Annotated in this window: 47 protein-coding genes and 1 pseudogene (1 of these 48 running past the window's edge); 28 read left to right on the top strand and 20 right to left on the bottom strand. The window is 63.0% G+C overall.

Annotated features, from left to right (window positions below):
• From ACCD03_RS18040 to tssA, 3 genes are all read left to right on the top strand, one after another.
• On the top strand, positions 1-255 hold the 3' end of the coding sequence (locus tag ACCD03_RS18040; RefSeq protein WP_413412459.1) for a rhomboid family intramembrane serine protease. The gene continues 1,341 nt to the left of window position 1, outside the view; 255 of the gene's 1,596 nt are visible here — the last part of the coding sequence; its start codon lies beyond the left edge, outside the window; its stop codon occupies positions 253-255.
• Between the two features lie 128 nt (positions 256-383).
• Positions 384-791, top strand: a complete 408-nt coding sequence (locus ACCD03_RS18035; protein WP_413412458.1) for a hypothetical protein — start codon at positions 384-386, stop codon at positions 789-791.
• Positions 792-825: 34 nt separating this feature from the next.
• Positions 826-1,902: a type VI secretion system protein TssA gene (gene tssA / locus ACCD03_RS18030; protein WP_413412457.1), complete on the top strand. Its 1,077-nt coding sequence runs from the start codon at positions 826-828 to the stop codon at positions 1,900-1,902.
• Positions 1,903-1,907: 5 nt separating this feature from the next.
• Here tssA and ACCD03_RS18025 read toward each other — a convergent pair whose 3' ends face one another.
• From ACCD03_RS18025 to ACCD03_RS17995, 7 genes are read right to left on the bottom strand one after another with little or no spacing between them, the layout of a single operon-like run.
• A complete protein-coding gene (locus tag ACCD03_RS18025) occupies positions 1,908-3,443 on the bottom strand; it encodes a TIGR04222 domain-containing membrane protein (RefSeq protein WP_413412456.1) in 1,536 nt (511 codons plus the stop codon).
• A complete protein-coding gene (locus tag ACCD03_RS18020; RefSeq protein WP_413412455.1) occupies positions 3,440-4,255 on the bottom strand; it encodes an OmpA family protein in 816 nt (271 codons plus the stop codon). Before ACCD03_RS18020 ends, ACCD03_RS18025 begins: the two co-directional genes overlap by 4 nt.
• 2 nt (positions 4,256-4,257) lie before the next feature.
• Complete coding sequence (gene tagF, locus ACCD03_RS18015) at positions 4,258-5,253, bottom strand: type VI secretion system-associated protein TagF (RefSeq protein WP_253534262.1); 996 nt, start codon at positions 5,251-5,253, stop codon at positions 4,258-4,260.
• On the bottom strand, positions 5,250-9,209 hold the full coding sequence (gene tssM, locus ACCD03_RS18010) for a type VI secretion system membrane subunit TssM (protein WP_413412454.1): 3,960 nt from the start codon (positions 9,207-9,209) through the stop codon (positions 5,250-5,252). The genes tagF and tssM overlap by 4 nt, the downstream gene beginning before the upstream one ends.
• Before the next feature lie 52 nt (positions 9,210-9,261).
• Entirely contained in the window at positions 9,262-10,746 is a 1,485-nt protein-coding gene (locus tag ACCD03_RS18005) for a hypothetical protein (RefSeq protein WP_413412453.1), read from the bottom strand.
• Positions 10,747-10,757: 11 nt separating this feature from the next.
• Positions 10,758-11,027, bottom strand: a complete 270-nt coding sequence (locus ACCD03_RS18000; protein WP_024978961.1) for a PAAR domain-containing protein — start codon at positions 11,025-11,027, stop codon at positions 10,758-10,760.
• Between the two features lie 25 nt (positions 11,028-11,052).
• Positions 11,053-11,910, bottom strand: coding sequence for a M15 family metallopeptidase (locus tag ACCD03_RS17995; RefSeq protein WP_316675959.1), 858 nt, complete (start codon positions 11,908-11,910; stop codon positions 11,053-11,055).
• 261 nt (positions 11,911-12,171) lie between these two features.
• Between ACCD03_RS17995 and ACCD03_RS17990 the strand changes: the two genes are divergently transcribed.
• The 8 genes from ACCD03_RS17990 to ACCD03_RS17955 all read left to right on the top strand — a co-directional run bounded on the left by ACCD03_RS17990 (position 12,172) and on the right by ACCD03_RS17955 (position 23,433).
• Positions 12,172-12,939 carry a hypothetical protein gene (locus ACCD03_RS17990; protein WP_413412452.1) on the top strand — a complete coding sequence of 256 codons (768 nt, stop codon included), beginning with the start codon at positions 12,172-12,174 and terminating at the stop codon, positions 12,937-12,939.
• Between the two features lie 149 nt (positions 12,940-13,088).
• On the top strand, positions 13,089-16,367 hold the full coding sequence (locus tag ACCD03_RS17985; protein ID WP_413412451.1) for a type VI secretion system Vgr family protein: 3,279 nt from the start codon (positions 13,089-13,091) through the stop codon (positions 16,365-16,367).
• 5 nt (positions 16,368-16,372) lie between these two features.
• The gene (locus ACCD03_RS17980; RefSeq protein WP_413412450.1) at positions 16,373-19,399 is read left to right on the top strand and encodes a phospholipase; all 3,027 of its coding nucleotides are present in this window, start codon (positions 16,373-16,375) and stop codon (positions 19,397-19,399) included.
• Between the two features lie 20 nt (positions 19,400-19,419).
• Positions 19,420-20,838, top strand: a complete 1,419-nt coding sequence (locus ACCD03_RS17975; RefSeq protein WP_413412449.1) for a T6SS immunity protein Tli4 family protein — start codon at positions 19,420-19,422, stop codon at positions 20,836-20,838.
• 69 nt (positions 20,839-20,907) lie between these two features.
• On the top strand, positions 20,908-21,183 hold the full coding sequence (locus tag ACCD03_RS17970) for a hypothetical protein (protein ID WP_413412448.1): 276 nt from the start codon (positions 20,908-20,910) through the stop codon (positions 21,181-21,183).
• Positions 21,184-21,261: 78 nt separating this feature from the next.
• Complete coding sequence (locus ACCD03_RS17965; protein ID WP_413412447.1) at positions 21,262-21,963, top strand: DUF3304 domain-containing protein; 702 nt, start codon at positions 21,262-21,264, stop codon at positions 21,961-21,963.
• 70 nt (positions 21,964-22,033) lie between these two features.
• Complete coding sequence (locus ACCD03_RS17960; RefSeq protein WP_413412446.1) at positions 22,034-22,513, top strand: hypothetical protein; 480 nt, start codon at positions 22,034-22,036, stop codon at positions 22,511-22,513.
• Positions 22,514-22,515: 2 nt separating this feature from the next.
• Positions 22,516-23,433 carry a hypothetical protein gene (locus ACCD03_RS17955; RefSeq protein ID WP_413412445.1) on the top strand — a complete coding sequence of 306 codons (918 nt, stop codon included), beginning with the start codon at positions 22,516-22,518 and terminating at the stop codon, positions 23,431-23,433.
• A 24-nt stretch (positions 23,434-23,457) separates the two neighbouring features.
• Here ACCD03_RS17955 and fliD read toward each other — a convergent pair whose 3' ends face one another.
• The 6 genes from fliD to ACCD03_RS17925 all read right to left on the bottom strand — a co-directional run bounded on the left by fliD (position 23,458) and on the right by ACCD03_RS17925 (position 35,534).
• On the bottom strand, positions 23,458-25,494 hold the full coding sequence (gene fliD, locus ACCD03_RS17950; protein WP_413412444.1) for a flagellar filament capping protein FliD: 2,037 nt from the start codon (positions 25,492-25,494) through the stop codon (positions 23,458-23,460).
• 198 nt (positions 25,495-25,692) lie between these two features.
• Positions 25,693-31,542, bottom strand: a complete 5,850-nt coding sequence (gene uvrA, locus ACCD03_RS17945; RefSeq protein WP_413412443.1) for an excinuclease ABC subunit UvrA — start codon at positions 31,540-31,542, stop codon at positions 25,693-25,695.
• 243 nt (positions 31,543-31,785) lie between these two features.
• Entirely contained in the window at positions 31,786-32,679 is an 894-nt protein-coding gene (locus tag ACCD03_RS17940) for a class II glutamine amidotransferase (RefSeq protein WP_024978952.1), read from the bottom strand.
• Positions 32,680-32,756: 77 nt separating this feature from the next.
• A complete protein-coding gene (locus ACCD03_RS17935; protein ID WP_413412442.1) occupies positions 32,757-33,662 on the bottom strand; it encodes a mechanosensitive ion channel family protein in 906 nt (301 codons plus the stop codon).
• A 324-nt stretch (positions 33,663-33,986) separates the two neighbouring features.
• Positions 33,987-34,442: a universal stress protein gene (locus ACCD03_RS17930; RefSeq protein ID WP_045203950.1), complete on the bottom strand. Its 456-nt coding sequence runs from the start codon at positions 34,440-34,442 to the stop codon at positions 33,987-33,989.
• 81 nt (positions 34,443-34,523) lie between these two features.
• Positions 34,524-35,534 carry a zinc-dependent alcohol dehydrogenase family protein gene (locus ACCD03_RS17925; protein ID WP_413412441.1) on the bottom strand — a complete coding sequence of 337 codons (1,011 nt, stop codon included), beginning with the start codon at positions 35,532-35,534 and terminating at the stop codon, positions 34,524-34,526.
• A 152-nt stretch (positions 35,535-35,686) separates the two neighbouring features.
• On the opposite strand from ACCD03_RS17925, the gene ACCD03_RS17920 reads away from it, so the two are divergent.
• Positions 35,687-36,913 (top strand): MgtC/SapB family protein, encoded by a 1,227-nt coding sequence (locus ACCD03_RS17920; protein ID WP_413412440.1) that lies wholly within the window; start codon positions 35,687-35,689, stop codon positions 36,911-36,913.
• Between the two features lie 44 nt (positions 36,914-36,957).
• Here ACCD03_RS17920 and ACCD03_RS17915 read toward each other — a convergent pair whose 3' ends face one another.
• Positions 36,958-37,425 carry a CBS domain-containing protein gene (locus tag ACCD03_RS17915; RefSeq protein WP_413412439.1) on the bottom strand — a complete coding sequence of 156 codons (468 nt, stop codon included), beginning with the start codon at positions 37,423-37,425 and terminating at the stop codon, positions 36,958-36,960.
• 285 nt (positions 37,426-37,710) lie between these two features.
• Between ACCD03_RS17915 and ACCD03_RS17910 the strand changes: the two genes are divergently transcribed.
• The 6 genes from ACCD03_RS17910 to ACCD03_RS17885 are packed head-to-tail and all read left to right on the top strand — an operon-like array spanning position 37,711 to position 41,441.
• Positions 37,711-38,211, top strand: coding sequence for a universal stress protein (locus tag ACCD03_RS17910; RefSeq protein WP_413412438.1), 501 nt, complete (start codon positions 37,711-37,713; stop codon positions 38,209-38,211).
• A 40-nt stretch (positions 38,212-38,251) separates the two neighbouring features.
• Positions 38,252-39,091: a universal stress protein gene (locus ACCD03_RS17905; RefSeq protein WP_413412437.1), complete on the top strand. Its 840-nt coding sequence runs from the start codon at positions 38,252-38,254 to the stop codon at positions 39,089-39,091.
• Between the two features lie 33 nt (positions 39,092-39,124).
• Positions 39,125-39,778 carry a BON domain-containing protein gene (locus ACCD03_RS17900; protein ID WP_413412436.1) on the top strand — a complete coding sequence of 218 codons (654 nt, stop codon included), beginning with the start codon at positions 39,125-39,127 and terminating at the stop codon, positions 39,776-39,778.
• Positions 39,779-39,823: 45 nt separating this feature from the next.
• On the top strand, positions 39,824-40,354 hold the full coding sequence (locus ACCD03_RS17895; RefSeq protein WP_413412435.1) for a flavodoxin family protein: 531 nt from the start codon (positions 39,824-39,826) through the stop codon (positions 40,352-40,354).
• Between the two features lie 46 nt (positions 40,355-40,400).
• On the top strand, positions 40,401-40,763 hold the full coding sequence (locus ACCD03_RS17890; protein WP_413412434.1) for a TraR/DksA family transcriptional regulator: 363 nt from the start codon (positions 40,401-40,403) through the stop codon (positions 40,761-40,763).
• A 30-nt stretch (positions 40,764-40,793) separates the two neighbouring features.
• Entirely contained in the window at positions 40,794-41,441 is a 648-nt protein-coding gene (locus ACCD03_RS17885) for a BON domain-containing protein (protein WP_045203941.1), read from the top strand.
• Between the two features lie 85 nt (positions 41,442-41,526).
• Here the strand turns inward: ACCD03_RS17885 and ACCD03_RS17880 are convergent, their stop codons facing one another.
• Complete coding sequence (locus ACCD03_RS17880) at positions 41,527-42,327, bottom strand: helix-turn-helix domain-containing protein (RefSeq protein ID WP_413412433.1); 801 nt, start codon at positions 42,325-42,327, stop codon at positions 41,527-41,529.
• A 254-nt stretch (positions 42,328-42,581) separates the two neighbouring features.
• Between ACCD03_RS17880 and ACCD03_RS17875 the strand changes: the two genes are divergently transcribed.
• The 7 genes from ACCD03_RS17875 (at position 42,582) to mgtA (ending at position 51,843) form a co-directional block, all read left to right on the top strand.
• Complete coding sequence (locus ACCD03_RS17875; RefSeq protein WP_413412464.1) at positions 42,582-43,970, top strand: PAS domain-containing sensor histidine kinase; 1,389 nt, start codon at positions 42,582-42,584, stop codon at positions 43,968-43,970.
• Positions 43,967-44,614, top strand: coding sequence for a response regulator (locus ACCD03_RS17870; RefSeq protein WP_413412432.1), 648 nt, complete (start codon positions 43,967-43,969; stop codon positions 44,612-44,614). The genes ACCD03_RS17875 and ACCD03_RS17870 overlap by 4 nt, the downstream gene beginning before the upstream one ends.
• Before the next feature lie 145 nt (positions 44,615-44,759).
• Positions 44,760-45,896, top strand: a complete 1,137-nt coding sequence (locus ACCD03_RS17865) for an ABC transporter permease (RefSeq protein ID WP_045203937.1) — start codon at positions 44,760-44,762, stop codon at positions 45,894-45,896.
• A gap of 2 nt (positions 45,897-45,898) precedes the next feature.
• Positions 45,899-46,597: an ABC transporter ATP-binding protein gene (locus tag ACCD03_RS17860; RefSeq protein WP_413412431.1), complete on the top strand. Its 699-nt coding sequence runs from the start codon at positions 45,899-45,901 to the stop codon at positions 46,595-46,597.
• A complete protein-coding gene (locus tag ACCD03_RS17855) occupies positions 46,594-47,679 on the top strand; it encodes an HlyD family secretion protein (protein WP_413412430.1) in 1,086 nt (361 codons plus the stop codon). The genes ACCD03_RS17860 and ACCD03_RS17855 overlap by 4 nt, the downstream gene beginning before the upstream one ends.
• On the top strand, positions 47,676-49,163 hold the full coding sequence (locus tag ACCD03_RS17850) for an efflux transporter outer membrane subunit (RefSeq protein WP_413412429.1): 1,488 nt from the start codon (positions 47,676-47,678) through the stop codon (positions 49,161-49,163). Before ACCD03_RS17855 ends, ACCD03_RS17850 begins: the two co-directional genes overlap by 4 nt.
• Positions 49,164-49,236: 73 nt before the next feature.
• A complete protein-coding gene (gene mgtA, locus ACCD03_RS17845; protein ID WP_325652758.1) occupies positions 49,237-51,843 on the top strand; it encodes a magnesium-translocating P-type ATPase in 2,607 nt (868 codons plus the stop codon).
• Between the two features lie 10 nt (positions 51,844-51,853).
• On the opposite strand, the gene ACCD03_RS17840 is transcribed toward mgtA, so the two are convergent.
• From ACCD03_RS17840 to ACCD03_RS17820, 5 genes are all read right to left on the bottom strand, one after another.
• Positions 51,854-52,504, bottom strand: coding sequence for a phosphoribosyltransferase (locus ACCD03_RS17840; protein WP_325652760.1), 651 nt, complete (start codon positions 52,502-52,504; stop codon positions 51,854-51,856).
• A 4-nt stretch (positions 52,505-52,508) separates the two neighbouring features.
• Positions 52,509-53,192, bottom strand: coding sequence for an alpha/beta hydrolase (locus ACCD03_RS17835; protein ID WP_325652762.1), 684 nt, complete (start codon positions 53,190-53,192; stop codon positions 52,509-52,511).
• 35 nt (positions 53,193-53,227) lie between these two features.
• Positions 53,228-53,692: a cyclic nucleotide-binding/CBS domain-containing protein gene (locus ACCD03_RS17830; protein ID WP_232039443.1), complete on the bottom strand. Its 465-nt coding sequence runs from the start codon at positions 53,690-53,692 to the stop codon at positions 53,228-53,230.
• A 23-nt stretch (positions 53,693-53,715) separates the two neighbouring features.
• On the bottom strand, positions 53,716-54,204 hold the full coding sequence (locus tag ACCD03_RS17825; protein WP_325652765.1) for a hypothetical protein: 489 nt from the start codon (positions 54,202-54,204) through the stop codon (positions 53,716-53,718).
• 185 nt (positions 54,205-54,389) lie between these two features.
• Positions 54,390-55,880 carry a bifunctional aminoglycoside phosphotransferase/ATP-binding protein gene (locus ACCD03_RS17820; RefSeq protein ID WP_413412428.1) on the bottom strand — a complete coding sequence of 497 codons (1,491 nt, stop codon included), beginning with the start codon at positions 55,878-55,880 and terminating at the stop codon, positions 54,390-54,392.
• A 186-nt stretch (positions 55,881-56,066) separates the two neighbouring features.
• Here ACCD03_RS17820 and ACCD03_RS17815 point away from each other — a divergent pair.
• From ACCD03_RS17815 to ACCD03_RS17805, 3 genes and pseudogenes are all read left to right on the top strand, one after another.
• Positions 56,067-56,294 (top strand): annotated as a pseudogene (locus ACCD03_RS17815) (alcohol dehydrogenase catalytic domain-containing protein); the annotation flags it as partial.
• Positions 56,295-56,437: 143 nt separating this feature from the next.
• Entirely contained in the window at positions 56,438-57,091 is a 654-nt protein-coding gene (locus tag ACCD03_RS17810; RefSeq protein ID WP_413412427.1) for a nitroreductase family protein, read from the top strand.
• An 8-nt stretch (positions 57,092-57,099) separates the two neighbouring features.
• The gene (locus ACCD03_RS17805) at positions 57,100-57,606 is read left to right on the top strand and encodes a hypothetical protein (RefSeq protein WP_413412426.1); all 507 of its coding nucleotides are present in this window, start codon (positions 57,100-57,102) and stop codon (positions 57,604-57,606) included.
• Positions 57,607-57,671: the final 65 nt, after the last annotated feature.

Here is a 57,671-nt window from a genome sequence, read left to right as displayed (position 1 = left end):
GGCCATCAGCCTGTCGTCCGCGTAACGGATTTGGCTACCGGCGTGGAAGTCGGCATGTACCTCATGCCGGGGCTTCCCAAAAGTGCCCGGTTCAGCCCAGACGGCAAGCGCTTGGTAGTGGAGTCTCGCGACAGCGACGGGCACGACTATATAAACGTCGTGGATATTGCTCGCCGCATGAGCGAAGCCGATGCGCGCAAGTACATTCCGCAGGGGTTCATTTGCGGCTGGTCAGACGCTGGTAAGGCGCAGTGAAAAAGGCTGCCCACTGGCTCGCCGCCACATGAAGATTTAGAAACAATCCCCCCAATCGCCCCAAGCCTGCGTAGCATCTCCACCGTCCGCCCTTGCGCGTGCGGACGTCACATTTCACGCACGCTGATATGAACGCACTGTCCCGCTTCGCCGCCGCTTGTGCTCTGGCCGCGCTGCTTGTCACACCCGCATTCGCGCAGGACGACACACCGCTGCAGGTTTCGTACCGCCAGGTGCTGACCGAGTATTTCAAGGACGCGCCGACTGCGTCAAAGAAATACGACGGCCACCGGCTCGTCTTCAAGGGCCAGGTCTATCCGCTGTCCGACGACAGCCTCAACACACTGGCCGTGACCGAAGACCTGAAGGTGGGCGCGCCGTTTCAGGATGACCAGCGTGACGCACTCAGGGCGCTGTTTCCTGATCACAAGCTGGCGGCTTACAAGCCCAGCAAGGACATCACGCTGGATTGCCTGAACGGCCAGTTCGTTGGCGTGACGCTGGCGCTGGCGGATTGCCGCGTCGCCAAGCCCTGACCTTTGTACCGCTCTCCAGTTTTCGTTTCCGATCATGGCCTCTCTTCCGTTTGAACAATTGCTCGCTCCGCTGCCCGGTGCCCAACCGTGCGGCGAAGACATGCTTTTCTCCACCGAATTCGACAGCATCCAGGATGCGCGCCGCTTTGATGACCCGTCACTCGACCAGGGCGAATGGGTCACGGAGATCAAGGAAGCCGACTGGCGCGCCGTCATCGCAGAGAGCACGTCCCTGCTGCAGAAGCGCACGAAAGATCTGCGCCTGGCCGCATGGTTGGCCGAGGCGTTGTCGAAAGAGCGCGGTTTCGCCGGCCTGCGTGAGGGCTACGAGCTGATCGCGGGCCTGTGCGAACAGTTCTGGGAACACATCTATCCGCTGCCCGAAGCCGACGATCCTGAAGCCCGCACGGGCAGCATGGCGTGGCTTGCGACGCGTTCAAGCCAGTTGATTCGCGAGGTGCCGTTGGTGGAAGCGGGCAAGGGCGGCTACAGCCTTGTCGATTGGGAAGTCGCGACCAGCCTGGTCGAAGCCATCCGCCGCGATCCGGAGCAGGCGGATGAGTTGTCGCGCGGAAAAATCACGCAGGAACAGTTTGAATCCGCACGGCGCGCCACGCCGCCGGCGTTCTACAAGACGCTGCATGATGATGTGGTTGGCTGTGGCGCTGCGCTGTTGCGGTTGGAATCCGTGCTGGATGCTCGTGCAGGAGACCATGCGCCGAGCTTCCGCCCCGCACGTGAAGCGTTGCAGGCGGTGCGCGCGTTGGTCGAGCGCTTTGGTGGCAAGCCGGAGCCCAAGCCAACTGCCGTGGAGGCGAAGAGTGCTCCGCAACAGTCAACGCAGTCTTCCGCCGGCACTGCCATCGAAACTGTGGTTTCCGGCCCCATCCGCACGCGCGCCCAGGCGCTGAACCAGTTGCGCGACGTGGCTGAATTCTTCCGCCAGACCGAGCCGCACAGCCCTGTTGCCTACCTTGCCGCGCGTGCTGCGAAGTGGGGCGACATGCCGCTGCATGCGTGGCTGCGCACGGTGGTCAAGGATGATGCGACGCTGTCGCAGATTGAGGAGCTGTTGGGCTTGGGCGATCCGCCGTCGGAAAGTGCGAGCTGAACCGGCTAGCTGCTCGAACAACCGCCGCAGCCGCTGGATCCGCAGCTACTCGAGCTGCAACTGCTAGAGCTACTGCTTGAACTGCAGTTGCTCGACGTGTCGCTGCCAGAGCCGCCGGAACTGGCGCCGACGGGTGTTCCCATCATCGGTCGGTAGCCAGCCCACGCTGTGTTGGCCAGCACGCTCGTGCCGCCAAACGCCGCCAGCCAAAGTAGATCGCTTGTCGACAAACCGGCTTTCGGCGCCTGCTGGCTACGCTGACGATGCACATCGAGCGCGGCGCTGGCTCCTGCGGTGGGGCCCGCACGGCCGACGCCGATCAACCGCACGGTGACGCACCAGTAGACGATTCCGAATAGCGCCATCTCGACCAGCAGCCACATCACCGGACGCTCTCGGGACAGGCCAACAAATACCTTTATCACCCCGAGCCACAGCACCGATAGCCCGATCGCCCATGCAGCGACGGTGGTTCCGCGCATCGCGCCGGTGGCCCACATCCAACCTTCGTGGCGCAGCCGATCTGTCATGTCGATGGCTTCGTCGAGAAACCGGTCTCGAAAGGCTGGCCATGGTGAACGGCGCTGTGGTTGCCGGGCCAGCCAAGTCCACGCGTCGACGTGGCGCTCGGGCGCTGGCGTTTCGTTCGCGACCACGTATGTGTTGCGGTCACGTTTTCTCTTTGCTGGAGAGGCGACGCGGATTGCACCCGCGTCGAGGAGTGTCAGCGTCGCAACCTGCGCCATTCGCGTGGCATCGCCGGTGATCAGCGCGGCTTCGGCGGGCGCCAGCTGCCGTGGCACGTTGCCATCGGCGGCTCCCCATGGGCGGCGCGGGTATGCAAATCGATGCAGGCCCCGGATCAGCAGACACGCCATCAGGCACACGCCCAGATAGAACGCGAGAAACCGCGGCCCTGCATAGTTCAGCACATCGAAATCTGACGCGACATTCGTGGTGATTGCGATGAAGCAGGCTCCGATCACGAGCCACACGGATGGCATGACCGAACGCGCGGTTGACGCACCTGGCGGCGTGACAGGGTTGGGCGGATGCCGTGCGGGGCTGGCAGCCTCTGGCGCGCTGTCTGGCTGGACAGGTTCCGGCACCGGCCAGACGTCGGGAGGCGGCTCCATACCAAACGTGCGCTGGTAGCTTTCGATCGTTTGCTGGTAGTGCTGCGCGTAGGTATCGTCTTCGCCCGGGGCACCAATACCTGGCGCATGGTGAAGCGGCGCGCCCAGTACCTCCCCGCAGAACACCGTCCAATACTCTTTCGAATATTGCAGATGGAGATGCCATGCCGCATCGATCGCCTCGGAAGGCGTGACCGCATGCCCGGCAAACACCGCCAGATAGGCGAAACGCTTGTATTCCTCGATGACTGCCAGCGTATGCAAGCGCGACCAACCCTCGGCTTCGGCCAGGCGGTGACTGAACGGCACAGGAGCGTCAGGCGCGTCGGGCGAATACTGGCTCAGCCGAAGCAGGCAGGCCTGGCGATCCGCTTCGGTCGGCGCCGCCTGATCGTCGTGTGTCACTTACTCGCCCGAAACTCAATCCGCCGATTGCGCGACCGGCCTTCATCGGTATTGTTGGCCGCCACCGGCTGATCCGGCCCCACGCCCATCGCGGTGAGCGTGCCTGGCTCGGCGCCCTTGGCGATCAGGTAGTTCTTGACCGTCTCTGCGCGCGCCTGGCTCAGGTTGAGGTTCAGCGCGCGGCTGCCGGAGTTGTCGGTGTGGCCGACGATCTCGATCTTGCGGCCGTTCAGGCGTGGCAGCACGGCGGCCATTTCATCCAGAATCGCGCGCCCCTTGGGCGTGAGCGTGGCGCTGCCGGTTTCAAACTCGATGATGCGGTTGGCCAGCGTCTGGTCCAGCAGTCCTTGCTCGGACACCGCCGCCACGCGCAGCCCGTTCTTGATCGTGTAGCTCTGGCCGAGCGCCGTCGCCATGTCGCTCGTGAGCTGTTGGCGCTGTGCCTCGTTACCAACGTCGCCGTGCAGGGAAACCTGCGTACCGTCGATGTTGAGTTGCCCGCGCTTGACCTGCTTGATGGCCGGCGACAGGATCTTCTGCACGTTGGCTGACCAGTTGGGCGGCGACACCACGTTGCCCACTTCGATTTGGTCGACCACGTTGGCGCTGCCGTAAAGCTCGCGCAGCTTGGCTAGCACGGTCGCTTTGGTGGCTTCGTCCGGAACCGTGCCACCGGCCACGACTTGACCCGGTACGGGAGCGTCGCCAGCGGCGGCATGGGCCGGCAGGGCGCTGCCCAGGCACACCAGCATTGCGGCATTCGCCAGGAAGGTTGCAGGCCGGAAGCCGCGCTTGATTGCATCCAGACCCATGTTCATTCTCCGATGAAGACTTCGCGGAAGGTATCGACCGCCACGCGCAGCGAGAGCTGCGGTTGATCCAGGTAACTCACGAACTTGGCCAAGCCGTAATCTCCGCTGACGTGCTGGTCGACCCATTCCGGATCGTCGATGTTGATGTTCTGTTCGGCATACGCCAGCGGCGACATGACGCTGTGCAGCGTGCGTGACGAGGCACCGTTGAAGCCGATGACCAGTCGCTCGGCACCGTTGATGTCGCCCAGGAACAGCGACAGCTCGAAGTCCGCCCGCTGCAGGAAGCGCGACACCAGCTCCAGCCAGAAACTCGCCACCAGGCTGCGATAGAGCGGGTCTGCTGGCAGCGGCAGCGTGAGCCCCTTCTCAAGCCGTGACGAGCCGTTCGCCATTACGGGTTGGAGCAGCGTGCCGAGCGCCAGGAGTGTGCGGCGCAGGCGGATGTTGTGACCTTCCGAGCGCAGCATCTGCTCAAGGCCGGCAACGGTCTGGAAGTCGATGAAATCCGAAAAGCTCGCGTCGTGCGACTGCGTGCTCGTGCCGGTCGTGCCGGTCTCCACGCCGTGCTGACCTTCGGCAAGCAGCCGCAGGCCTTCAGTGGCGTCGGTGGCCGTGCCGAGCGAGATCATCTGCTGCCCGGCGCGTGTCCAAAGGCGCGCCAGCGCAATCGGGCTGCGCGCGATGAAGTTGATCGGCCGATCGACTTCCATGGCCGCCGCCGTCAGGAACGGAAAGCGGCGCGATGACAGATCGCTGCTCGCCATGAGCGTGCCCGCGATAGCGAGCTTGCTCTGCGAGCCGAGAAACGCAAACTGCACCGGCTTCCAATTGTCGTAGGTCGTCTTCCAGTCCGGGGCTTCGGCCAGCAATTCCATGCCTTGCGCCAGCCAGCGGTCCAGCGTATCGAGCAGCTGGACGTTGTTGGCGCTTTTGACGAAATCGCCGCGCGACGGAAGCTTCCCGAAGTACGAAAGCTGCAACTGGGTCTGGCTCATTGCGCCGTCCCTCCTTGCTCTTCCGTGATGCTGCGGCGTGCGGCCTGCGTGGACACTGCTGCCTGCGCCGCAGGCGGCGTGCCTGCGGGCGCTGCCGGGGCGGGCGGCGTCAGTGTGTTCTGCGGTGCCGATGCATCGGCAATCGACGTCGGCAGGCGCAGGCCGCGCAGGCCCTGGCCTTGCGGCGAATCCGATGCCGTCGTGCCGCCAGTCTGCGGGCTGCTGATGATGCGCAGGCTGATCGATACCGTCAGGTTGTCCTTCGTCCAGGACAGATCGAACGCGCCATCCGGGCGACGCTTGCGTTGCGCCGTGGCAATCAGGCGCTCCAGACCAAAGCGGCCGGGCTCGTTGAGCATCTCTACCGTGCGGCCGTCAAACGTGGTGGCGGTTACGCGCGCGCCCGGCGTGCCTTGCGGATTCGGCCAGACGAAATTGGCCCACTGCGGCGGCGTGTTGCGATAGCGCAGTTGCTGGCCATCGATCTCGATCGTGTACTCGGTCGCGCCTTGCGACGGCACGGGCAGGATCTGGAACACCGTCTGCGGTGCTGCGGCTGCGGCACCGCCTGCACCGCCGGCCGCACCACCCGTGAGCGGTGCGATCCAGCGCGTGAAGCCAGTGGTGAATTCGGGCACAAATGCAATGCCCAGATCGCCCCAGGTGCGGGAGGCGATCATGTCGCCACGGCGCACGGACAGCGGACCGATCGTCGTGCTGGCGAACTTGGCAATCGCGCCGTCCGGGCCGAATACCTGACCAATCTCGGCCGCGCTGGCCTCGATCTTGGCGTTGGGCGCAAACGGATACTTGTCTGCCAGCGTGGTGGCAAACGGCTGATACACCTGCGCGTTCCACACCTTGTTGACTTCGGTCGTGGCCGGTCGGATCGCCACCGCATACGACTGCAGCAGCGGGCGCACCAGCAGCGGACGCAGCGTTGCGCGCTCGCTGTCAGTCATGCCCGTCAGCATCTGCTCATCCACGTACTTGAGCGTGTCGGCCAGTTCCGAGCCGTTGCCGTCCAGCGTTTGCTGCATCAACTGACGTGCACCCGGCCCCGGATCGCCCTGATTCTTGATCTGGTTGAAGCGCGTACGCACCTTGGAGAGCGAATCCATATAGCCGCGCAGCAGCGATTTGTCGTCGCGCATGACAACCACGCGTGCGAGCCCCGAGAACTCCTTGCCCACCGGGCCCATCGGGATGGCGCCAGCCTCAGCATTACCGCCCACGTCCACGTTGACGTTCACCTGCGACGGCGTCTGGCGCGCGAACAGCTGCTTGAACCAGCCCAGCACGCCCGTCTTGGCCTGCTTCAGGCCGGCATTGAACATCGACGGGTTGTCCCACGACGTCTGCTCGTACGCGGTGTCGAGCACCTTGCGGATCGGCGAGTTGGTCGGATCGCCCAGCAGGTTCATGCCGGTGACGGCCTGATCGAAGCTGGCGAAATCCTGAATCGCCACGCCTTGCATGAAGCGTTGCCATTCGCGCGCGTATTCGGTCTTGTACATCGTGACCAGCGCCTTCTGGATCTGCTCGGGGCTGCCTTCCAGCGTGAGGTCGTCGCGTGCTGCAACGTTCAACACCCAGTCCTTGGTCTGCAGTTCCTTGTTGGCGGCTTCCTTGATGGCGGGTTGCACGTAGCCGAACCACGCTTCCTTGGTGAACGTGCCGGGCACGGCGTAGCTGCCGGCCACCAGGCCAGCGCCGGTATCGCCAACGATGCGTGCGACCGTCATCGGGGCGTAGCGCGTGGACGCGCGTGCCTTGATCTCGGCATAGGCGCGTTCGCGCGCCGGCATGCCGCGCACCACGCGGCGCAGGTTCTCACGCGTCTGGTCGACCAGCGAGAGGTTGCCTTCCAGCAGCGGCCAGTTGTCGTCGTTTACGCGGGCGAGGAAGAACGACAGGTTGCGCTCCGCCGAGCGGATCATCTGCTCGCGAGGCATGTTGCCCCGGTTGTCTTCCAGCCAGCCGCGCCAGAAGCGCGTGATCTGATCGGTCAGGTGCGCGACTTCCACGTGACGCTTGTCCGACAGCATCAGGTAGGTCTTGAGCGCGTTGTAGCCGTCTTCCACGTTGGTGGGCGAGGCGTCGGTGTAGCGCTTGGCTCCGGTTGCAGCCGTGGCCTGGTTCGGTGCAGCAGGCGCATTGGCGGCCGCACCGGAGGCACCTGAGACACCCGACGCACCACCCAGGGTGGCGGTGGCTGTCGTCACGGACGTGGTCATCACTGCACCGGTTTCCGGCGGCCGCACCATCGGGGCCAGCTGATCCGGATGCGCGTTCACTTCGGCCAGGAAGGTTTCGATCGCGCCGCCCACCGGCTTGAGCATGACCTGGCGCAGGCCGTTGTAGTACTCGTCAAGCAGCTTGTGCTGCAGCGTGTCGCCCTGGTACAGGCCCAGCGACAGCGCCAGCGGGTGGTCATTGCGATACCGGTCGAGCTGTTCGATACGGTCTTGCAGGATGTCGAGCGCCTCCAGGCGAGCCTGCAGGTCTACCCGGTTCTGCTGCATCTTGACGATCTTGTCGAGGTCAGCCTGCACGTTGGCAGTGAGCGTGCGGTTGCCCATGTATGACCACGTCCAGCCGCCCAGCATCACGCCCAGCGCCAGCACCAGCGCAAAGAACGTGGCGATGCGCAGGCGCGTCTTGGCGGGACTGGCAAACTGCCGCACCGTCTGCTTGTCGGCAAAGATCACCTTCGAGAACAGGTCGCGCAGGAAGAAGCCGTTCTTGGAGAACACTTCGCGGGTGCGCGCGGCGCCGTCGGTCGACAGGCCAAAGCGGCGTGCAATGCGCTCGGCCGACACGCTGTTGGTGGCACCTTCCTGCAGCGCGCTGGTGAAGTAGAAACCGCGGAACACCGGCTTGTACTGGAACGGGTTTTCATCGAACAGCGTCATCAGGAACGCACGCAGCGTCGGCTTGATCGATGCAAACTCCAGCGGGAAGCTCAGCAGCCCCGGCGAGAGCTTGTTGTTCCGGTGCAGCGCGATCTGCGCCACGCTGATCTCCTTCAGCCCGTCGCACAACTCGTCAAAGCGCTGGTCGAACACCGCCGCCACGTCCGGCTTCGAGTCCGGCTCGAAGGGCAGGGTGGCGCCCCATACGCGGTCGCGTTCCTGCTTCTCGCTGTCGCCAAAGAATTCGGTAAAGCCGGTGATCAGGTCGGCCTTGGTGAACATCACATACACCGGGGCAAACACTTCCAGGCGTTCGGTCAGTTCCTGCACGCGCTGGCGCAGGTTCTTGGCCAGGTTGATGGCGAATTCGGGGCGGTTTTGCGTGAGTTCCGACACGCTCACCGTTACGACGATGCCGTTGATGGGCGCCTTGGGGCGATAGCGCTTGAGCAAGTCCAGAAAGCCGAGCCATTCGCGGCGGTCTTCTTCGTGCACCGAGTAACGGCCGGCCGTGTCGAGCAGGATGCCTTCAGTGGTGAAGAACCAGTCGCAGTTACGCGTGCCGCCGATGCCCTGGATGACAGCGCCGCCCTTGTCGGCAAACGGGAACTGCAGGCCGGAGTTGAGCACGGCCGTGCTTTTGCCCGCAGCCGGGTTGCCGATCACGATGTACCAGGGCAGCTCGTAAAGCGCTGCGCTGCCCGACATCTGTCCGAGCTTGGAGCGCTTGATGGTCTTGACGGCTTCGGCCAGGCGCACGCGCAGGGCTTCCACTTCTTCCCGCTTGTCGGGCGTGGCCGTCTTGTCGGCGGCGGCTTGCTCGAGCACGCCCTCCAGCTTGTTGCTGGCCTGACGCGCACGCCAGCGCTTCCACAGGTACGTTAGCAGCCAAAGGGCGAGCAGCACGCCTAGCGCGACGCCGACCCAGACCAGGCCAACCTCAAAGGTCTGCGCCATGAGGAGCAGGAAGATGGTCAGCACGATCACGCCAAGAATGGACAGCGTGCGTGAGTTGGTCAGGAAGTTCAGGAAGCGTTGCATGTTGCCTTCGGCTCGGGAACAGACAGAATCGGAATCGAAATCAGGAACGAGGTCACGTCAGGCTGGGCACCACCGCGATGGCGCCGCGCTGCTGGATGTCGTTGGCGGTAATGGCCAGCACCGGCTTGCCGGTCTGCTGGCTCAACTGGTGCGCCACCACCACCGAGAGCAGCGGGCCCGCAGCGCCCACATAGCCGCAGGGCGTGCCAATCGGCAGCAGATCTGCCGCCAGGTCCAGCGCTGGAAAACGTTCGGAAAACACGCGTGCCACTTCGACTGTGCGCACGGGGTGCATGCCGGTGTCTGAGACAACGCCGGCAATGGTGATGGGGTCGGCAGCCGACTCGCCCTCGGCGGTATCTGCCTTTTCAGCGGGCGCAACGTCCTGCTTGGCCTTGACCGGTGTGGCGGCCAAGGTATCGAGCACGTGGCCCACGGCATCGCCCAGCGCCTGCAGTTGCGGCTGGCCGCGATCCGGCGTCGGCGATTCAAGCCGCGCCACGCCGGCGCGCGTGATCGTGAACGACTCCGTTGCAGCGGCATCGCCTTCCAGCGCAGGCGGCAGCAGGCTCTGCGCCATGGCAGGCGCGCACAGCAGCACGCCCGCAGCGGCTTCGCCCGGCACGCGGCCGTGTTGGCGATTGGCTTCGAACAATTGCTCGTGCTGCATCAGTTGCTCAACAGCGCTTGGGCCGACCAGCGAATCCGCCACCACCACCATGCGCAGCACGCGCTCGTCGCTGGCGCGGTTCACGCCTTGCGTGGCGCGATCGAGCAGCAGCAGTGCGTCGGCATCGCCCTTGGCTGCGATGGGCTCCAGCGTCAGTCGGTCGGCGGGCCAGATCAACGCGATGCGTTGGCGCAGCCACCCATCGGCGGCGGCTTGATGCTGCGGTGTCCACTCGCGCGGGAGCAAGGCGGTGATGATCAGTCGCGTGGTTTCCGGGGCGGTCGTTTCCGGAACCTGCGCAACGGCATGTGCGGCCAGCTCTTCGGCCACTTGGCCGGCAAGCGAGAGGGCGCGCAGGCGTTCGTCCAGCCAGTCGACGTCAGGATGCTGCTCGGCCAGTTCGGCGCGCAGGTCTTCGATATCGATGCCTTCCACTTGCGCTGCAAAGATCGGCTGGCCGAAGCCCTGCACATCGGTCAGGCCCGGTTGCGTGTTGGCTTGCACTGCGTCCACCACCGATGCCGCATCACTGCCTGCAGGTGCGCGCAGGGCGCTGGCCAGCAGCACGGCGCGCCATTGGCGCGTGGCGTCTTGCGGGTCGGCGGCTTTGGCGTCGGTGCCTGCAGTGGCCGGCGAGGCGGCTGCGAGCTCGCGGCCCGCGACCACATTGGAGCGAATGCCATCCAGCGCGCGCTTGATGACCCAATAGCCGACGATCATGCCCACCGGCAGCAACAGCAGGTAGGTGAGGATGTCGGCGGTGGTCGGCATGCGATTGGCGGATTGCCACCACACGATGACGGCAATCCACACCACCACGAAGACAGCGAGCAGCGTCAGCCCGGACCGGAAGAGTCTTGCAACCATGTCGTGCGCGTTCAGATGCTGCCGGTGTTGCCCTGGCTGGACAGGAGCGTGGCGCCGCACGCTGTCTTGTCGCCATGGCGCGCCGCCTGCTTGCCGTCGATGATGACGTTGGGGTCGCCCGTCACGATGACGGTCGTGCCGCCGTGGCCGTTCCGCGGGCAGGTCACCTTGTCGCCCACGCAGGCGATGCCCTTGCCGCCGGTGCTTGTGTTGCCCGATGCGGTGATCACCACGCCGCCGTGGTCGGTCTTGTCACCCAGCAGGATGAAGGGCCGTGTCATTGCATGCTCCCCGTGTGTCCTATCGTCATTGCCTTGGTGCGGGCTGCTTGCCGAGCACGCCCTTGCGGCGCAGCTCGACGTGGCCCAGATCCATCATCTTCCAGCGGCCGCCCCACACGAGGCCGACCGATTCCGCCGTCTGGCCGTACAGCTCGTAGCCGCGCATTGCCCACGGGTCTTTCTCGCTGATGACCAGCTTGCCGTCGCGGAAGAACGCGTTGTCCGCCGCCAGGCCGTACTGGTGATAGCTCTGGAACGCCGTGGCCTGCGTGACATTGCTGCCCATCGCCGCCAGCTTCACTTGCCGCTCGGGGCTTCGGTAGCCTTCGAGCAGCGCCATCTCGTATCCGTGTTCGTCGCGCATGATCTTGTAGACAAGCAGCAAACGCTGGCGGAAATCCGCGTCGAGCAGGTTCCAGTCGCGGCTCGCATCGCGGATGGCCGGCCGGATCTGCTCGACTTCACGCGTGGTGAACACCTCGGGCGGCAAGGGGGGCGGCGGGATCAGCCGTTCGCCATTGAGCAGCGCCGAGATGTGCGGATCCGGTTCGCGCACCTGGTCGTCATCGAACTCGAACGACTGCTGCTCGCGCAGCGCCAGCGCCAGCATGGGCGGCACCGACAGCACACCCAGTGCACCGAGCAGCAACATCCGCCGCCGCACCACGAACTGCTTGAACGCCGATACCCCTGAGGTTGCGTTGTCCACCGACTCGCGCAACGACCCTGCCGAGCGCGCACCCACCACCGCAGCCCCCGTGCTCAAGCGCCGCCACTGAGCACGCAGTAACGCCGCGCAGCGCTGCCGTACCGACGGCAGCAGCAGCACGGCAGCCACCACCACCATGGCAACGAAGTAGAGAACAAGAGCTAGAAAAACCATACCGACCTGCGGAGCGTGGGCGCCTACGTCAATTCATCCAGATTTATATCTGTATTTAGAACTCTAAATTATTAATAAACGGTAATAATCGGGCGCTCGCTACGCAGAAATATTAAGAAACGATAAAGAAAATACCGCAACCTACGTCAATCATTTGTCTTTCAGCAAGGCCAGACTTAGAATCAGCAGCCACCACCGGAATCGGCGGTTGTTTGTAATCCATACGTTCGCCGCGCATTCTATTTCAATTCTGGACCCGTGATGAGTAATAACGGCGATTTGAAACAAGAAGGGCCCCCAACGCTCTTCAATTCTGAATCCGAGACCGATGAGGCCGGGCATACGCGCATTCTGGCGAGCCTGGAAGGCCGCGTCGCGGCCAGCGGCAAGGGGCCGAAAAAGTCGGGGCAGCGCTATGGCGTTGCAGCGGCGGTTGTCGTGCTCGCCGCCGGTATTGGCGCATGGATCATGCTGAATCCGAGCGGCGAATCCGCGCCCGCCCAGGTGGCAGAACAACCCGCGCCCGCGGCCGCTCAATCGCCGGCAGCCACGCAGGCAGCGGCCCCGGAAGCCGCTCACACGGCCGCAGCGGCGCCTGTCGCTTCCGCAAGCGAGCCCGTGGCGGAAGTGCAGGCCGCCACCATCGTCAACGTTCCGCCGGGCGAAGAGCACGCGAGCGAGAAGGGCGAGAAGGGCGATAACGCGTCGGTTGCCAGCGCGCCCGTCAAGGAGGCGCATGATGAGGCGCCGGCCGCGCATTCCGTGGCGGCAAAGTCTGCCAGCCCCACGGCGGATACCGACGAAGGCAAGACGGCAACCGCCAAGCTGGTGGCCAAATCGACCAATACGCCATTTAAGGCGCTGCAGCAGCCAACAAAGCCCAAGGCGCACTCAACTGGCAAAGCCGGCAAGAACCGAAAGGGCACATTGGCGCCTGATGATCCTGACGCTGATCTGCTGGCCGCTTTGCTTGCGCCGCAGAATGCTGCCAATAAGCCCGCCAATTCACCCACTTACAAAGGGCAATAGCCGCCCGACTGCCCGGTTGGTTTTTTTTACAACCGGGTAATTGAGCGGAGGCGGGTGCGATGCTCGACATTGCGCTGCCTCGTAAATGCCCGCGCTGGTTTCACGAAATCGCCCCGTGATACGCCAGGCGTTGCAGCACCGGACAGCGAATGGACGCCACGACCCTTCTTCAGAACCTCTTTGCACCCACACGCCGCCTATACACGCTGGAGGGGGACGGGGCGCTCGCGGACCTTGCGGTGGAAGCCTGGCTCGGGCGGGAGGCGCTGTCCGAGCTGTTTGAATGGCGCGTGGTGGCCGTCAGCGCCAATGCGCGCATCGCGCTCAAATCGTTGCTGGGCCAGCGCGTTACGTTGGTCACGACGCTGGCCGACGGGACGCAGACCAAGCGTACAGGCCTGATCCGCCTGGCTGAGAAGCTCGGCGCGGATGGCAGCCTCACACGCTATCGCCTGACCGTGGTGCCCTGGTTCTGGCTGACCACGCAGCAGCGCCACAGCCAGGTCTTCCAGAACCGACCGCTGCCGGACATCATTGAACAGATGTTGTCGCCGTACGAGCCGTACGCCTCGTGGCGCTACGCGGCCGGTGCCGATGCACGCATGGCCGACTTCGGTACCCGCACGCACATCGCCCAGTTTCGCGAGACCGACTATCACTTCGTTACGCGTCTGCTGGCCGAAGCGGGGCTCGGTTTCACCACGGTGGAAGACGATCAGGCGCACGGCGGCCACACGCTCGTGATCTTCGCCGACAGCACTCAACTGCAGGAAGACGCGGAATCGGCTGCGGCGGGCGGTATCCGCTTCCACCGCGCGCACAGTTTGGAAGAGCGCGATGCGATCCAGCAACTCGCTTGCCATAGCCGCACCACCGTAAGTGGCGTGGCGGTGGCCGCGTGGGACCCGGAAGGCAAGCAGAACGCTCGCGCCCATGCGCCCGCACGCTTCGCCACCAGCGCGGGCAGCCCGGATGCGTATCTGTCGATCAGCCCGTCGCTCGCACCCGATTCCGCCAACGCCCAGCGCATTGCCGAACAGGTCATGGAAAGCCTGGAGGCGCGTGCGCTGCTGTTTTCGGGGCGTGGCACGGTGCGCACGCTGCGCAGCGGCACGCGCCTGCAGGTGGTGGATTGCCCGCACCTGCCGCAAGACGTGGAAGGCGCCTATCCGCTGTTGATGGATCTGGTCGAGCACTGCGGCATCAACAACCTGACCGTCGATACGCACAACGCGCTCAGCCAGCGTTTGGGCGGGCTCGACGCCGCGCTGGAATTCGATACGCCGCCCAGCGCACCGGAATCCGGCCCCGGCATCTTCGGTTTCCAGGAAGCAGAAGACCCCGTCGAGCGCATCACCCCAACTGGCGATCTGCTCAAAGCCGCACGCACGCATGGCTACGCCGGAATGTTCCGCGCAAGCGACGCACGTCGGCCCTGGCGCCCTGCTGTGACAGAACCCGATTGCGGCCGCCTCTACGCCGCACCCACCGCGCAAGGCGTGCACAGCGCCATCGTGGTCGGCCCGGACGGCCAGACGCAGGCAGGCGGAGACGGCGAACACCACGCCACCCCCGCAGGTGAAATCCGCGTGCGCTTCCCTTGGCAACAAGGCGAGCGTGCGGATGACCGCAGCACCCGCTGGGTGCGCGTTGCGCAGCGGCAGGCTGGTTCCGGCATGGGATGGCAGTGGCTGCCGCGCATCGGGCAGGAAGTGCTCGTCAAGTTCAGCGAAGACGACATCGACCAGCCTGTCGTGATCGGCTCGTTGTACAACGGTCAGGGGGAAGCAGGCATTGCGCCGACGCCGGGCGGGCAGGGCGCATCTGACCAAAGCGACAGCACAGCCCTCTACAAGCAAGGCAGCGACAGCGCCGCGAGCGCGCAAGGCAACGTGGCCGGCGGCCACAGTCCCGCCTGGCACGGCATGGGCACGGAGGCCGAAGGCCACCGTAACGCCGCCGCCCACACCGGCTTCAAGAGCGCGGAACATGGCGGCAGCGGCTACAACCACCTCGTCTTTGACGACAGCGACGGCCAGTTGCGCACGCAGCTCGCCACCACGCAGCAATTCAGCCAGCTCAACCTCGGCCATCTCGTCCATCAGCAAGACAACCGGCGCGGCAGCTTCCGTGGCCAAGGCTTCGAGTTGCGCACCGATGGCCACGCCGCCGTGCGCGGCCAGGCTGGCCTGCTACTGACCACCTACCGCGATGCCAGCAACGGCAAAGCCGTGCCCACCGGCGACAACGCGGCAGGCATTGCGCTGATCAAGCAAGCCAAGGAATTGACGTCATCGCTGGGCCAAAGTGCGGTTACGCATCAGACGGCTTCACTCGACACCGCCAAGAACGACGACGCGCCGCTGGCCAAGCAAGCCAAAGCGGTGGCGGGCATGGTCGACGGCAAGGTGCTCGACGCTGCCAAGCAAGACGCCAGCGCCGGCAACACCGCCACGCAAGGCAAGGTGCCGCATCAGGGCGAAGCCGTCGCGCACCTGGCGGGCCGCGCGGGCCTCGTCATGGTGGCGGGGCAAGACTTGCAGCTCGCCAACGGTGAAAGCATCGCGCTGGGCAGCGGCCAAGACACCAACCTCGCCATCGGCAAGCAGGCGCGCATGCACGCTGGTCAGGCGATCGGCGTAGCGGCAGGTCTGTCGAAAGCAGGCGACAACAACATCGGCCTTCAATTGACGGCCGGGCAAGACAACATCGACGTGCAGGCCCAGCACGACGTGCTCAAGCTGATGGCCAAGCAGGACCTGAAGCTTGTGTCGGCCAATATGAATGTGGATTTTGCGGCGGCCAAGCGCATTCGCATCGCCACGGCGGGCGGGGCGTCGATCACGCTTGAAGGTGGGAACATCACCGTGGAGTGTGCGGGGCCGATTACGTATAAGGCGGCGCAGCGGACGTTTCAGGGGCCGTTCAGTGCCGACTATCCCTTGCCTGTATTCCCCGTGTCAGCGATCCCGTACAAGCCCATGGAATTCAGCATGAAGCTTGCCAATACTCCTGGCCTTGGGGGGCACGCCATTGCTCACGCGCCATGGAAGATCGCAACCGGGGATGCGCCTGAAGGGCTCGGGTTGATTGCTGACGAGCATCTCGTTGCACAAGGCGTGACTGATCAGGATGGCCATCTGAATCTGACGAGCGAGCAGCACGAGGCCTTGGCACGAGCCTACAGCAGCAACCCCGGCAGCACGTGGCTGGTGTATCCGGGGCAAACCGTTCGAATCAACGTGGCAGAGCAGCAGGACGATTGGACGGAGCAAGACGCAGCGCGGCACGCACTGAATGCCGGTGACTTCAGCGCTGAGTTGCCCGCCACGATGACGAGCGATCAAACCCAGCATCACCTGAGCTATGCGCGGCAAGCGTTCGACGCTGATTCTGCCAAGCAGATCTACGAAAAACTCACCAAGTAAGTCAGATGGGCGCACCTGAAAAGCAGATCCACCAGATTGTCGGGAAAGACGGAAAGCCAGCAAAGACCGCTGCCTCGGCTCCGGGTTGCTTCCTCCAAGGGGACGAGTTTTTCTCGAAGGCGAGGAAAGGCAACGCCGTTCACTACTATCCGACAGGCGCAGAGTATTTCGAGCAGGTTGCGAGTGCGATCGAGAATGCCAAAACCTGCGTCTTCATTGCAGGGTGGCAGGTGAACTTTGACGTGGTGCTCACGGGAAAGAAGACGCTTTGGACATGTTTGCGCACGGCCACCCAGCACGGAGCCATTGTCTATGTGATGCCATGGATGTCGCCCAAAGTTGGCGTGGATACTGGCGATTTTGAGACTGCGCTAGCAGTCATTCAATTAAATGCCGGTCTGCAAAAGCCCCGCGCATTTGTACTTCCCGCAGTTTCACAATGCGATCAGGTGGGCGCACTTGGTATCGCCTTCTCGCATCATCAGAAGCAGGTGGTCATCGACAACAAGGTGGCATTCGTTGGCGGTATCGATTTGGCCTATGGTCGGAGGGACGATGGAAGATTTCTGTTGACCTCTGATGGGCGGACAGGCAGTGAGCTTTACAACAGCTGCGTACCGCAAATCCACTCATTAACTAATGTCGAACAATCACAGTATTTGACACGTGCCGAACTTGTTGCGGCGTGCTTTGACAATAAGCTCGGAAATGTCGCGCAATTTCTGCTATCCGCGCCAATTAAGGAACTGGCTATGGTGATGGACGCCTGGAGCGGGGCCAAGGGGAAGATTCAGGAGACCAAGCAGGAGATATCAGATTGGTGGGACACGGTAGACCTGGTGCCGGAATTCATACATAAGGCACAGGAAGATGTTGAGCAGATGAAAGCAGCGATTCGGGTGGGCGCAATCGACGCGGGGCAGAATGCTGCGACGGGCTTGGCACAATGGAGCTTCCATAAATTAGATCAGACCACCCAGACGAAACTCAAAGGGCTGTGGGATTTTGGAAGCGCCCAAGTGCAGGATGCGGCGACAGCACTGGTTGCTTGGCTCAACGGAGCGTCGCTAGCGAACTTGCCGCCCAAACTGCTAGAAGCGACTGCGCAGAGTATCCAAGCGTTCGTGATTCGCGTTGTGCTCGCGTTGCAAGCTCAGGGCGATCAGCGTAAGACGTGCTACGAAAATCTGGAAAAACTCGGCAAATTGCTACCCACCGGGGGCAAGAGTATTGACCCCCAAAAACAACCGCGCATGCCGTGGCACGACGTACACAGCCGGGTGGAAGGTCCGTCTGTCTATGATCTGAGCCGAAACTTCGTGCGCCGTTGGAATGGTGTGGCAAAGCAATACGAGTTAAGCGACGGGAAAACCGTGGAGGTGCTGCTTCGGAAGATGGGCACCAACACGCCGCTTAAGGTGCAGCGTATTGCAGCCGAGCATCGCCCGATCAAGCCGACGGGCGAATCGACTGATATGTCCGGCAATTGCTGGGTGCAGTTATTACGCAGTGCCCCGCTAAAGATGCGCAAAGCCGAAGCGATTGGCGAGGGGGAGCGAGAAGCGCCCACGGTTCGAGAAAGTGGTTGCCTGAGTGCGATGCAGAAGGCGATCCACGGTGCCGTGCACTTCCTCTATATCGAGGGGCAGTTTTTTCAGTCCCAGTACGGGGAAGACGTGGTCGGCGACACGGATGGGGCAGGCACGAAATCTGGGCCAATGCGGGCCTTGATGGACCTGACTGGTTCACCCGGGTACCAGAAGTATGCCAAGCAGCTCGGGATTGAAGGGATCCCCGCCGCCAAGTGGTTCAGCCGTGTGCGATGGAGCCAAGTGGATATCGTCCAGCGGGATCTCAAAGGCGGTGGAAAGGATTTCATCAACGATTTGAAGAAGGTATTGGCGAGCCAAGCAGCCATCGCGGGTTTTGGTGCGCTGGGGCCTGCACAAAAGACGCTGCTGAACCCTATCGGCAAGGCGTTGGGGGATCGAATTACCAGAGCGATTCAGGACGATCTACCATTTCACGTGTACATCGTGTTGCCGGCCCACCCGGAAGGTACACTCGACACGCTCAACATCATGACGCAGCTGCATTTGACGATGCAGTCGTTGGTTTTTGGCACCAATAGTTTGGTCAATCGGGTTAGGCGGGCATTGCTGGCCAAACAGTATATGAAGGGCCGAAAGGTACCCTGGGCCCAAGCTGAGCGGGATGCTGGCGCGGTTGACACTGAGGAATTGGATCGTTCGATTCGAACCGAAGATTGGGAACAGTATCTGACGTTGTTGAACCTGCGCAATTGGGGGACGATCGGCGGTCGGCCGGTAACTGAGCAAATCTATATCCATAGCAAATTACTGATCGCAGACGATCGCACCGTGGTGTTGGGCAGCGCCAACATTAACGACCGCAGCCAGATTGGTGACCGGGATTCTGAACTGGCGGCCATCATGCATGACGACACGTCAGTGTCGGTTCCGCTGGACGGCACGAATATGCAGCGGGTAGGGGCTTCGGCGCATTCGCTACGCAAAGCGTTGTGGAGCAAACATTTCGGGCTGCTGGGGGGGGCGGAGCCGGCCAGCGATATGGCGGCCTTGCTGGATAAGCCCGCCGACCCCAAAACGTGGCTAGCGATCAAGGGCCTCGCAGTAAGGAATGCACAGGCGTATCAAAAGGCATTCCCGTTTCTGCCAAAACTGGGTATCAGCAGTTCCATCTGGCCGACTTGGAACCCAAGGACAGCGAAACTTGATGGTTACATGCCGTTCAATGAACGCTTTTGGCGCAATCCAGAGAAACGGGATGAATCTTTTACGTGGGATGCCAAGCAGTTGTTGCCGGAGCATGTCCCTACAGGAGTGCGTGGGTTTGTTGTGGCTTTGCCCGCCATGTGGACACGGGGTGAGGACAATAACTCGGGGATGAATCTGACTACGCTCGCCGATATCGGCCCTGAGGGCGGCTCTGATACGCCCACGCAAACGGCAGCGTTATCTGCCGATCAGACTGGACAAGCCACTACGTAGACGGCACAGGAAGCGCACTCATGCAGTATCGATTCTCACAATACCGGTTGCGGCAATTGTATGCTTGCCTCGCAACGATCGCGCTAGTTGCTTGCGGCCAGGGCGGACATGCGCAGGAGCCTACGCCGAAGGAAGTGGAAGTTACGAACCGCTTTGGTGAACGGGTCAAAATACCGAATCCGAGCAAGAATGACAGACTGGAAGCAACGGCACCGGGCTATGTCACGCCAGCAGAAAGCCGCTCCGAATGCCTTGGTCGGTTAGTGTTTGACATACCACGCAACACGAACTTCGAGTGGGCAATCGCCTCAACCTCGTCCAAGCAAGGGCCTTACGAGCAACTGAGACAATACTTCGATAACGGCACGGGACGAGGACGGATAGAGATTGAAACGCCGGAGTTACGCACGCAGTTCGCTGTGTATGGCCCTGTTACGTCAGAGTTGCGGGAGAAATTTCTCAACTATCGCACGCGTGTAAACAGGGCGACGCTAAATGGGCTGCTTAGCGCCGAAAACAGAAAAAAAGCGGATATCGAGATGTACCGGCGAGATCCGAAGCTTGGCGACAACAGCATACGAGAAATGCTTGCCGGCGATCTCAAGAAGATCGAACAAGATATCGCGGACATCAAAGCGGACCGCTATCAGAAAGCTATCGATCTGGGGCGACCCGAAAGCGCTGCACTCCGTTCAGATCAGCACACGCAAGGTGCTTCTTATCTGCGAGGCTCAATCGTTCTGGGTAAGTATGTCATCGCATTCGAGTCCATGTTGCTTGCTGACATCCCGGTGAACGAAGTTCCCACGGAAGCCCAATGGACTGCCGCCGAAAGCGCTCTACGCAAGCTGATCGGCCAACTGCAAGCCCGTGATCTGTACGAAATCCCCAAAGAGCGAGGCTTTTGCCTCCCATATGCCTTTCTGCGAGACGATGGTACCTACGGCAATGAGATTTCGTCGACTTTCCGTTTGGCAGATAGCCCCGCAGTGCTCTACAGCCTGAACTTCTCCGCAGTGCCGGCGGGCAAGGGTTCGGTAATGACGCTGATCAACGCGGCTGGCCGTTCAATGACAGGTTTGATTGGCGAATCGCCGGAAGGCATGAAAGTGACACAGCGCTTAGGGCCGCGTCCAGTCAAAATTGGCGCACTGACTTCGGAGCAGGGCGGCGTGGTCGTTCAAGCACAGCGATCAGGGAAGCCGCCCCTCGAGGGGTATCACGCTTATGCTGGGAACGGCGGTTGGTCGGGCTCTCAGATACTGCCAACCATTGAAGCGGTGATGGAGTCGGCTAGCCGCGAGCGGTATCCGAAACTAAATGCAGATGCACCACCGTATGCCGAGTCGCGCCCTCGGTTTGATGCATTGCTAAAGAGCATCCGACTGCGACCAACAACGCCGCTAATGCCCGAGTTGGAGGGGATTGCAAAACAATAGACTGCAGCAAAGAGGCTACTTTCGATCAGTACGACGTATCGCACTACCGCATTCATTTAACGCTCTCACATGAACTTGCAATACAAACTCGCCGTAGCCCTCCTGACCACCGCTTGGATGAGCGCAGGCATCTGCGCCCAGCATACCTCCACCGTGCCTGCATCAGGCAATGCGCCGCAAAGCGGAATTAAGAAGCCGGTGCACGCCAAGAAGCACGGTAAAAAAGCCAAGGTCACCCGTTCGCGCAGGAACGCGCCAGTCGCCCGTGACGGCGACGCAGAAGTGCTCGCCCAGGTGCTGGGGTCGGATGGCAAGAATCCGTTGTGGGGAAAGCCGCAGCAGTAATAGCGGTTTGTATTCGGATGAGCGACGCGGTGCCGCCTGAGGCAGAACCTTGACCCCACCGGTCCGCAAAGAAACGCGATGAAAACCTGGAGATGCCTCGGCGCAGCGGCCATTGCCTCAACGGCGTTTTGCGTATTGACTGCCTGCACCACGAAGGCTGCACCAACGGATGACGAGGTAGCGGCTAGCATCACTTCGTACAACCACACTCCCGACTATATCCACCAGTTCTACGTGGATGGAACCTGGGGGGGCAACTCGTTTGCTTATGGCGGCGGTGGGAGTTTCGTCTGTTGCATCGTGTACCCGAGAATCTGGCGCCCAAGCTTAACCGCTACGGTGAAATGGACCACATCCAGTTCTGACCCAAACGCGACCGGCGATGCAGTGAAGCCGCATTGGCACGAGGCCGTCGTTCCGATTGAGAAATATGTGGAGGCAGGCAAGTTAAACGTGCATTTCCTGCCAGGAGGAAAGGTTCGCCTCATCATTTCAAGCAAGGTGGCTGGCCACCCGGAATATCCTGGGCCAGCCTATCCTGTTAAGCCGGCAGATTTCCATTTTGAGCCAAGCCGACGTGCGGCGCGTGAGGCTGAACAGCGCGCCCGAGCGCAGGCGGCGGGAAGGGCCCGGCTTCAAGAGGAGATGCGTGCGTTGAAGGATGCACCGCCACCTCCTCAAGTGCCGGCAGAGCCGATACCACTTTTGCCCGACGAGGTTGCGCCCGGTGTGAAGCGAGACGCGACGACACCGCCTGGCTACCACCATATCCAAGGGTGATTCATATACCTCAGTGCACTCGGCCGCAGTCGGAATCGGTCAACCAACATCTCTTGCTGAACGGCCTTCTTTGCGTCTCAACACGACAGGTTGCGTGCGCTGCATAGCGACAGCGTTAGCGTTTTTCGTTGCGGCCCAGCACCTCGCATCGGCAGCCGACGCCATTGCGATTTCGCTCGATCAAGACATCAAAGCCACGGTTGAAGTCAGAGGCAGCGACGTTCACTACGAGTTGCGAACTGCGAGCGGCGTTCGCAGTGCAACAATCCCCACCGAAACTGAAAAGGCAATCCACCTAGAAACTGCCGACTACGATTTCAGTGGGCGACAGGGCTTCGCTGTCTGGTCAATTGACGAAGGGCAGGGCGTGTACAAGTTCTACCGCGTTTTTGCTTTCTCTCGAAAGCGGAACGATTTTGTTGAGCGCCATCCCCATTGTGGCGACGCGTTCCTCAACCTTCGAGTAGACGCGCAACGCAAACAGCTGATCAGCACATTCTTCGAGAACAACGTTCCCAAGTCATGCGTAACACGACTGCGTCCGGATTGAAGATGCTTCGCTACGCTTTGCTTGCGTATGTATTTGCTACAGCGTGTCCGGCCTTGGCGGATGGGACGCTGGCAATCCCCCGCAGCGAACAAGCCACTGACGGCTACTTGAGCACGGCGTTGCTGCTCAAGCCATGCCTGGATATTCGTGAATGGTCGCCCGAGCCGAACGACGCTCTTCTGAAGCAGGTCGCAGATGCGCGAAAGGGGCTGCCTCCGGAAACGTGCGATTCCCCCGCGCTGGTGGAGAAGTTGTTCAAAGCGAGATTCCTGCAGTACGCCTCGATTGCGGTGGTAAGCGATCCATGGAATCTTGATGCAAAGATCCGTGCGCAGAGTGAAGCCATGGGCCGATGCAAGAACACAGAATGCCTCGACCGCGAGTTGGATGCCGCGATTGCCGCCTTGTCGGCGGTGTACCTGAATTCCCATCCGGAATGGCCCAATGGAACAGGGCTATGCGTTTCGAAAGCCGTCGACGTGGCGGCGGCCAAGGTGCGTGCATTGCTGGGTGCCAAAGTTCAGAAAGACATTGTCGACACGTGCGCCCCAGAGTCGTTGTCCGTGCAAACCTGCCGCGGGTTGCAAGGCACACTCGTCTTTGCGGGATGCACGATGAGTGGCAATCAGGTGAACGCTCCAGAATGGCTCTTTCGCATCAGAAGCGCCAAACTTGAATCGCTACTTGCCATCGATGATGGGCCGTCGGGCATGTTGAAAACTACGTGCAATGGCATGCCAGATCTTATGACTGCGGCGCGCGTCAGCATGGGCGAGCATTACGTGACCTATTACCGCTATGACGGCACGCAGTACCAATCTGTGTATGGCTACACCGCGATGAGTATTGGCACAGACGACAACGGCAATGATTTGGCGATCGCACAAGGTGGGCAAGTCACGCGGGTGGTTTGCCGGTAGATCAATACCTGGGGGCGAACGCGGTCAGCCCGCCGTCCGCTGCTTCTGCAATAGCGCCAGCTGCGTCGTCAGGTAGTTGCTGGTGTTCGTCATGCTGGCCACCACCTTCGACAGCGCATTGAACTGCGCGTAATACAGCGCCTGCTTGGCATCGAGCTGCTTCTGCATCCGGTCAATCTGGGTGCCGAGCGAAGTGATCGAATTGTTGATGGCGTCGGTGGCGTTCTGCACCATGCCGTTGCTCGACAGCAAGTTGCCCGACACGGTGTGCAGTTGCGCCGCGTAGCCGCGCTGCACGGTGACGGTGCCGCGGTCGCCCAGCGCACCGCCAGTGACTTGCACCGTCAGGCCGTCCACAGCCGAGCCGCTGGCGCCGTACAGGTTCTGGCCCGAACCCGTGGCGGCAGCGCCGTTGATGGTGCCTTGCACATCACGCCCGCCGGTGGCCGTCGGGCTGCCGCCGAGCAGCGATGCTGCGCCGTTGCCCGACACAGACACCGTGGATACCGATCCGTATTGCTTGTCGGTGAACGTCAACACGCCGTTGGCATCGGCGCCGATGGCCACTTCCACCTTCGCCCTCTGCAGGTCAGGCGATGCGTTGATCTGGCTCTGGAGCTGCGCGGCCAGGCTAGATGGGGTATAGCTGCCCGCCGGCACCTTGATGTTGGTCGTGATGCCACTGAGCGTGACCGACAGGCTGTCGTTCACACCGCTCTGGATGGTCGTGTTGGCAGCCGCCGAGCCCTTCAGTGCGCCCTGCGTGGCCAGTTGTGTGACGTTGATGCCATAGCTGCCCGCCTGCGTGGTCGTTGAAAACGCTGAAACCTTCAGCAGTGAATCCGTCGCTGTGCCCGTGCCGGCAAACAGCGCCGCCACCTGGCCGGGCGATTTCTTCAGCGCGGCGGTGAGCTTGGGGTCGTCAATCGACAGCGTCCCTTCCTTGTCCATCGTCACGCCGATGCTGCCCAGCGACTGGAACGCACCGTTGCCGATGCCCTGGCCCAGCACGTCGGTCAGCTGGTTGATCATCATCTTGGTGCTGACGTCGCCGGCCAGCGCGCCGTTGTTGGCGGCGTTGGCCGTGTCGAACTTGGTCAGCGCGTTGAGCTGGATGCGCAACGCGTTGTACGCCTTCACAAAATTGAGCACTGACTGGCTGGCCTGGCCGGCGTCGCTGCCGACCGTGACGGTCGTGCTGCCCGTCTTGGCCAGCGTGAACGACGTTCCGTCGACAACGTCCGTCAGCGTGTTGGTGGCGCTTTGCACGCTGATGCCGTTGACGGTGGCCATGGCGTTGCGGCCCGTGGCCACCTCGGTCATGTTCTGCGTGCCGGCCGGGTCGTGGCTCAGCAGGGATTGCAGTGCAGGGTCGCCCGACACGGAAATCTTCATCTCCGAGTTGGCGCCGCCTGCGGTGGACGTCAGCACCAGCCGATAGGGCGAATTGCTGCCGTCGTTGACGATGCTGGCCGAGACGCCCACGTTGGCGCTGTTGATAGCGTCGCGGATGCCGGCGAGCGTGTTGTTCGACGGGTCGATGGTGATCGAGCCGCCGGCTTGGTTGCCGTTTTGCGTGAAGGTGGCGCCGGTGTATTTGCCGTCGGCAAAGCTGCCGCCCGAGACGCTACCGAATGAAAACGTGAGGGTGGTGGGCGTGCCGCTGCCAATGGGCGTCTTGCTGGATGCATGCCCGTTGGCCGACAGCACCTGCGCCTGCGCAAGCTGCGTCACGTTGACCTGATACGTGCCGGCGGGCGCCGTGTTGGACAGCGAAGCCGTGAGGATTGATGTGTCGTGCCCGCTGGCCTTGTTGCCGGTGAACGTGTCTGGGTTGTTCAGGACCGCCATCGCCGTCTGGAAGGTCGCCAGCGCGCTTTTGAGCGAGCCGACCGCCGACAACTGCGTCTGAAAAGCCTTCTGCTGCGTCTGCCGCAGCGTCATGCCCTTGCTTTCCGCCTGGATCAGCTTCGTCACAAGGCTGTTGACGTCGATGTTCGTACCGATGCCCGGAACCGAGATCGGCGGAATGTAGTTGTTGCTTGTGGACGAAGTGGCCATGTCGGATGCGCGCAAACGCTTTCTTCACAATCTCCACAATGTGACGGCAGCGCTGCCCGGTTCTTTAGGGCAAACCCTGCTCGGGCAGGCATTTTCTGCCGGTTTGCTCAGGAAAGCGAAAGAATTACCGGCGCCACACCAAGCGGCGCACCACGCTGACGGTCTCCACTTGGGCGGAGACCGTCGTCGCACGCCACGCTAGACCATTTCGCCTTCCTTGCTTGGGTCGACTTGCTCGCCGCGTGCCAGCACCGGCACCAACGCCGCGCCGGTATGGCTGGCCGCCACGCGCGTCAACGCCTCCGGCCCGCACGCTGCCACGATCGTGCCGCCTTCATCGCCGCCTTCGGGGCCGAGATCGAGGATCCAGTCCGCCTCGGCAATCACGTCGAGGTCGTGCTCGATCACGATCACGCTGTGCCCGCCGTCTGCCAGGCGATGCAGCACCCGGATCAGCTTGGCCACGTCGGCCATGTGCAGGCCGACCGTCGGCTCGTCCAGCACGTACAGCGTGTGGGGCGCCTTCTGGCCGCGTCGGGTCAGGTCATCGCGCACCTTGGACAACTCGGTGACGAGCTTGATGCGCTGCGCCTCGCCGCCGGACAGCGTGGGCGAAGGCTGGCCGAGCGTCAGGTAGCCGAGGCCGACGTCCTTCATCAACTGCAGCGGGTGGGCGATGCTGTTCATCGCGCCAAAGAACTCGACCGCTTCGTCGATTTCCATGGTGAGCACATCGCCGATGTTCTTGCCGCGCCAAGTGACGGCAAGCGTCTCGGCATTGAAGCGCTGCCCGTGGCAGACGTCGCAGCCGACCTTCACGTCGGGCAGGAAGCTCATGGCGATGGTGCGTACGCCCTGGCCTTCGCAGGCGGGGCAGCGGCCGTCGCCGGTGTTGAAGGAGAAGCGCGAGGCGGTATAGCCGCGCGCGCGGGCCTCCAGCGTGTCGGCAAAGAGTTTGCGGATGGTGTCCCACACGCCGATGTACGTGGCCGGGCACGAGCGCGGCGTCTTGCCGATCGGAGTCTGGTCGACTTCGAGCACACGGTCGATGGTTTCCCAGCCGGTGACGCTGTCGCAGCCGTGCCAGTCGTGTTTGACGTCAAGCTTGCGCGGCATCTTGGCGTCAGGCACCTCAGCCTGCGCAGCCTTGCGCGCGCGGCGCGTGGCCGGCGAAGACAGCACCGAACGGCCAACCGCATCGAGCAGGTTCGTCATCAACACATCGCGGGCCAGCGTCGATTTGCCGGAGCCCGATACGCCTGTAATGGCCACCAGGCGCGACAGCGGCATCGTTGCCGTCACGTTGCGCAGGTTGTGCAGCTTGGCGCCGTGCACCGTCAGCCATTGCTCGGGGACCGCCTGAGCGCCGGCACGCGGCGCAACCACCTGACGGCGCGGCTGAAGCGGATGCTCGATCGGCTGCGACAGGAACCGGCCAGTGAGCGAATCCGGCTGGGCCGCCAGGTCCGCCACGCCGCCTTGTGCAACCAGCGTGCCGCCGCGCTTGCCGGCGCCCGGGCCGATGTCGATGATGTGGTCGGCCCGGCGGATGGTGTCTTCATCGTGCTCAACCACCACCAGCGTGTTGCCTTTGTCGCCCAGCTTGCGCAGCGCGTCGAGCAGGATCCGGTTGTCGCGCGGATGTAGGCCGATGGTCGGCTCATCCAGCACGTAGCAGACGCCCTGCAGGTTGCTGCCGAGTTGCGCAGCCAGCCGAATACGCTGCGCTTCCCCACCCGACAGGCTCGGCGCGGCGCGATCCAGGCTCAGGTAGCCCAGGCCGACTTCCTCCAGGAACGACAGGCGGCTGTGGATTTCGGCCACCACGTCGCGTGCGATGTCGGCGTCGCGGCCGGTCAGGTCCAGGCTCTCGACCCAGCGGCGGGTCTGGCTGACCGTCCACTGCGCAATGTCGACGATGGGTTTGGCGGCAAAGGTGACAGCGCGCGCAGTCGGGTTCAGGCGCGTGCCGTGGCAATCCGGGCAGGGCAGGTCGGTCATGCCGTCCGGATCGACTTCCTCCGACGGCAGCGTCTGTTCGCGGCCGCGATCATCACCGCCGAGCACGGTGTCGTCAAACGCAGCACGCTGTTCGCGCGTGAGCGCCAATCCTGTACCGACGCAGCTCGCGCACCAGCCGTGCTTGCTGTTGTAAGAGAACATGCGCGGGTCCAGCTCGGGGTAGCTGGTGCCGCAGGTCGAGCACGCGCGCTTGGTCGAAAACACCTTCACGTTGCCGACGTGCGCCGTGCCTCCGTTGCGCATGGCGTTCTGCAGACCATCGAGCGGCGCGAGCACGTGCATGATGCCCTTGCCATATTCAAGCGCCTGCTCCAGCAACGCACGCAGCGCGGCTTCGTTTTCCGGCGAGACAACGATGTCGCCCACGGGCAGTTCCAGCGTGTGCTCGCGGAAGCGATCCAGGCGTGGCCATGGGTCGACGCTCAGGAATTCGCCATCGACGCGCAGATGTGTATAGCCGCGGGCCTTGGCCCATTTGGCAAGGTCGGTATAGACGCCCTTGCGGTTCACGACCAACGGCGCAAGCAGGCCGATGTGCTGGCCGCGATGATCACGCATGAGCTGGGCAAAGATCGCCTCCGGGCTTTGCGCTGATACCGGCGTGCCGTCGTGGATGCAGTGCTGCACGCCCAGCTTCACATACAGCAGCCGCAGGAAGTGCCAGACCTCGGACGTGGTCGCCACCGTGCTCTTACGGCCGCCGCGCGACAGGCGCTGCTCGATGGCCACCGTGGGCGGAATGCCGTACACGGCATCGACTTCCGGCCGCCCCGCCGGCTGCACGATGGAGCGCGCATACGCATTGAGCGACTCAAGATAGCGACGCTGCCCCTCGTGGAAAAGGATGTCGAACGCCAGCGTCGACTTGCCCGAGCCCGACACGCCCGTCACCACGTTGAACTTGCCGTGCGGAATATCGACGTTCAGGCCTTTCAGGTTGTGCTCGCGTGCGTGAACGATGCGCACCACGTTTTCGCCCTGGACTTCGGCCAAGGCAGCGCGCTTTGCACGGCGTTCAGCCAACGCGGTTTGCAGCGGCACGCCTTCGATGGCTTCCGGCTGACCAACGCTGGCTTCGTATTGCTTGAGCGCGGCGCCCGTGTGCGATTCAGCGCAGCCTTTCACCTGCGCAGGCGTGCCGGCGCACACGAGCAGCCCGCCTGCGTCGCCGCCCTCGGGGCCGAGATCGATGATCCAGTCCGCCGCGCGGATCACGTCGAGGTTGTGCTCGATCACGATCAGCGAATGGCCCGCCTCCAGCAGCTTGCCGAAGGCGCGCATCAGCTTGGCGATGTCGTCAAAGTGCAGGCCCGTGGTCGGCTCGTCGAACATGAACAGGCGGCCAGCGTTGGCCGGCACATCCTGTTTGACGCGCTTGCGAGCCGCCGCCTGGGCGGCCTGCGCGGCTTCGGCCAGGAAGCCTGCCAGCTTCAGGCGTTGAGCCTCGCCGCCGGAGAGCGTCGGCACCGGCTGGCCAAGCTTCACGTACTCCAGGCCCACGTCAACGATGGGTTGCAGCACGCGCAGCACGTCGGCGTCATCAGCGAACACGGTGGCGGCTTCGCTCACCGTCAGCTCCAGCACATCGGCCACCGACAGCGAGCGGCCGCCGCGGGCGATCTTCACCTCCAGGATTTCGGCGCGATAACGCGTGCCGTCGCAATCCGGGCAGCGCAGGTAGATGTCAGAGAGGAACTGCATCTCGACGTGCTCGAAGCCCGAGCCGCCGCAGGTCGGGCAACGGCCGTCACCCGAGTTGAAGCTGAAGGTGCCGGCCGTGTAGCCGCGCTGCAGCGCCATCGGCGCCTTGGCGAACAGCTTGCGGATTTCATCGAACGCGCCAACGTAGCTGGCGGGGTTGGAACGCGCGGTCTTGCCGATCGGGGATTGGTCAACGAACACCACGTCGCTGATCTGGTCGGCACCGCGAAGGGCACGGAATGCACCGGGCGATTCGGTGGCCTTGCCAAAGTGGCGTGCCAGCGCGGGGTGCAGGACGTCCTGAATCAACGTCGATTTGCCCGAGCCGGACACCCCGGTCACACACACCAGGCGCTGCAGCGGAATCTCGACCGTGACATCGCGCAGGTTGTGTTCAGCCGCACCTTCCAGCACCAGACGCGGCGTAGCGTCATTGACGGGGCGCGCTTGCCAATCCGTTGCATCAGCCACGCGCCGCTGTCCGGACAGATAGGCGCCCGTGAGCGTATCGGCCTGGCGGATTGCCGCCGGCGTGCCGTCGAACACGATGTTGCCGCCACGCTCGCCGGGGCCGGGCCCCATGTCGATCAGGCGGTCTGCGGCCAGCATTACGGATGGATCGTGCTCAACCACCACCAGCGTGTTGCCCGCGTCGCGCAGGCGGTGCATGGCTTGGACGATTCGATCCAGATCGCGCGGGTGCAGGCCGATGCTCGGTTCGTCCAGCACGAACAGCGTGTTGACGAGCGATGTGCCGAGCGCCGTCGTCAGGTTGATCCGCTGCACTTCGCCGCCCGAGAGCGTACGGCTCTGGCGGTCGAGCGTCAGATAGCCGATGCCGACGTCGCACAGATACGCCAGGCGCGTGCGCACCTCGTCCAGCAGCAGCTTGAGCGCGTCGTCGAGCAGCGTGGAGGGCAGCGTCAGTTCGTCAAAGAAGCGGCGGATGCGCTCGATAGGCAGCAGCATCAGGTCGTGCACGGTCAGGCCGGGCAGGGCTTCGAGCTGGGCGCGGTTCCAAGCCACGCCACGCGGCATGAAGCGGTGTTCGGGCGCGAGCACGGCGTCGGCGTTTTCCTTGGTGCCCAGGCGCCACTGCATCGACTCGGTTTTCAGGCGGGCACCGCCGCAGGTTTCGCACGTTGTGTAGCTGCGGTACTTGGAGAGCAGCACGCGGATGTGCATCTTGTACGCCTTCGACTCCAGGTAGTCGAAGAAGCGACGCACGCCGTACCACTGCTTGTTCCAGCCGCCACGTTTGAAGGCCGGGTCGCCATTGATGACCCAGTTGCGCTGGGCTTCGGTCATCTCCGCCCACGGCGTGCCGCGCGGGATGTCGGCTGCGGCGGCGTAGCGCATCAGATCGTCCTGGCACTCTTTCCACGCCGGCGTCTGCATCGGCTTGATGGCGCCGTCGCGCAGGGTCTTGCGCTCGTCGGGAATCACCAGTCCCAGATCGACGCCGATCACGCGGCCGAAACCACGGCAGGCGTCGCACGCGCCGTAAGCGGAGTTGAACGAGAAGAGCGCGGGTTGCGGGTCTGCGTAGCGCAGGTCGCTTTCCGGGCAGTGCAGGCCGGTGGAAAAGCGCCAGATGGTGGGCTGCGCAGCTTCATCGGCCGGCAAGACGTACACGTTCACGCGCCCGCCGCCGCGCTTGAGCGACGACTCGATGGCCTCAAGCGCGCGGGCGCGCTCGGTGCCCTGCAGGCGGAAGCGGTCGGCCACCACGTCAAGCAGCTTGCGCTTGCCCGTGGAAGATTCGACCACGCGCTCGGCCTGCACGCGTGTATAGCCGCTGACCGACAGCCATTGCGTGACTTCTTCCGGGCTCGTATTGGCCGGCAGCTCCACGGGAAACGTCACCACCAGGCGCGGATCGCCCTCACGCGTGCGCGAGAGCAGCTCGTCGTAGATGGTTTCGGGCGTGTCGTGCCGCACCGGCAGCGCGGTGTCGCGGTCGAACAGTTGCGCTGCGCGTGCAAACAGCAGCTTCAGGTGATCGTTCAGCTCCGTCATCGTGCCGACCGTCGAGCGCGAACTGCGCACCGGGTTGGTCTGGTCGATGGCGATGGCGGGCGGCACGCCTTCAACGTGCTCAACCTGCGGCCGGTCCATGCGGTCCAGGAACTGGCGCGCGTAGGCGCTGAAGGTCTCGACGTAGCGGCGCTGGCCTTCGGCATAGAGCGTGTCGAAAACGAGGCTGGACTTGCCGGACCCCGACGGACCGGTCACGACGGTCATTTCGCCCGTGCGCAGGTCCAGATCGAGGTTTTTGAGATTGTGCTGACGGGCTCCGCGCAGGCGAATGACACCGGAGGACATGGAGGGCGTTCCTTGGAGCTTGGAGGTAAGGGGGAATGCCGGCGCGGGTGAACCATTGGCAGCCGCGCCGGCAATCAGAATTCGAGCCGTAAACTGTAGCGGATTATGAAGATCCGGTTCGCCTACGAAACATGTCGCGAGCGCGAGCGTAACGCAGGGCTCCTGACAGCGTTTTGTCAGGAGGTTTCAGCGGAGGGGAAAAAAGAACGGGGTGATGCTGGTATCACCCCGGCGGGAGCGCGATCAGCCTGCCTCGCGTCCGTAAGTTGCTTGGTTGGCGGGGAGGTCAAAACCCGTGGGGCCGGGCTTGCGCGGCACAAAACGGTGGTGCTCGACCACACCGCCCTTGACGATGACGACAGTCTCTTCGGGGATCTCCGCCCAAGCGCCGGGCAGGTCGACAAGCGGCTCTGACAGCACAAGAAATGCCCCATCCCCTGCGTCTTCAATTGCGGCGCTGTCAGGATAAAGCTGGTGCAGGTGCTTGAAAGATGTGCTGTGAAAAAGGGAGCGTGATTCGCCCTCGCTGGAATAGCGCGCGGCCACGATCTGAACGCCATCCGTTGCGCAGACCGTCATGTTCAATGGGTATTCGACGCCGTGGCGGCGACCGATGTCTTCAATCAGCCCGACCATCTGTTCCAGGGCGCCGCGTGGGTCTCGGTCCAGCCCGAACGAGAGCGCCAGGAAAAACATGATCTCGGAATCGGTCGAGCCCTCGATCCAGCGAAACAGCTCGGGCGCCACTTCCATCATCAGGGCGCGGCGGAGCAGCGGGTATTCGCGGATCAGCCCGTTGTGCGCAAAAAGCCACCGGCCGTAGCGGAACGGGTGGCAGTTCGTTTCCTGGGCGGGGGTGTCCGTGGCCGCACGCACGTGGGCGATGAACATGGACGAGCGGATGGCGCGGGCGGCTTCACGCAGGTTGGTGTCGTTCCACGCGGGGTGCAGGCAACGATATCGGAAGGGCACTTCAGAGTAGCGGCCGTACCACCCGATGCCGAAACCGTCGCCGTTGGTGGTCGTCTCGCCGCCGAGGCGGGAGCGCAGACTCTGGTCGATCAACGAGTGCCGCGGCCGGAACAGCACTGTCTCCATCTGAATGGGATTGCCTGAATACGCCAGCCAGCGACACATGATGCATTGCCTATAGAGATGCCTTGAAAGCTGAGTCTATGCAATGCGTTTGCGAATGCACAAGAAAATCCCGACCCTCATCCGGCCAGGGTCTGGGCGGTTTTGCGGCCTTGACGGGCACGTTCGTCCTCTGTTTTTGGGGCGGCGGCTCGCACGATATGCAGCTCGCGAATCCGCATGGGCACGGCGCATCGGGCCTCTGCGAGGGTGGCGCGGACTTGCTGGGCGAGCGTCCAACGCATGTCCCAGAAGTGCTCGGTCCTGGCCCAGACGCGCAGATTCAGCACCGCAATACTGTCGTCAAAACGCATCACCATGGCCAACGGTGCCGGGTCGGCCAGCACCATCGGTTCGTTGGCGGCCAGCGTTTTGAGCGCCTCAAGGGCTCGCGGGATGTCGTCTTGCAGCGAGACCTCGATCTCCAGGTCCAGCCGGCGGGTCGGGTTGCGCGTGTAGTTGCGCACGGAATGGCTCCACAGCGCGCTGTTCGGTACATATTCGCAAATACCGTCAGGCTTGGTCAGGCGGGTCATGAACAGGCTGACTTCTTCCACCGTGCCGGCAACTTCGCCGCCGCCCGCATCGATGTAGTCGCCCACCCGGAACGGCCGTAGCGCGAGGAGCATGATGCCCGCTGCAATGTTCTGTAGCGTGCCCTGCAGTGCCAGCCCGATGGCCAGGCCGGCTGCGCCCAATACGGCAATGATGCTGGCCGTTTCAATGCCCAGCCGGGACAGCGCCCCAACGATGGCAAGAATGCGGATGCCCCAGACGGCGATGTCGCACAGGATCGGCGTGAGCGTGGCGTCAATGCGCGTCTGGCCGCTCGTCAGCCGGTTGAGCCACCGGCCGATGCGTTTGGAGATCCACCAGCCGAGAAACAGGATGAGCATCGCCGCGCACAGGCTGACGGCCAGGCGGCTGAAGGCGTCCCAGAGGAAGTTCAGGCGTTCGGGATGAAGGTGCGAGAGAAAGTTTTCCATGGTCGAGCAGTATGGGTAGGCAGGCTCGGGGCAATCGCCCCAAGCCGATGCATCGACCATTGGGATGGAGATTTGGCTTCGGCTTGAAACCGAAAGTGACATTCGCGCCTTGGTCAAATTGACGCAGGGCAGGTTTGGGCAGCTGCATTGCGGGAAGAGTTAAGTGCGCTCGAATACACAATCCGCTGCGCGTCAGGCTCACACGCATGGCGCGGTGGCCTCAGAAATCTGGTCGCTCGGCAATGCCATATGGCTTTCAGGCAGACTTCGCCGCCCGCCCGGGCCTCGGGCGGGCGGCGTCAGGCTGCGCCTACCCCCGACCTCTTATTCGTCGACCTCGCTACGCACCATCAATACCGGCTTGTTGGTCTTGCGCACTACGCCCTCGGCCACGCTGCCGAGCACCAGATGCTTGAGCCCGCGCCGGCCATGCGTGCCGAGCACGATCAGATCGGCTCCGGTCTCGTTGGCTTCCCCGACAATCGTTGCGGAAATTTGCCCCGGCGCAATGGAGTTTTCGAGCAATTTGGTCGAATGCTTGACGCCCGCAGCGTCCAGCTTCTTCGATACCTCGGCAAGGGTGTCACGGCCGTAGCCGACCACTTGGTTGGAGTAGGCAATCGAGTCAACTCCAACCATGTCGAAGGTGATGTCGCTGCTATCGGCAACAAATAGGGCCTCGACTTCCGCGCCCGTCGCCTTGCTGACCACAATAGCCTGGTGCAGCGCGAGATAGGACGCGTGGCTGCCGTCGATGGCGAGCAGGATTCGCTGATACATGGTGGTCTCCAAGGCGTTGCGCAGTAGGGCACCGCATGTAATCCAGCGTAGACAGCGTGGCGCCTGGGCTGTTGATACGCGTCAAATGTTTTCCGAAGACACCTGCAGGACGGCTGCGCCGGCCACCCGCCCGGCGCGGAGGTCTTCCAAGGCGATGTTGGCGTCTTGCAGGCGGTAGGGCGTGACGTGAACCTGCAAGGGGACTTCCGCTGCGATGCGCATGAGCGCGAGCCCATCCGCCCGCGTCAGGTTCGCCACCGAGACCAGCTTGCGTTCTTCCCATAGCAACCGGTACGGAAACGCGGGGATGTCGCTCATGTGAATGCCACCGCAGACGACCGAGCCGCCCTTGACCACGGCCTGCAGCGCCTGCGGCACGAGCGCGCCGATGGGCGCGAAGATCAGCGCGGCGTCGAGCGGCTCCGGTGCGGGGCCGTCGCTGGCGCCTGCCCACTTGGCGCCGGTGTCCAACGCAAGTTGCTGAGCCGCAGTGTCGCCGGCCCGGGTGAAGGCAAACACTTCACGCTGCTCCGCCACGGCAATCTGCGTGATGAGGTGGGCCGCGGCACCAAAGCCGTAGATGCCGATCCGGCGCGCGTCGCCGGCCATGCGCAGCGTGCGGTAGCCGATCAGGCCGGCACAGAGCAGGGGCGCCGCGTGGGTATCGTCGTACTGCGCCGGAATTGGCAGGCAGTATCGCGCGTCGCAGACGACGTATTGCGCATACCCGCCGTCGCGCGTGTATCCGGTAAAGGCAGGGTGATCGCACAGGTTTTCGCGCCCTTGCAGGCAGTACGGGCAGACGCCGCATGTCCAGCCGAGCCATGGCACGCCCACGCGCTCGCCCGGGGCGGGCGTCGTCACGCCTTCACCGCACGACTCGACGATGCCGACGATTTCGTGCCCAGGAATGAGGGAGGGTTTTGGGGCAGTCAGTTCGCCGTCCACGATATGGAGGTCGGTACGGCAGACACCACAAGCGGACACCGCGATCCGGACCTCGCCCGGCCCAGGCTTGGGCGCGGGCACTTCACGCCAAATCAATGGCTTACCGGCGCCTTCCATCACCATGGCCCGCATCGATTCAGACATCGCTGTCTCCGTATGGTGTGTCTGGTCAGTATGGATCAGCCCTGAAAAACGATGTCCCGGCAGTCGACCATCGACTGCGCCAGATCAATCGGAAGCCGTTGCCGCGCGCAATACTGAATGGGTGCAATGCAACGGCCATCCGGCTCCACTGAATGACTTCACTGCTGTCCTTCTCGGTTGCCCTGGGCGTGGGCCTGGCGATCGGCCTTGAGCGCGAGCGTAGTCACACCGGCAGCGCAGAACTGCCGGCTGGCATGCGAACGTTTGCGATCGGGGCGCTGGCTGGTGCCATTGCGGCAAGCCTGCCGATACCGCTTGCCGTGCCTACCGTGTTGCTGGCGGTCGCGGTGTTGGCGGCGCTGGGTTATCACCATTCGGCCAATGTCGATCCCGGCGTGACGACGGAACTCGCATTGCTGGCCACCACGCTGTTAGGCGCCTATGCCGTGAGCGAGCCCGAAATGACGGCTGGCCTCGGTACGGCACTTCTCGTCCTGCTCTATGCCAAAGCGGGTTTGCATCGGTTCGCCCGCACGGTCATCACCCAGCGCGAACTCGCCGATCTGCTGATCCTTGCCGTCGCGGCATTGCTGGTCTGGCCCGCGGTTCCCGACCGGAACATAGGGCCGCTGAACGCGTGGAACCCACATACGCTGTGGCTGGTTGTGCTGCTTGTCATGCTGACCGGTAACACGGGCCATTTTGCGGCGCGATGGTTTGGAGAGCGCATCGGCTTGCCACTGGCAGGCCTGTTCAGCGGGTTTGCATCGAGTGTGGCGACGATCACAGCGATGGCAGCGCGCGTCCGCAAGGACCATCGCCCCATTGACGGTGCGGTTGCCGCGGCGCTGCTGTCCAACGTCGCTACGCTGGTGCAGATGCTGCTGCTGATTGCCGCCATCAACATCGACTTTCTGCGTGTGCTGGGGGCTCCGCTGGCGGTCGGCATGATTGCGACCGTGGCATGGTCCGCTCTGTGGGTGTGGCGTGGCAGCGAGCCACTTCAGGAGGCGCCGGAGAGTTCAGCGTCATCCATCAACTGGCGTGTCGCAATTGGTTTTGCCCTGTGGACGGCGGCCTTGCTGCTTGCCGCCGCCGCCGCGCGCACATGGTTCGGGACAGCAGCGGTGGTGGCTGTCACCGTGTTTGGCTCATTTGCCGATGTGCATGCCGCGACTGCGTCCATTGCAACGCAGGTTGCTGGTCATACGCTGCAGATATCTACGGCAGGCACGCTGGTGATGCTCGCGCTGACGGCCAACACGTTCTCGAAGGTTGTCGTGGCCATCAGCGGGGGCCGCGCTTTTGCCGGCAAAGTCACCGCTGGTCTGCTGACCATGCTTCTGTCCAGTTGGGTGGTGTTCTGGTTTGTCGCCTAGTCAATTCAGCCCAATGCACATTCGGAGGCACCAGCGGGGAAGACTCAGAGAAACAAATCGGACGGCGCATGCTGGCGGGACCCTGTAGCGTTGTCGCGACCGAGAATGCCGGCCAGCAAGGTCCATTCGCCACCCATCGCGCGGATGGTGTCGTCCAGGCTAAGCATGCCCACCAGTCGTTGCTGACGATCGACTACCGCCAGACGGTGCAGGCCATGGCTCAGCATCGAGCGCAAGGCTTCACTGATCATGGCGTCATCGTGGATGGTCAGAAGACCGCGCGTCATGACTTCCGATACGGCGGTCTCGGTGCAGTCGCTGCGGTTGGCAATCCCGTGCACCACCATGTCCCGGTCTGTCACGATGCCGACCACTCGCGCTCCGCAGCCGGTGCGTTCCGTGACAAGGAGCGCACGAGCGCTTTCGTCCCGCATCAATCGGGCGGCCTGCTGCAGCGTCGCCGTTGACTGAACGTGGACGATGCGGCGGGAGCAAATCTCGTCGACCCTCATGCTGAACTCCGATGCGCGTACGTTTTCACTATAAGAACGGGCCGGTGTCAGAAGTTGATCCCGCACAAGGTGCCGTGAGCTTTCCTTGACTGCCCCAAGGGGCAGCCGATAGCGGAGGAGTCTATTGAGCGTTGGGCGCGTGCCCTTGAGTCAGATCAAGTGGCAGCGCTGGGGCGTCCGTTGAGCCAAACGCTGATGTAAATCAAGGGGTGATCCGCTTAGTGGTCCAACATGGAATCCAGCAACCCCGTGTGGGGCAGACGACAGATTCGATGGAGGCAGATCATGTACGACAGGATTCTGGTAGCGGTGGATGGCAGCCCGACGGCAGATCGCGCGCTGGACGAGGCCATCCAGCTTGCGCAAAAGCTTGGTTCTGAGCTGGTCATCGCGCATGTGATCGACAACTCGTACTTGATGTACGACGTTGGCTACATCGATGTCGGGGCCTTTACCGAAGCCTTGGTCAAACAAGGCAATCAAATCGTCGCCGACGCGCGGGACAAGGCCGAAAAGGCGGGTGTGCACGTCCACAGCGTCGTGGTTGACGACCCTATCGGAACGTTTGATATCGGCACTGCCATTGAGCAAGCGGCCCACAACGTCGGCGCTCAAGCCCTGGTGCTGGGCACGCACGGGCGTCGCGGCTTCCAGCGCTTGTTCCTGGGCAGTGTGGCCGAGAGCGTTGTACGCCGGAGCACGCTGCCGGTGCTGCTTGTCCGCGCGGTGGAGGCGGAAGCACCGCACGCCGCTACGGAACCGCTGAGCAATGCCGTCATTGCCTAGTCGCGTAGCGCATCCTCTGAAACGACATCGGGATCTGACCATGAGCTACGCCAGTGTGATGGTGCATCTGGACCGCAGCGAACGCGCCGTGCACCGCCTCAACCTCGCGGCCCAGTACGCACAGGCGCACGGCGCCAAACTCGTCGGCATCTATGCGAGCTTTGCGCCAAGCCTCAGCTGGTTCTACATGATGGAAAACGCTGCACGCTATCTGGAAGAAGACCGTATCCGACGCGACAACGTGCGGGATGCCGTGCACGCGCGCTTTCGCCAGGCGACGGAGAAGCTTACGGTGGAAACGGAGTGGCGAGCAGTGGAAGGCGACCCCGTGGCACTCGTGCTGCGCGAAGCGCGGGAGACCGATCTTCTTGTCGTCGGACAACGCAACCATGATGACCCGGATGAATTTATCGCTGGCGACTTTGTGGAAACCCTGATCCTGGAGTCGGGCCGCCCGGTGCTGGTTGTGCCGTACGCGGGCAACTTCACGGCATTGCCCAAGCGTGTGCTCGTAGCCTGGAGCGGCGGCCGCGAATCGGCTCGTGCTCTTCACGATGCCCTGCCAATGATGACGGGCGCAACGGTGCACGTGTTGCAGATCACGAGCACGCAGCCCAAGCACTGGGCTGAAGAAACCACGGTCGGTCAGGTCGCGCGTGCGCTCAACGCGCGCGGCATCCACACCACTGTGGAAGAGGCCGACTGCGCAGATTCCGACACCGCCGTGGGTGAACTGCTGCTCTCGCGAGCGGCCGACTTCAATGCCGATCTGATCGTGATGGGCGCCTACGGGCACAGCCGCCTGCGTGAACTCGTGCTGGGCGGCGTGACACGCACCCTGCTCAAGACGATGACCGTACCGGTGCTGATGTCGCACTGAGCCTCGACCTCAATTGCACCTGAGAAGATCACCATGAAGAACGATATCCAGCTCAAGCACGATGTCGAAGAGGAGCTGCAATGGGATCCGGCGGTGGACGCCAGCCGCTTTGCGGTGCAGGCCAAGGACGGTGTCGTCACGCTCTCTGGCGGCGTCGACACGTTTGCCGACAAGCATGCCGCGCAGGAGGCGATCCGCCGCGTTGCCGGCGTGACCGCGCTTGTCGTCCATGTGGACGTACGGATGCCGCCAGATATGGAGCGCCCGGATGACGAGATTGCGCAGGCGATCAGCAATGCATTGCATTGGAATGCATCGGTCCCGCCGAATGTTGTCCAGATCACTGTTGAAAACGGGGCCGTGACCCTGCGCGGTGAAGTCGACCAGGACTTCCAGCGCCGCGCGGCGCTGGACACGGTGCGCAGAGTCCACGGCGTGAAGTCCGTGGCCAATGCGCTGACATTGCGCCCCGCCGTCGGCCCGGCAGATCTGAGTGATCGCATTGCGAGGGCGCTGCAACGCCTGGCTGTGGTCGACGCCTCGCGCCTCAGTGTTTCAGTGGCCGACGGGACGGTGACTTTGTATGGGCCGCTGCGCAACCTCAACGAGTGCCGTGCGGCCCGCGAAGCCGCATGGGATGCTCCGGGCGTGCGCGCCGTTGTCGATCAGATGTGGGTTGTTTCCTAGAGGCAATTGCCCGTTCCACTGCTGTCGAAAACCTTGGAGTCCGAGATGGAAAAGAAGCTGATCGTGTACTACTCGCGCACCGGAACGGCACGCCAGGTTGCCGAGCAGATGGCTGCGCAGAGCGGATGGCAGCTTGCCGAGGTGACGGATGAGCACCCGCGCGCCGGCTTCCTGGGCGATGCGCGCTGCGTCATCGAAACGGTATTCCATGCGCGCGCCAAGTATCGCTATGAAGGTCCGCCGCTTGGTGAAGTCGAACACGTCATCGTGATCGCGCCCATCTGGATGGGCCATCTGGCTTCGCCCATGCGGGACTTCCTGGCCGACCAATTGCCGGCGTCCACGCACTTGTCTGTGATTTGTGTGATGGCGGCGCGCGGGGCATTCCGGGCTGTGGAAGAAATCATGCGGATCACGGCCACCATTCCGGCGCCGGTGCTGGCGTTGTTCCAGCGCGACGTGCTCAGCGGGTTGTCGCAGGAGGAGATCGCGGGCTTTATCGATCAGGTGAAGACCGCTGGCCGGTGGGAGCAATCGAGGCAGCGCCCAGCCTGGCTGTCGCCAACCGAAGCATGAAACCGAACACACAGCGCGGCGCTGAATCAACAGAAGGAGACTGGGCATGACCGGCTTTACCGAGGCGCAATGGAAACGGCTGAGGAGCTTGCTTGACGAACAGGAAGCCCGCGTGCAACGCCAACTATCGGCGTTGGGCGCATCTGTTGTGCCGATGCCGCGTGAAGCGCCGTTCGAGAACGCGGATCTTGCCGATGAAGAGGCGGGGGACCAAACAAACGACGTCATGCTCGCCCGTTACCGAAACGAGCTGGAGCAACTGAATGCTGCGCGCGAGCGTATGCAGCAGCACAGCTACGGCATCTGCGTCGATTGTGGCGAAACGATTCCGTTTTTACGCCTGCAAGCCCAGCCGACAGCCATGCGCTGTCTGTCTTGCCAAACGGCGCGCGAACGCCACTGGGCATAGCCAGGCGACTCTATCTAGCAGGAGCGAGGTATGAAAAGCGATCTGGGCATCAAGCAGGACGTCAACGACGAACTGCTTTGGGAACCTGCGGTGGATGCCGCCGCCATTGGTGTGGAAGTGGAGAACGGCGTGGTGACACTGACCGGCCACGTGCGCAGCTACATGGAGAAGCTTGCAGCCGAGCACGCGGCCGAGCGCGTGGGTGGCGTGCGCGGTGTCGTGCAGAAAATCGAAGTTCGCCTGCCCGGTGCACACACAGACGCGGACGTTGCTCAAGCAGCCCGTGACGCGCTGGAATGGCAGGTCAGCCTGCCGTCCAATCGCATCGAGGTGCTGGTCGAAAACGGCTGGGTAACGCTCTCGGGGGAGGTCGACTGGCCATACCAGAGCGAACAGGCGGCGCATGCGGTCGGATCGTTGCGCGGTGTAGCAGGTCTGATCAATCGGTTGCGGATCAAAGCGCGTGTGGTGCCAGCCAATGTTGCCGAGCAGATCGGCGCGGCGCTCAAGCGGCATGCCGCACGCGAGGCCGATCACATTCGCGTCTCCGTTCAAGGCGGGACGGTGACGCTCAGCGGCCACATCGGTTCCGCTGCGGAGCGGCGCGCTGCCAAGGGCGCGGCATGGTCCGCACCTGGCGTGACCGAAGTCATCGATCATCTCCAGATCGCCCCGTAAGGTCGGAAGTCATGCAAGAAAGAAAAAAACGCTGCCCAGCAGATAAACCGGGGCAGCGTTTTTTGGGGGAGAGCAGGCAAACCGATCAAAGCTCCGTCAGTGCTGCCTTGTCGGTCAGCTCGATGTTCTTGCCGCTCACGACGATCCAGCCTTCGCGTTGGAACCTCGACAGCGCACGGCTGACGGTCTCAAGCTGCATGCCGAGGTAGCTGCCGATTTCTTCACGCGTCATGCGCAGCGTGAAGCTCGAAGCGGAGTACCCGCGGTCCTGCATGCGCGTGGAGAGGTTCAGCAGGAAGGTGGCAACGCGTGCTTCCGCACTCAGCCCGGCGAGCAGCAGCATGAGCCCTGACTCGCGCACGATCTCTTCGGCCATCAATTGGTGAAGACGATGTTGCAGGGGGCGGATGTCCTGGCACAAGTCCTCAATGCAATGGAAAGGCATGGAGCAGACCGTGCTGTCTTCCAGGGCAATCGCATCGCAGGTGTGGCGATCGGCGGCAATGCCGTCGAGCCCAAGCGTTTCGCCCGACAGTTGGAATCCGGTGACGTGACTTGCGCCGTTGGGGTGCGATACCACGGTTTTGAACGATCCCGATCGGATGGCATACAGGGCGTGGAAGTTGTCACCCGCACGGAAGAGTGCTTCGCCCTTGGCGATCTTGCGCCACGTGTGCACCATCTGGTCCAGCTGTTCGCGTTGTGTGGAGGGCACAGCGCTTGCGATGCAGGCCCAGTGCATCATGCAATTTGCGCACTGGCTGTTCGGGATCAGTGGCGTAGTCTGCCGGGCCTGCGTGGCGTCGCGCACGAGCCGGAGTTGGGGAAGCGCAGCGGGATGGCGGGTTTCAATGGGGGCAGGGGACTCTATGGTGCGCGGAATCATGGGATGGCTCCGGGAGGCGCTTGTGGTCTTTGAGCCACACATCCTCGGCGAGGCGGTGGGTATCCGGTCACTGCGTTCCATCAAGGTCCGGTGTCCGTACGCTCAGTATCGGAGGCGCCGCGTTTGCGCGAAATCAGGCAGCGCTGAGTTGGCCGTCGGGATGCGCCATGCCGTTGTCAGGATTCCCTGACAACGGCGGCAGGGTTTTCCGGGGGGGCGTCTCCTTCACACGGCTAGTATCTCCAGCCTTGGGAATGGGCTATGTTGATTGCATCCCGACCTTTTGGTGGTGTCCGGTGGCGGAGCAAGACACTCAATCCTCGAAGGCAATGCACAGGCGGCTGCTGCAGTTGCAATCCACTTCGGCCGAACTTGTGGTGGGGGTACTGGCCATTTTGCTGCTGGCCGCGTCGGTTGCCCGGCTGGCTTTTGCGCTCCAGGCCGGGGATGCACCGTTTATTTTGCTAGCCTCGGCAAGTATTTTTGCCGTCATCGCGCTGGTGTTCTACTGGCTGCGGCTGCAGAAGTTGCGAGCCGCCGTCGCACGGGATCTGACGTACCTTGAGAAGAGCGAAGCCCGGCTGGCCGGCATCATCCGCTCGTCCATGGAAGCCATCATTTCCGTCGATGATGCCCAGCGCATCGTGTTGTTCAATCCGATGGCCGAGACACTGTTCGGTTGCTCCGCTCGCCAGGCCATTGGTCGCCCGCTGTCGGACTTGATTCCCGAGCGGTTTCGCGGCGCGCACGAAGCACACGTACGGCGCTTCGGGGTGACGGGCGTATCGGAGCGTCAGATGGGTAAGCAGCGCCCGCTGTTTGCCTTGCATACCGACGGGCGGGAATTCCCGATCGAAGCGTCGATTTCACAGATCGAGGTGAACGGGGGCAAGCTGTTCACGGTGATGCTGCGCGACACCACGGAGCGCGTCCGCGCAGAAGCGGCACTGCGGCGCTCCCAGGAAGAACTGCAGCATCTGTCGGACAGCATTCTGGCCACGCGCGAGGAGGAACGGCACCGTATCGCCCATGAGCTGCACGACGATCTGGGTCAACGCCTGAGCGCGCTCAAGATGGACATTTCGCTGCTGGCGGCCGATCTGCAGGCAGCACGGAGCGACAAGGTGTTGATCGACCAGACCCAGGCGATGCAACACGTGATCGACGAGACAATTGTTGCCGTGCGGCAGATTTCTGCGGATCTTCGGCCGCCGTTGCTCGACGAGCTGGGGCTCGTGCCCTCCATCGAATGGATGGCCAAGAATTTTCGTCAACGCTTTGGCCTGGTCGTAACTGTGCATGCTCAAGAGCTGGCAATGAACGAGCGCGCTGCCATCTCGGTCTTTCGGATCGTGCAGGAGGCGCTCAACAATGTCGTGCGCCATGCCGATGCCACGCGTGTTGAGATCGAGTTCTCGCAGCACGACGACGTGCTGGAGTTGTCCATTCAAGACAATGGGCATGGCTGGAGCGGGGCACCCCCGGCGGTGGGTGAACGCAAGCCGCTGGGGTTGCTTGGCATTCGCGAACGGGCCCGGTTACTGGGCGGGCAGGCGACGATCACACACGCGCCTGGCGGCGGCTTTCGCTTGAGCGTAAGCTTTCCCGCCGTTCACAAAGCCACCGAGGAGGCACGGACATGATTCGCGTGATGATCGCCGACGATCATGCCGTGATGCGCGATGGTGTGCGTCATATCCTGGAGCGAGCAGGGGATTTTGAAGTCGCATGCGAAGCCTCCGACGGTACGCAGGTCCTGCAACTGGTGCGCGACCATCAACCGCAGGTAATCGTGCTGGATCTTTCGATGCCGGGGCGCACCGGCCTGGAGCTGCTCCGCCAGTTGCACGACGACCACCCCAGGGTGCGCGTGCTGGTGCTGACCATGCACGCAGAAGAGCAGTACGTGGCGCGTGCCTTTCGTGCGGGGGCGGCCGGCTACCTGACCAAGGAGAGCGCTGCGACCGAATTGGTCACTGCGCTGCAGAAGGTGGCGACCGGCGGCACGTATGTCAGTCCGCCCATGGCGGAAAAACTTGCCCACAGCCTGGGCGAGCCCAGTGAGGAGGCGGCCCACACACGCCTGTCCGATCGTGAGATGGAGGTCTATCGCCGGCTGGTGCGGGGTGAGCCCTTGACCGAAATCGCCACCAGCCTGTGCGTGAGTGCCAAGACCATCAGCACCTACAAGATGCGGTTGATGGACAAGCTGCAGCTCTCAAGCGAAGCCGCCCTTGTGCGGTACGCGATACGTCATCGCTTGTTTTCCGACGACGATACGCTGTAGCGCACTCGGCCGCAGGACTCGCCACGGCCTTGCGACACATCAAAGGCCGCAGCCCCCGAATCGCTATCGTTGATGCACATGCATCGGCCGGTCGATATCACCCCGGGGCGCACCCCTGTCTGCCGTGCATGGCCAAGGGGGCCATGTGCAAGCCATTCTCAAACTCGCCTACAAGCTGCTGGTCAATGACAAGGCCAAGCTGAGCGGCTTGCTGGTGGGTATTACGTTTGCGGTGTTTCTGATGATCGAGATGACGTCGCTGTTTGCGGGCGTGCTCAATCGGTCTTCGTCTGCCGTGTACAACATCGGCGCGCGGATGTGGGTGATGGACCCGGCCGTCAACACTGTGGCCAATTCGATCGGCATGCCGGATTACGTTCTTGATGCGGTGCGCAGCATTCACGGGGTGAAATTTGCCGTTCCACTGTATTCAGGCGGCGCACTTGTGCGCCTGAAGAGCGGAACCTATCAGCCCGTGACCGTCGTCGGCATTGACGACACCAGCCTGTTCGGCCGCCCGCACATGCTCAGCGGCCGCATCCAGGACCTGTACGGCGACAACGCCTTCATCGTCATCCAGGACGCCGAGTTCGGGAAGCTGGAAAACCCACATATCGGCACGGAGTTCGAAGTCAATGACCATCGAGGGGTGATCGTCGGCATTGGCGAGGTGGCGACCAGCGGATTGTTTGGCGTGCCCACCCTGTACACAACGTACCGCCGCGCTGTGCAGTATCTGCCCGGCACGCGCTACACGATGTCGTACATCCTGATCGAGCCCAAGTCCGACGCCGACATTGCTGCAATTGAACGCGCGGTAGACCGGCTCGGCTATCGCGCCCTGACCAAGGAAGAGTTCATCGGCCGCATCTCGCACTTCTATACCTACCAGACAGGGCTTGGAACCAACATCCTGCTGATGACGGTGATCAGCTTCGTGGTGGGGTTGTCGATATCGGGGCAGACGTTCTACACCTTCATCCTGGAAAACCTGGAACGCTTTGGCGCACTCAAGGCCATTGGGGCCAAGGGGCGCGAGCTGGTCACGATGATTGTCTTCCAGGCTACGTTCGTGGCGCTGGTTGGCTACGGGCTGGGCATCGGCCTATGTGCCGCGTCGATCGCGCTGGTGCGTCTTCGCATTCCGGACTATGCGGCCATGATCACGTTCACCAATCTGATGCTGGCGCTGGCCATGGTGGTTGTGATTGCCGGCATATCGGGCTACATCGGGGTACGCAAGGTACTTCGCATCGAACCCTTCGACATCTTCCGGGGTTGATCGTGGCCAACGTTGCCATTGCCGCTCAGGCCCTCGATAAATGGTTTGGCGAAGGCGAGGCGCGTACCTGCGCGCTCAAGCAGGTCAGTTTCGAGGCCCAATTCAACGAGATGCTGTTCATCGTCGGGCCTTCGGGCAGCGGCAAGACGACGCTGCTGAGCGTGATCTCGGGCATCCTGCGCCCAGATGGCGGGCGGGCCGTGGTGGACGGAGTCGATATCTGGGGCCTGGGTGCCGACGCACTGGCCGATTTCCGTCTGAGCAGGATCGGCTTCGTTTTCCAGGACTACCACCTGTTCCCGCGCCTCACCACGGTCGAGAACGTCGCCATCCCGCTGATCCTGCGACATGTGCCGTGGGACACAGCGCTCGAGCAAGCCATGCACTACCTCGATGTGGTCGGGTTGAAGAACCGTGCGCAGTTGCCTCCGGTCAAGCTCAGCGGCGGTGAACAGCAGCGCGTGGCCATTGCACGTGCCATCGTCACGCAGCCCGACATCCTGATCCTGGATGAACCCACCGCATCGCTGGATGGCGACACCGGCCGCGCCATCATGCAGTTCGTGAAGACGGAAATATTGAACGCGCACCGCTGCATCGTGATCGTGACGCACGACGCGCGCATCCTCGACATGGCAAGCCGCATCCTCGATATGGAAGACGGCAAGCTGAGCCGCATTGAACACGGAGAGATGCGATGAAGATCCGATGGTTGTTTGTGCTCTCTGTGATCGGTGCGCTGGCTGGGGTGGGGGCCGCCATCTATTACGCACGGCAGAAGCCGCCGCTGCCGCCTGTCTTCCAGCCCGCGGCCAATCCTTACGCGACGGGCATCTACGCCAACGGCATTGTCGAAAGCGACCAGCCCAGCGGCGCAAACCTGAACCTGTATGCCGAAGTGTCGGGCACCGTCGCGCGTATCGCCGTGCAGGAAGGGCAGGCGGTCAAGCGCGGTGATGTGCTGATCCAGATCGAGGATTCCGTGCAGCGTGCTTTGACGGCACAACAGCAGTCGCAAGCGGATGCCGTCGACGCCCAGTTGAACGCGCTACTGGCCCAGCCGCGCAAGGAAGCGCTGGAGGTCACGCGTGCACAGGTGAGCGCGGCAGATGCCGGCCTGCGCACCGTGCAGGATCAGTTGGACAAGCTTGAAGCGGCCGCCCGGCTCAATCCCAAGGCAGTCAGCCGTGATGCCATGGACAACGCCGCCAACGCGGTACGGGTGGCACACGGCAATCTTGCAGTCGCCCAGCGCCAATACGACCTGACGCGCGCCGGCGCCTGGAGCTACGACATCCGTACGCTGCAGAAGCAGCGCGATGCCTTGCAGAAGGGCGCGGCAGCAGCGGCGGCATTGCTCGAAAAATACGCCGTGCGGGCACCTGTGGACGGTGTTGTCATGTCGGTGAACACTGCGATGGGCAGCTATGTATCGCCGCAGGGCACCTATGACACCTACACACGGGCCAACGTGCCACTCGTCACCATGAGTACCGGCCAGAACAAGCTGGCTGTCCGTGTGTATGTGGACGAGATCCTGGTGCACCGCCTTCCGCCCGGCCAGGTGCAGGCACGCATGTTTGTGCGCGGCACCGATATCAGCGTGCCGCTGGAATTCGTGCGCGTGCAGCCGTATGTGTCGCCCAAGGTGCAGTTGTCCGACCAGCGCTCCGAACGTGTGGATGTGCGCGTGCTGCCGTTGCTTTTCCGTTTCAAGCAGCCTGATAAGCTGGCCGTTTATCCCGGCCAACTGGTCGACGTCTATCTGCAGGGGGCGTCGTGAAAGCGGCAGCGGGGGCGATAGCCGCAGCGGTGGCGGTCTGGGGCTGCGCCGTCGGGCCGGATTTCCACATACCTCCGGCACCGGGCGTCGATCGCTATCTTCGTGACGGCGATCCTGCGCAGGCGGCCGCCGCAGACGGCGTGGTGCAGCGCTTCACGGCGGAAACAGTGCCGGCAGACTGGTGGCGTGCCCTCGGCAGTCCCGCGCTTGATCTGGCCATGGAAGCGGCCATTACGGCCAACCCGAGCCTGCAGCAGGCAGAAGCCAACCTGCGCGCCGCGCAAGACCTGTTGCGAGCTGGCGCGGGCGTGTTCTACCCGCAGGTGGCTGGCTCAGCCGATGTGTCACGTCAGGCGGCGCTGCCCGCCAGGCTCGGGCAGGCTGGGGCGCCAAGCCTTTTTACGCTGTGGACGCTGGGGGCATCCATCAGCTACGCGGTCGATATCTTTGGCGGCAATCGGCGTGCGGTGGAATCACTGGCGGCGCAAGCAGAGGGGCAAAGGTACGCGGTGGCCGCGGCATACCTCGCGCTGACCGGCAATCTTGTGAACGCCGTGATCGCCCATGCCGCCTATCAGGCGCAGATCGACACCACGCGCAGCCTGATTGCCGTGGTGCGCGAGCAGGTGGAGATTGCACACGCGCAGGTCGAAGCTGGCGTCATGGCGCATGCCAGCGAGTTGAGCCTTGCCGCGCAATTGGCGTCGTTGGAGGCATCGCTGCCTCCGCTGGAGCAGAAGCGTGACCAAGCTGCGCATCTGCAAGCGGTGTTGGCCGGCCGATTTCCTTCCGAGGCAGACGCCGTAGACGTTGCGCTCAACGGGCTGCAACTGCCGGCGGACCTGCCCAGGCTGGTGCCCTCTGAGCTGGTGCGCCAGCGGCCCGACGTTCTGGCCGCACAGGCGCGCCTGCACCAAGCCAGCGCCGAGGTGGGGGTAGCAATGGCGGCGATGCTGCCAAGCCTGACCCTGAGCGCAGACTACGCCCGGATGAGCGGCCGTAGCGCCGATCTGTTTGGTGCAAAAGCCGGCGCCTGGAGCGTGGGGGCAAGCCTTGTGGCCCCGCTGTTTGAAGGCGGCACCCTGTATTTCCGCCGCTCCGCATCCCGGCAGGCATTGCAGGCAGCCGATGCTGGTTATCGGCAGGTGGTGCTCTCTTCGTTCGAACAAGTGGCCGATGTGCTGCGTGCACTGGAACACGATGCAGCGCAGCTTGACGCACAGTTGCGCGCGCAGGCGGCGGCAAATGCCGCACTGGAAGAGATCAACGCAGACTACCGTGCCGGTGTTGCCGGCTATCTGCAGGTGCTCAGTGCTGACCTGCAATATCAGCAAGCCGTGCTCGGCACGCTGCAGGTGCGTGCACAGCGGCTGCAAGACACCGTGGCGCTGTTCCTTGCCCTGGGCGGCGGCTGGCGTGGCGCCGGCATTGAACCGCCGGTGGCGGGCACGCACGACAGCCGCCCAGGCAACGACGGCCGTTGAGTTGCGTCAAGGCCGGACGCGCGCCCTGCGCTCTAATGGTTTGCACATCCATGCGGTTTGCTCGCAATTTCCTATGCACATCACGTCCGTGCCGTTTCCGCACTCGCCCGCCGACGATCTCTCAATGTGGTCGGCGCTTGTCTCGCAAGACGTGCTGGAGCGCCTCCAGAGCCAGACGCACGGCCTGACGGAGCAGGCCGCCGCACAGCGCCTGCGTGAAAACGGCCTCAACCGCGTGGCCAACGGCCATCAAGAGGCTGTGCTGATTGAGTTGGCGCGCCGCTCGGTCAATCCGCTGAATCTGCTGCTGATCTCGCTGGCGGGCGTCTCGGCGGTGTTGGGCGATGTACGGGCGGCCGTGCTGATTGCGTTCATGGTGGTGCTGAGCGTTGTGCTGGGCTTTCTGCAGGAGCATCGCTCGAACCGGGCGGCAGAGGCACTGCGGCGCATGGTGCATACAACGGCAACGGTACGGCGCATCGGTTCCGATGGCGCGGAAGCGTGCCAGGAAATCCCGATCGAACAACTGGTGCCAGGCGATATCGTTCAGCTTTCCGCCGGCGACATGGTGCCGGCCGACTTGCGGCTGCTCAGTGCGAAGGATGTGTTCGTCAACCAGTCGGCCCTGACTGGCGAAGCCATGCCGCAGGAAAAGCATGCGGAGCCCTCCGACAGCCATTTCGCGGCAGATTTCGACCGGCCCAATCTGTGCTTCATGGGCAGCGCCATGGTGAGCGGCTACGCCACGGGCGTTGTCTTGACCACTGGGCACCGCACCGCCTTTGGTCATGTGGCCAACCTCATTGCCGGGCAGCGCGTGCAGACCAGCTTTGATCGCGGCATTACCCGGTTCACTTGGCTGATGCTGACGCTGATTCTGGTGATGGCGCCCACGGTCTTTCTCATCAATGGATTGACCAAGGGCAACTGGTTCGAGGCGCTGTTGTTTGCGGTGGCTGTAGCCGTGGGCTTGACGCCCGAGATGCTGCCGATGATCGTCACGGTGAATCTGGCCAAGGGCGCCATTGCCATGTCGCGCAAGAAGGTCATCGTCAAGCGGCTCAACGCCATCCAGAACTTTGGTGCAATGGATGTGCTGTGCACCGACAAGACCGGCACGCTCACGCAAGATCGCATCATCCTCAAGCACCACCTGGATTTGCGCGGCGAAGAATCCGACCAAGTGCTGGAGTACGCGTTTCTTAACAGCTTCTATCAGTCGGGCCTGAAGAACCTGCTGGACGTGGCCGTGCTCAAGCACGTGGAGCTCGAGCAGCGCCTGGATGTGCATGCGCGGTTCCAAAAGATCGATGAGCTGCCGTTTGACTTCGAACGTCGGCGCATGTCGGTAGTGCTGGCGCAGGACGACGGCACGCACGTGCTGATCTGCAAGGGTGCGGTGGAAGAAGTGCTGGCCGTCAGTGCGCGCTACGTAAGCGGTGACGAGGCTGGCCCGCTGGAGGCAAGCCACCTCCAAGATACGCGGCAACTGGCGGAGAACCTCAACGCCGACGGCTTTCGTGTCGTGGCGGTTGCGTACAAGGAGATGCCGCCCGAGCAAAGCCAGTACGCCGTGGCGGACGAGTCAGGATTGACGTTGCTGGGGTACATCGCCTTTCTCGACCCGCCACGTGATACGGCCGCACCCGCCATTGCCGCATTGAAGGCCCGCGGCGTGGCGGTCAAGATCCTGACCGGAGACAACGGCATTGTTGCGCGCAAGATTTGTCGCGAGGTCGGGCTGGCCGTGGAGCCGGTGGTGCTCGGCGCCGAGCTGGCCGCCATGTCACCTGACCAGATGGCCGAGGTAGCCGAGCGCGCGTCGGTGTTCGCCAAGGTGTCGCCGGCGCAAAAGGCAGCCATTGTCGAGGCACTGCACCGCAGGGGCCACGTTGTGGGCTTCATGGGTGACGGCATTAACGATGGGCCGGCGCTCAAGGCCGCGGATGTCGGCATCTCCGTGGATAGCGCGGTCGATATTGCCAAGGAGTCCGCCGACATCATCCTGCTGGAGAAAAGCTTGGCCGTTCTTGGGGAGGGCGTGACGGAAGGGCGCAAGGTGTTCGGCAACATCGTCAAGTACATCAAGATGGGCGCCAGCTCGAACTTCGGAAACATGTTCAGCGTGCTGGGCGCCAGCCTGTTTCTGCCCTTCCTGCCAATGGCACCGGTGCAGGTGCTGCTCAACAACCTGCTCTACGACTTTTCGCAAACCGCCATCCCGACCGACAACGTGGATGAGGACTACCTCGTCAAACCAAGACGGTGGGAGATCGGCAGTATCTTGAAGTTCATGCTGTACATGGGGCCTGTCAGCTCGCTGTTTGATTTCGCGACCTATGCGCTGCTGCTCGGCGTCTTTCACGCGTGGGCGAATCCGGCGCTGTTCCAGTCCGGGTGGTTCGTTGAATCGCTGCTGACGCAGACGCTCATCATCCATATCATCCGCACGGCCAAGGTGCCGTTCGTGCAAAGCCGGGCGAGCACCGCGCTGGTGCTGACCAGCATTGCCATTGCCTGCGTCGGTATCGCCATGCCGTTGACATCGGTCGGGGCACTGTTCGGCTTTGCGCCGCTGCCGGCAGCCTACTGGCCCTGCCTGGCAGCAATCGTCCTGGTCTACGGCTTGTGCGCCTACGTGATGAAAGCCTGGTACGTGCGCAGATACGGCTTGGATTGAGCCAGGCGTGTCAGCCAGCCCGGCGCTCCGTTTGCGGGGCCACGCCCAACGCAGCGCGCACTTCGGCGTCTTCCACCTGAGGAAAATCGGCGTAATACAAGCCGACCGCGCGGAAGCCCTGCGGCGCGTAGAGGCAGACGACCTCATCGGCCAGCGGTCGGATTTCGTCCAGGCTGTCAGGCGCCGCCACGGGAACGGCACAGATAAGGCGTTGCGGATGGCGCTGCCGTATGGCGTGGAGTGCCGCCTTCATGGAAGCTCCGGTTGCCAGCCCATCGTCGACGACGATCACGACGCGTCCTTCTACGTCATACGGGCCACGATTCGGGGTATAGAGCGCGCGGCGCCGACGGATGACGTCCATCTGTTCGGCGCTTTCCTGTTCCAGGTATGTGGTGTCTGCGCCAATGCGGCTCGCATAGGGTGCGAAGTAAGTCCAGCCGCCTTCTTCAATAGAGCCGACAGCCAGTTCAGGGTTGAACGGTGCGCCGAGCTTGCGAACCAGCACCACATCAAGCTGACCGCCGAGTGCGTGCGCGATGAGGGCGCCCATTGGAACCGCGCCCCTTGGGATGGCCAACACCAGCGGGTGCATGTCCCTGTACTTCTCGAGTGCCTGCGCGAGCATGCGCGCTGCATCCAATCGATCTTTGAATCGCATGGGGCTACCCCGCGTGTCGGTGAGGTTGTGAGGTTGCACTCAGGTGGCGGGTAAACCAAGCCCGCGCCAGCTCGGCCACCTGTTCGAGCGTGCCTTCCTCTTCAAAAAGGTGCGTTGCGTGGGGTACCGTCTCCAGGGCTTTTTCACAGTGCATTTGGCTCAGGGCCTGCCGGTTGAGATCGAGCACGTCCAAATCGGCCGCGCCAACGATCAGCAGGGTCGGGCAGGCGAGTTTGCTAAGTGCACGTTGACCGGCAAGATCCGGGCGGCCGCCGCGGCTGACGACCGCTTCGATCGGGCAAGCGTCATCAGCGTCGGCCGCCGCCAGGATTGCGGCTGCGGCGCCCGTACTGGCGCCGAAGTAGCCGAGGCGCAACTTGCGTTCGCGGGCGATGCTGCCGACCGCGCGTGTGGCTGTCTGCAGGCGCCGTGCAAGAAGCTCGATATCGAACCGGCACGACGCATGTGACGCCTCGTCGGCGCTCAACAGATCAAACAGCAGCGTGCCCAGGCCGGCGGCATGGAGCTGATCCGCGACATACCGGTTGCGCGGGCTGAGCCGTGAACTCCCGCTGCCATGCGCAAAGATCACCAGGCCGGTTGCATTGCCGGGGCAGTCCAACGTGCCTTCCAGCATTGCGTCGTCCGCCACAATGTCCATGCTGAGAGAAAGCGGCTCGGGATTCATGGGAGAGGTCTTCCTGAAATGGGGTGGCAGCCGGATTACACGCTCAGCGGCGGCTGGACGCTACCGGTCGTCTCGCGCTCACGCTCGTTATGAACGAGCCGGGCGATAAGGCTCCACTCGGTGGCCATTGCGCCGAGCACATCGTCCAGAGACAGCACGCCGACCAGCGCACCGTCAGAGGTCACACCAACACGCCGGACGCCGCATGAGAGCATTTCCTGCAACGCGTCGCTCAGACTTGCCTCGAGCGGTACGTTGGAAATGCCCCGGCTCATGACATCGGCCACACAGGTCTGGGAGGGGCTCACCCCAACCGCAACCGCATCAAGCACGATGTCGCGATCCGTGACAACGCCGATCGCACGCGGTCCGGAAGGAGTGTTCTCCGTCACGACAAGCGCACCGACATGCTTCTGGCGCATCTGCTGTGCCGCTTCCTGAAGCGTGCAGGAAAGCGGAATGTGTACTGCATTGTGTGAATAGACGTCCTGAACTCGCATGATGGGCTCCTCGGTGTTGTCGATCAGGCGGCCTTTTCAGCTCTAGCCGATGTGGAGCGTGCCAGTCCGTTCTTCTTCACCTCGGAGTCGGGCGGGGCCATGAGGTTGAAGCTGTCAAAGAAGGCCTTCAGCGAATCGGAGGACGCAGCAAACAACTGCGAGGAAGAGGTCTGCCCTTCGGGTTGCTGCATCTGCTGGGTCCACTCCGTCAATCGACGCAGATAGGCGGCCTGCAGCTTGTTCGTGAACTCGGACCAGGTCTTCAGGGCGTTAGCCCCGTGGCTCGATTGCATCTTCATGAAGATGCCTTGCGCAGTGGCCAGCGATGCCCAGTCATGCGTGCCGCTCAGTTCGTGTTCCAGTTCACGCACATCTTCCAGCGCAGCCTCAGCCAGCTTGAGGCGGAAACGGGCCAGATCGATCTGCGCCTCAAGCATGAAGCTGGCGGTGCGGCTCATCTCGCGCATGACGGTACAGGCCAGGTTGCATGCCATATCAGCAGGTTGTTGCATTGTGATCTCCGGTGGGGTCTTGGCGGGCAGGTGAGGGGGGCCGCCGAATGAGGTATCCATATGCAGCGTAGGCACTTTGCAGTTGTGTGCGTTGATATGGCGCAAATTGGCGGCCGCGCGCGAAGCACCATCGCAACGGTGCTTGATCTCAAGGTACTTGGTTGCCTGAGCCTGCCCAAACGGAATCACCGCTCTGTGCCTCTGATGTAGGGCACCACGTTGGATATCCCGACAGGGATCACATGCGCCCGCTCTTCCACGTTGAGCGGCTGCTGTGTGGCGATCTGGGCGTCCAGCACGTGCAGGTCCGCTTTCGATGCGTCGGCCCCGGCGCGCATGCGATTGCGGATGCGCATGCGCAGCGTGTCGACGTCGGCAACGCAGTCCGCGATGGCCAGGCCCACCCCCAATCGGCTCGCCAACGAGAAGAAACGTCGGCGCTGCCGCTCGGCCAGGAACGTGGCATCCGCAATCATCGGAAAACCGGCGCTGATCCCCAGCTTGCAGACGGCGGCAAGGCGCCGATAGGTACGTTCGATTGCGCGTGGCAGGTAGCGATCGACGGCGGCTGGATGCGCGACGCGCTGGCGTTCGACGTCGGAGCGCACGCGAATCATCCTTTCTGCTTCGGCAAGCTGTGCGGCGCGGGTGGATTTTCCACTGCCCGAAAGGCCATGCATGAGAAGGATGCAGGCGTCGTTTCGACAGAGCAGCTCCCGAGACAGGTCGAGCATGCAGCGTGCCTCGGCGCGTGGCCTGGCAGCCAGATCGGGGGTTGCGTCCAACTGATGGGCGCGCTCCAGAAGCACGCGGGCACGCACGAGCGCACGCATTGATGCGTAGAAAGGCAGGACTGCCAACCCGCCGTAGTCGCCACATCGTTCGAGATAACGGTTGATCATCCGATACGCCATCCCATGCAGACCCGTTGCGAGCAAGTCCATGAACAGAAAGGCGGTGTCGTACATGGTGTCGATCCGCCGGAGCGATTGGGAGAATTCCAGGCAGTCGAACGGCGTCGGCTGGCCATTCATCGACACGATGTTGCCCAGGTGAAGGTCGCCATGGCATTCGCGGACGTGGCGGCTGCGTCGCCGTGACGCGAATGTCGCTTCCAGGCGACTTGCGTGCTGACGAAGCAGCGCTACCGTGGCCGCCGCAATCTGGGATTCCGTGCTGAGGGCAATCACCCCCGCTGCGCAATCCTCAAGCGTGCGTCGAATGCTTGCGGGTGTTCCATCGTCTGAGCCTGATGCGCAGACAGGCGCGGTTGCGTGGAAGTCTGCGATCAGGTCAGCTAGCGCGTCGATCTCCCCCGCGCGGAGTCGTCCATCATGCGCCATTGCACTGAGCAAGTCTTGCTGGGCAAAGCGGCGCATGCAGACCGCGTACTCACAAGGCGTGCCTTGCCCACTGACGCAGATGCGGCCTGTGGCCGGATCGTGCGAAATGGGCACCACGCCAAGGTATAGCGCAGGGGCGAGGCGGCGGTTGAGCCGGCATTCCTCCTCGCAATCGATTTGCCGCGCACGGAGCGTCGAAAAATCGACAAAGTCCAGCTTGATCGGCTTGCGCACCTTGTACGCAAACTCTCCAGCCAGGAAGACCCACGACAGATGGGTTTCGATCATCTGCAGATCCGCAGCAGGGTGTGGATACGATGCTGGCTCGAGCATGCGAGTCACCAACGCTTCTGGTGGCTGCGTGCATGGAATGGTGGTGGCTTGTTCGGCCATACGCGGGCTTCACCTCCGGATAGAGAAGGTCAATATCGCGCGGTTGCTGCCGTGCGCCCTGACGTAGATCAACGTCTCCACGGGTCGATTTCCTAGCATGGAGTCATCGTCTTCCTGGTGATTCCGATGAAAGCACTCGTCTACGAAGGGCCTGGCAAGATCACCCTGACCGACAAGCCAAAACCGGCATTGCTGGCGCCTGGCGACGCAGTGGCGCTCGTCAGGTTAACGACCATCTGTGGCACCGATCTGCACATCATCAAGGGCGACGTCCCGAACTGCGAGCCGGGGTGCACGCTGGGCCACCAAGGTGTGGGCGTGGTGGAGTCCGTCGGCGCGGCCGTCACCTCACTTACGCACCGGTTCAGGCTCGACGACATCCTCGCCGCCTACGACCCCTTCCGCAATGCCGCGAAGACCCAGGCGCTCAAGGTGATCATCTCCGCCTAGGCGGCGAGACATATGCGATGAACTCTTAGTTTTGTGAGGTGGACGCCATGAGCGAGGCGAAGCTCCTGTCTTATGACCCTGTGCAACATCTACTGCCGCAGCCAACGTCCCATGCGGCGCCGGCCACCATTGCGCTGGCACCGCCGCTATTGGAGGGCGGCAACACGTTGACTGCAGCGCTTGCTCAGCGGAAGAGCGTGCGGGAGTTCGCGCCCACGCCGCTGTCGCCGCAGCAACTGAGCGAATTGCTATGGGCGGCGAACGGCATCAACCGGCCGGAAACAGGCGGGCGCACGGCACCCTCAGCGCATGGCCTGAACGAGATCGACATCTACGTCGCGCTGCCAGAGGGCGTCTACGAATACGAGCCTGTGGCCCACCGTTTGCGACTCAAGCACGCCGTGGACGCGCGCAACCTGACTGGATACCAGGATTTTGTCGGCAAGGCGCCGCTGGATCTGGTGTACGTGGTCAACCATGGTCGCGCAGACCAGATGCCAGAAGCCGTGCGCGAAACATTTGCCGGCGTAGCGGCAGGAGCGATCTCACAGAATGTGTCGCTTTACTGTGCCGTGGCCGGGCTGGGTTGTGTGGTGCGTGGCTGGCTCAATCAGCGTCTGCTGGCAGAAGCCTTGTCACTCAATGAAGACGAAGTTCCGGTGCTGGCACAGACGGTCGGCCACCCAGCCGCTGAGCAATGAGGTATGAGATGAACCAAGCAGGTCGTTTTTTGCCACGCGGCATTCTCGCCGCGTTTGTTTTGGCCGCCAGCGCTCACGCTGGTGCGGTCGGACCGGATGCGGCGGCGGCGCCTGAGGTCCGCGTCCAGAACGAGATCGCCTATGTTTCAGGTGGCGTGGGGAGCGACGAGCGCGACACCATGCACGCGATGGCAAGCCGTTTCAACGTGCGGCTGAACGTGGTGTCGGCCAGAACCGGCGAGGCATTGTCGGATGTGGATGTTTCGGTTGCCGATGATCACGGCAAGCTCCGTTTGCGCGTGCGCACGGAGGGGCCGCTGTTGTATATGCGATTGCCTCGCGGGCGCTATCAGATAACGGCCGCGTATCGGGGTGTGATGCAGACCCTCAGCGTTCGGGCAGGTTCGAAGCCGGTCGACGCCGTTGTGCGGTTGCGTACCGAACCGGAAACAGACCGGTGGCTACTGTGCAAGCGCGATTGCCCCCGCGCTGGCGTACGTCCGACGACGCGATGAGGCCGTCATGACAATACAGCGCATTGCGCTCATCACCGGGGGGATGGGCGCAATGCGCTGTATTG

The sequence above is a fragment of the Ralstonia sp. Ralssp135 genome (genome assembly GCF_047304345.1).
Classification (GTDB): domain Bacteria; phylum Pseudomonadota; class Gammaproteobacteria; order Burkholderiales; family Burkholderiaceae; genus Ralstonia; species Ralstonia chuxiongensis.
This window is presented reverse-complemented; position numbering and strand designations above follow the sequence as displayed.

What these genes read in the sequence shown, in the direction of transcription:
- ACCD03_RS18035 (WP_413412458.1), top strand. Translation starts at nt 384, where the DNA reads ATGAACGCACTGTCCCGCTTCGCCGCCGCTTGTGCTCTGGCCGCGCTG.
- tssA (WP_413412457.1), top strand. Translation starts at nt 826, where the DNA reads ATGGCCTCTCTTCCGTTTGAACAATTGCTCGCTCCGCTGCCCGGTGCC.
- ACCD03_RS18020 (WP_413412455.1), bottom strand. Translation starts at nt 4,255, where the DNA reads ATGGGTCTGGATGCAATCAAGCGCGGCTTCCGGCCTGCAACCTTCCTG.
- tagF (WP_253534262.1), bottom strand. Translation starts at nt 5,253, where the DNA reads ATGAGCCAGACCCAGTTGCAGCTTTCGTACTTCGGGAAGCTTCCGTCG.
- tssM (WP_413412454.1), bottom strand. Translation starts at nt 9,209, where the DNA reads ATGCAACGCTTCCTGAACTTCCTGACCAACTCACGCACGCTGTCCATT.
- ACCD03_RS18005 (WP_413412453.1), bottom strand. Translation starts at nt 10,746, where the DNA reads ATGGTTGCAAGACTCTTCCGGTCCGGGCTGACGCTGCTCGCTGTCTTC.
- ACCD03_RS18000 (WP_024978961.1), bottom strand. Translation starts at nt 11,027, where the DNA reads ATGACACGGCCCTTCATCCTGCTGGGTGACAAGACCGACCACGGCGGC.
- ACCD03_RS17995 (WP_316675959.1), bottom strand. Translation starts at nt 11,910, where the DNA reads ATGGTTTTTCTAGCTCTTGTTCTCTACTTCGTTGCCATGGTGGTGGTG.
- ACCD03_RS17990 (WP_413412452.1), top strand. Translation starts at nt 12,172, where the DNA reads ATGAGTAATAACGGCGATTTGAAACAAGAAGGGCCCCCAACGCTCTTC.
- ACCD03_RS17985 (WP_413412451.1), top strand. Translation starts at nt 13,089, where the DNA reads ATGGACGCCACGACCCTTCTTCAGAACCTCTTTGCACCCACACGCCGC.
- ACCD03_RS17980 (WP_413412450.1), top strand. Translation starts at nt 16,373, where the DNA reads ATGGGCGCACCTGAAAAGCAGATCCACCAGATTGTCGGGAAAGACGGA.
- ACCD03_RS17975 (WP_413412449.1), top strand. Translation starts at nt 19,420, where the DNA reads ATGCAGTATCGATTCTCACAATACCGGTTGCGGCAATTGTATGCTTGC.
- ACCD03_RS17970 (WP_413412448.1), top strand. Translation starts at nt 20,908, where the DNA reads ATGAACTTGCAATACAAACTCGCCGTAGCCCTCCTGACCACCGCTTGG.
- ACCD03_RS17965 (WP_413412447.1), top strand. Translation starts at nt 21,262, where the DNA reads ATGAAAACCTGGAGATGCCTCGGCGCAGCGGCCATTGCCTCAACGGCG.
- ACCD03_RS17955 (WP_413412445.1), top strand. Translation starts at nt 22,516, where the DNA reads ATGCTTCGCTACGCTTTGCTTGCGTATGTATTTGCTACAGCGTGTCCG.
- fliD (WP_413412444.1), bottom strand. Translation starts at nt 25,494, where the DNA reads ATGGCCACTTCGTCCACAAGCAACAACTACATTCCGCCGATCTCGGTT.
- uvrA (WP_413412443.1), bottom strand. Translation starts at nt 31,542, where the DNA reads ATGTCCTCCGGTGTCATTCGCCTGCGCGGAGCCCGTCAGCACAATCTC.
- ACCD03_RS17940 (WP_024978952.1), bottom strand. Translation starts at nt 32,679, where the DNA reads ATGTGTCGCTGGCTGGCGTATTCAGGCAATCCCATTCAGATGGAGACA.
- ACCD03_RS17935 (WP_413412442.1), bottom strand. Translation starts at nt 33,662, where the DNA reads ATGGAAAACTTTCTCTCGCACCTTCATCCCGAACGCCTGAACTTCCTC.
- ACCD03_RS17930 (WP_045203950.1), bottom strand. Translation starts at nt 34,442, where the DNA reads ATGTATCAGCGAATCCTGCTCGCCATCGACGGCAGCCACGCGTCCTAT.
- ACCD03_RS17925 (WP_413412441.1), bottom strand. Translation starts at nt 35,534, where the DNA reads ATGTCTGAATCGATGCGGGCCATGGTGATGGAAGGCGCCGGTAAGCCA.
- ACCD03_RS17920 (WP_413412440.1), top strand. Translation starts at nt 35,687, where the DNA reads ATGACTTCACTGCTGTCCTTCTCGGTTGCCCTGGGCGTGGGCCTGGCG.
- ACCD03_RS17915 (WP_413412439.1), bottom strand. Translation starts at nt 37,425, where the DNA reads ATGAGGGTCGACGAGATTTGCTCCCGCCGCATCGTCCACGTTCAGTCA.
- ACCD03_RS17910 (WP_413412438.1), top strand. Translation starts at nt 37,711, where the DNA reads ATGTACGACAGGATTCTGGTAGCGGTGGATGGCAGCCCGACGGCAGAT.
- ACCD03_RS17905 (WP_413412437.1), top strand. Translation starts at nt 38,252, where the DNA reads ATGAGCTACGCCAGTGTGATGGTGCATCTGGACCGCAGCGAACGCGCC.
- ACCD03_RS17900 (WP_413412436.1), top strand. Translation starts at nt 39,125, where the DNA reads ATGAAGAACGATATCCAGCTCAAGCACGATGTCGAAGAGGAGCTGCAA.
- ACCD03_RS17895 (WP_413412435.1), top strand. Translation starts at nt 39,824, where the DNA reads ATGGAAAAGAAGCTGATCGTGTACTACTCGCGCACCGGAACGGCACGC.
- ACCD03_RS17890 (WP_413412434.1), top strand. Translation starts at nt 40,401, where the DNA reads ATGACCGGCTTTACCGAGGCGCAATGGAAACGGCTGAGGAGCTTGCTT.
- ACCD03_RS17885 (WP_045203941.1), top strand. Translation starts at nt 40,794, where the DNA reads ATGAAAAGCGATCTGGGCATCAAGCAGGACGTCAACGACGAACTGCTT.
- ACCD03_RS17880 (WP_413412433.1), bottom strand. Translation starts at nt 42,327, where the DNA reads ATGATTCCGCGCACCATAGAGTCCCCTGCCCCCATTGAAACCCGCCAT.
- ACCD03_RS17875 (WP_413412464.1), top strand. Translation starts at nt 42,582, where the DNA reads ATGGGCTATGTTGATTGCATCCCGACCTTTTGGTGGTGTCCGGTGGCG.
- ACCD03_RS17870 (WP_413412432.1), top strand. Translation starts at nt 43,967, where the DNA reads ATGATTCGCGTGATGATCGCCGACGATCATGCCGTGATGCGCGATGGT.
- ACCD03_RS17855 (WP_413412430.1), top strand. Translation starts at nt 46,594, where the DNA reads ATGAAGATCCGATGGTTGTTTGTGCTCTCTGTGATCGGTGCGCTGGCT.
- mgtA (WP_325652758.1), top strand. Translation starts at nt 49,237, where the DNA reads ATGCACATCACGTCCGTGCCGTTTCCGCACTCGCCCGCCGACGATCTC.
- ACCD03_RS17840 (WP_325652760.1), bottom strand. Translation starts at nt 52,504, where the DNA reads ATGCGATTCAAAGATCGATTGGATGCAGCGCGCATGCTCGCGCAGGCA.
- ACCD03_RS17835 (WP_325652762.1), bottom strand. Translation starts at nt 53,192, where the DNA reads ATGAATCCCGAGCCGCTTTCTCTCAGCATGGACATTGTGGCGGACGAC.
- ACCD03_RS17830 (WP_232039443.1), bottom strand. Translation starts at nt 53,692, where the DNA reads ATGCGAGTTCAGGACGTCTATTCACACAATGCAGTACACATTCCGCTT.
- ACCD03_RS17825 (WP_325652765.1), bottom strand. Translation starts at nt 54,204, where the DNA reads ATGCAACAACCTGCTGATATGGCATGCAACCTGGCCTGTACCGTCATG.
- ACCD03_RS17820 (WP_413412428.1), bottom strand. Translation starts at nt 55,880, where the DNA reads ATGCTCGAGCCAGCATCGTATCCACACCCTGCTGCGGATCTGCAGATG.
- ACCD03_RS17810 (WP_413412427.1), top strand. Translation starts at nt 56,438, where the DNA reads ATGAGCGAGGCGAAGCTCCTGTCTTATGACCCTGTGCAACATCTACTG.
- ACCD03_RS17805 (WP_413412426.1), top strand. Translation starts at nt 57,100, where the DNA reads ATGAACCAAGCAGGTCGTTTTTTGCCACGCGGCATTCTCGCCGCGTTT.